Genomic DNA, 55,649 nt, shown 5'->3' with positions numbered 1-55,649 from the left:
GAACTCCAATCCCTCCCCGGCGCCCAGCTCAACCTCGTCACCGGCCAGGACTACGCCACCACCCCCACTGCATCCACCGCCCCGGCCGCACCCGCGCCCCTGCCCACAGCAGTCAGCGGCCAGGCACGCTCCGCCGACCACGACCTCTGCTCCGACCTCTCCTACGGCTGACTTCCAGAACCACGGCGGCGGTTCAAGCGCCGCCGTGGCCACCTGCCGGCGGCCCGGGCCGCCCGCTTTCGGATCTGGGTCCGTCGGCCTGGGCTGCACGGGGCGCCGGAGGTGATGCCCGGGTGGTCGACGGTGGAGGTGTAGCGCAGGGCTGCGCTGACGGAGAGGCGAACAGGTCGCAGATCCGGTGGGGGTCACCTCCGGTGGCAGTCCAAGGGCCGGTGGGCGAGGTGTATGTCGATCCGCAGGACCAAGTGCCGGGTCGCCGCGGCTGCCGTCGGCGGCCTGGACCGCCCGGTCGCCTGCGACACCGAGCTACAGGGTGTAGTCCGTCAGGTACTGCTCCAGGGGCACCGCGCCCCTTGGAGCAGTGGTCAGGCGCAGCGGTGCGACTAACGCTGGCTGCTGCCCCAAGGTGCACGCCCTCTGTGTGCACCTCCAGGTGGCAGCGATCACCGCCCCGAAAGCGGATCACCAGTCGACCACCGCCGACACCTCCGGACGGTCACGCCGTGCACCTGTCGGCCGGCTGGCTGCTGAGGTGATGGCGTGGTGGGGTTTCTAGGAGCAGGACGCTCGCAGCCCATTGTCGGAGGTGTTGCCATGGCCGTCAGTGATGTTTTCGTCGCTTGGAGCAGCGGCGACTTCGACGCTTTCGCACGGGCTCTCGCGCCGGACGTCGAGCTTGTTGGATGCGATCCCGGCTCCGGAGACTGCCGCAACCGGCAGGAGGACCTCACCCTGCTGAGACAGCGACATGAGCAGGGTCGAACCACCGGGGTGATTCGTATAGACGATATCGGCGGTGCCTTGGTTGTCTCTGGTGTTCACTGCCGTGAGAGCGCCCGGCCGGTGGAGGCCGCGAGCGCCACACTCGTGATCTTCCGTGATGGCAAGATCATCCGTCTGAGGCAGTACCGCACCCGCGTAGAAGCCCTCGCCGCGGCGGGGGCCCGCGCCTGACCGACGATCCCGCGCTGAAAAGTCCTGGCCCCAACCTCGCGGTGTGCTGACCACGACGCGGGCAGTAACGAATCATCCCTGGTGAGAGCGCCGCCACGTTCGAGAGCTCACCGTAACGGCCGCGAGCGCCTCAAGTGTCATCCGTCCCGCCGTTAATGATCAGTGATGGATGCTGCGGGTGCCGGCATCCTGGTTTGTCATGGTGGGATCCTGGATTATGGCTGGTCGGGGCACTGCTGGCTGCTGGATAATCGGGGGAAGCTCATGCGGGATCGTTACCACGAGGAACTTGACGCCGTACACGTCCAGTTGGTGCAGCTGGCGGTGTTGGTGACCGACGCGATGGGCCGCGCGACGACTGCGGTGGTCGGCGGTGACCTCGGTGCTGCCGAAGAAGTGATCAGCCAGGATGCTGTGATCGATGCGACCCGTGATGACCTCGAAGCCCGTGTGATGTCCGTTCTGGCCCGTCAGCAGCCGGTCGCCACCGACCTGCGCACGCTCGTGGCCGCCCTGCGCATCTCGGCCGACCTGGAGCGGATGGGGGACCTGGCCTGCCACGTGGCCGAGATTTCCCGGACGCGGTATCCCGGCGCTTCTGTCCCCGCTGTGCTGCGGCCGGCCATCGAGGAGATGGGCCGGGGTCGCAAGCAGATGGCGACCAAGATGCGACAGGTCCTGGAGACCAGGGACCCCCAGGCCGCGACGGAACTGCGTTTCGACGACGATGCCATGGACGAGATCCACCGCAACACGTTCCACCACATGGCTGACGGCGCCTGGCCTCACGGCGTGGAAGCCGCCGTGGACCTGACCTTGCTCAACCGGTACTACGAGCGCTTCGCCGACCACGCCGTGAATGTCGCCAACCGAGTGATTTTCCTTGCCACCGGGGCCGCCGCCGACGTGTGATCCCCAGAACGGGCCTCGCGGATCCAGCCTCGCATGTTCGAGCAAGCGTGATCACCGAACGCCGGGGGCGTATGCAAACCGACATCTGCGGCGTTCCGCGTGACGTGCAGCGCTACGCCCAGTGCGATACCGGCAGAGGTGCGATGTGGGAGTCAAGGCATCGGCTGGCTGGTGGGGGTTGCCTGGTCGGCCGGTTGGTGGCGGCGTCGCTGCTCGTTGCGGTGTTCTTCGCGGGATGGGTGAACAGCACGAACCTGGCCCGGTACATCCACCACCTCGTTGACTCCGACGGCAAGGACACCGCCGCCGCCGGTGTCCGTCGGCACGACGCGCGCCCAGATCCGCAGATCCTGGCGTGGGTGTCGAGCAAGGCAGCCGCCCACAATCACGCTGGACGACTTGAAGAGGATCCAGCGCGGCTGACCAAGCATTGCCGAAGGGGGTGGCCTCACGCAGAGGCCACCCCTTCGGCAATGCTCAGCGCAGGCGGCCGAGGTGGAGCACGCTGATGCGGACCTGCTGGTCGCTGATCCGTGGATCCGCAGCACGTCGGTGCTGCCGAACGCGCCCTCGGGCCGGGGTTCGTCGGCGATGCGATCGACGGCGGTGAACACCTGCCGGACTCCCTGCGGGTCGTCCTTGGCGAACCGCTCCGCCTGGGCGAGGGCCTCGGGCTCCCAGATGACCTCGTAGCTCACGCCTCATCTCCGCCGAAGACGCGGCGGTACGCCTCTTCGTGCGGGACGCCAGCGTGCTCTCCCCGGGCCTGGCGCGCGCGGTAGGCGGCCAGGGCCCGCATCTCCTGCAGTTCGAGGGCATCGGCAGGGCTGACCAGTATCGCGATGGTCTGCCCGTGGTCGGTGATGGCGACCGGCTCACGGGTGGCGCTGACCTCGCGGGCGATGGCGCCGAGCCGGGCTCGGGCTTCCACGATCGATTGTGGAGCTCTACCCCGCCCCGGCGGCCGCGGTGTCCGAGCAGGACGCGGTGGTGCCCGAGACGTTCACCGGTCCCGCCGCGCCCGCGCCGCGCGAGACCGAGTCCGCAAAACCGCAGACTCTGTCCACAGGCCCGGCCTCAGATGCTGCGGCCGTGACTACTGAACAGCACAACCAGCAGCGCCCCACCACCGTCCCGTCCCGTCCGGCGGCCACGACCAGGCCGTCGTCGACGTCGCGGCGTCCGGGCGCGAAGAAGGCCGCGGCGAAGCCCGCAACGGCCACGGCCGCCTTCGACCTGCGCTTCGAGAACGGCCCGTTGGCGGTCGTGGACGTCGAGGACGGGAAGGTGTTCGCGTACTGTGTCGGCGGCCTGGTCCTGGACGTGCCCGCGAAGTCCATCCCGGCCCTGGTCGACTGGACCCTGTCCGAGGCGAAGCTCGGGCAGTCGAAGCTGTCCGGGCCGGGCAAGGACGCCGACCCGCTGATCGTGCTCACTGAGGCCGCGTGCGAGCGCTACGGCCTGCCGCTCCACTTCACCGAGGAAGAGCGCCTGTCCGGGCGGCTGCCGGAGGGCCACAAGGTCATCAAGCAGCTCGCGCGGGCCAACTGGCAGCTCACCAAGCGCGGGTTCGGGCCGTGGGCGAGGATCTACCGTCCGGCCAAGGGCTCGGAGCGGATGTGCGTGCAGCTGTGCATCCCGGGCTGGGACGCGCTCGACAACCGGCACTGGGGCGAGGCGGGTCAGCTTCCGCCGGCGGAACTCGCCCGTCTCCTGGGCACCTTCGCGACCCGGGTCATGACGCCGCGCGGCTCCACCGCCGTGACCGGCCTGGAGCTCATGACCGCCCTGCACCCGCCGACCCGCGCGTCCGAGCCGGACGAGAACGGCAAGCGCCGCAGCGAGCACAACCCGGGCTCCCTGGGCGCGCACCCGGTGGAGTGCGCGCCGTGCGAGGCCCCGGACGGGCACCCGCTGCTCGCGGATCTGCCGCGGTTCCACAAGCGGGGCCCGGACGAGGTTTTGGTGGAGGAGGCGTACGACTGGGCGCGCCCGCTCACCGACGCGGAGTGCCTCAAGTCGCACCTGGTGGGCATCGACGTGAACATGGCGTTCGCGGCCGGAGCGAACGGCACGATCGTCGGCCTGGGTGCGCCGACGCACGTCAAGAACCCTGCGTTCGACCCGAAGCTGCCCGGCTCCTGGCTGGTCGACCTCTCCCACGTCCACCTGTCCCGCGTGCTGGTCGGCAAGGAGTGGAAGCAGCTCGAAGGGGAGCTGCTGCCCAGTCCGTTCACGCCGAAGGGCGAGAGGCCCGAGGGCCTGGCCTGGTACGCGACGCCGACCGTCGCCTATGCGGTGGAGCTCGGCTACGACGTCGCGCCGACCGAGGCGTACGTCCGGTACGAGAACGGCCGGTTCCTGGACGGCTGGTACAACCGGCTGCGCGACGCGTACGTGGCGACGATGGCCGACCTGGGCGTCACCGGCGACCTGTCGCCGGAGGACTTCCTCGCGGCGATGGACGGCCACAAGCAGGTGGACCCGCAGCTGGCGATCGTGCTCTCCGCGGTCAAGGCCACCGTGAAGGGCGGCATCGGCAAGCTCCGCGAGCGCCCCCGCGGCGAAGGCTGGCGCTCCGGCGAACCGTGGCGGGCCCTGTCCCGGCCGACGTGGCGGCCCGACATCCGCGCCGCCGTCATCTCCCGCACGCGGATCAACATGCACCGCAAGCTGCTCAAGCACGCGCTGGCGACGGGCCAGTACCCGGTCGCGATCCTCTCGGACTGCGCCGTGTACGCCGTCGACGGGACCACGCCGCTGGACTTCGTGCCGTACCGGGACGGCAAGCCGCTGCCGGGCGGCTGGAGGCTCGGTGTGAGCCCCGGGATGGTCAAGCACGAGGGCACCCAGAGCGTGCTGTGGGGCGAGGGCGTGCGGGAGCAGTACGGCCCCGAGCTCAACCTCGCCCGCTACATCAAGGACGGCAACGTCACCAACAAGGACGACGGGGAGTAGACCGCGATGAGCATGTTCGGGGACGGCCTCGACAAGGCGGTGCAGCGAGCGTTCACCCGCCCCATCCCGAAGTCAGCCGGCGCCCAGATGCGGTACCTGGTCAAGCAGTACAAGGGCACGAAAGCCGTCGCCCAGATGCTGCGGATCTCCCAGCGCACCGTCGAGCGGTCCGTGAAGGACCAGATCAAAAAGCCCCGCCCGGACCTCGCCGCCCGCCTGGAGACCGAGGTGAAGGCCCGGTGGCAGCCGCAGATCCGGACGAAGGCCAAGAAGACGGCGGCCACCACAGGGGGCATCGTCATCGACACCCGCGCCCGGCTCGGCTACACCGCTCCGATCGGTACCACCGACCAGGACCGGATCCGCCACCTCACCGTGGCCCTGCCGCCGCAGTACGCCGCCCGCCTCTTCGACGCCCAGGAGCAGGGAGCCAGCGACCAGCGGCTCCAGGAAATCGCCGCCGAAGCCCTCAAGGACGTGTACTTCCAGGACGGCGGCCGCCGCGCGGGCAGCCTGGAGGAGGTGCGCTTCACCGACGTGGAGCACATCGACTTCGACCTGTAGGTCCCGAACAGCAGTGAGGCCCGAACCGCGTGTGGTCGGGTAGCCGGATCACGTTGCCGTGACCCGGCCCCCAGCGCGTCTCGGGCAGGGCGTGGCCCGACGCGCACCCCCCTGAGCCGTTGAGGTACACCGCTTTCGACGGGGACGCGGCCGGTGGGTGCCTGCAGGGTGGCCGCGACACCCTCATGCGAACTGGCAGTGCTGGTCCATGATCACGCGGGAGTGGCGCGATGACGGGTCGTGCGGAGGGCCGACCACGGCATGGCTTCACCGTGGCTCCACCGCCTGCGAAGCACGGGGTGCAGGACTTCTACCGCGCCCGTCTGGCGGGATGCGGCGTCGTCGTGCCTCACCGCGCCGGCTGCTTCACGCGTCGATGTCGACGATGATCTTGCCGGACGAGGTGCCCCGCTCGATTTCGGCGTGCGCCTGGGCGACGGTGTCGAGCGTGTAGCGGCGCGGGTCGACCAGAGGGCGCAGCTTGCCCCCCTCGGCGAGCCGCGTCGCGCTCCGCAGGATCTCGCCGTGGTGCTCGCGTCCACGTCCGCTCAGCATCGGCAGCAGCGTGAAGACACCCGAGTAGGTGGCGCCGCGGAAGGAGAGCGGCGCGATGCTGTGGGTGCCAAAGCCGAGCGCGCTGACGACGTGTCCGGTATAGGTCCGGGCGGCAGCGAACGAGGCGTCGAGGACAGGGCCCCCCACGGTGTCGTAGACGACGTCGAACCCTTCGCCGCTGGTGTGCTTGGCCACGTACTCCTCCACGGTGCAGCTGGTGCGGTCGATCGCCGTGGCGCCGAGCTGTTCCACAACAGATGCTCGGGCAGGGGACACGGTCGCGTAGACGTACGCGCCACGGGCCGTGGCGATCTGGATCGCGACGCTGCCCACCCCGCCGGCCCCGCCGTGGACCAGGACGTGCTGGCCGGCGCGGACCTGGGCGCGGTCGACCAGTCCCTCCCACGCGGTGATCACGGCCAGGGGAAGCGCGGCGGCCTCGCGCATGCCGAGTGAGACCGGCTTGAGGGCCAGGAGTCGCGCGTCCACAGCGGCGAACTGGGCGAGCGACCCCTGCAGGGCCCCGACGCCGCCGGTCAGCCCGTACACCTCGTCGCCTGCCCGGAAGTTATGGACGCCTGGGCCGACCTCCTCGACGACGCCCGCCAGGTCCATGCCGAGCACAGCGGGCAGCTGGCTGCGGGCGTGGCCGGCCAGGCCGGCCGTGATCTTCGTGTCGAGCGGGTTGACGCCGCTGGCATAGATCCGGACCAGGACCTGTCCGGCTTCAGGGACGGGCTTGGGCAGCTCCCGCGGGATGAGGGGACCGCCGAACTTCTCCAACACCATGGCACGCATGCTTTACCTCTTTCTCTCCATGAGCGCTTAATCAGACAGACTAGTCCGTACGATTAAGGTTGGCAAAGCTGGGCACGCAAATCGAACGGACTAGTCTGTCCGTTATGGCGACACGGGTACGCAAGACGAAGAGTGAGCAGAGGATCCTGGATGCAGCAGCCGACCTCTTCCATCGGCACGGCCTGCGCGGCGTGGGCGTCGACCAGGTCATCGCAAAGTCCGGTACGGCCAAGTCCACGCTTTATGCGCATTTTCACACCAAGGATGACCTGATCGCGGCCTACCTGCGGCGGACGGACGACTCGTGGATGCGGCACCTGCGGGACGCCGCCGAGGCCGCCGGGACGACTCCAGCCGAACGGATGGTGGGGCTGTTCGACGCGCTCCTTGCTTCCTTCGACCGCGACGGCTTCTTCGGGTGCCCGTTCATCAGCGCGGCTGTCGAGGCGGAACCCGGCTCCCAGGCGGATGCCGCCACGCGCGCGCACCATCGACACCGCCAGGATTGGCTCACCCAACTCGCCCGTGAGGCCGAGGCCGACGCCCCGGAGGCACTGGCCGACCACATCGGCCTGCTGATCGACGGGGCACTGGCGTCGGGCCGTCTGCTGCAGGACCGCAGTGTCGTTGACGCCGCGAAAGCTGCCGCTCGGGCTCTCGTAGCCGCGCACGTCGCCACACCAGCCTGACCACGCGCCCCGGTAAAGAGGAAACGGCGTGGTGTGGCCGCGCCAGACCCTCAACAGCGTGAATCGCAGCCGTGACGCGGCCTATCCCCTGCCTGGCCGCGCCCCTGGCGGCTCCGGCGAGAGCCGCGTCGACCGGCGAGCCGTCGAGCACGGCATTGTCACGGCTGTGAAGTAGGTCCGGTCGCGTGTCCGGCCGTCCCGGTCACTGTCCCGACGGCGTAGTACGACTGGCTGATCAAGTGTCGCAGGGCATCTTCGGTCGGCAACGCCACGGGCTGGTCGTCCGTGAGTGGCCGAAGAACACCGGGTCGTTGCCCGCCGGGGCTTGTTCACGCCGACGGATCTCCAGCGATCAAGTCTCTGAACTCAGTGACCCGACTTCCCGCACTGAGCACCTACTTGGCCGCACGGGCCAACTACGGCACCCGATCACACCGCGACGGTTCGGGCCTCACTCGCGTATCCGCGGGGGACGGAATGCGCATTGACCTGCACTATGTGCGCAGGGTGAACGAAGCCCGCGCGGGCCGACCACCGCAGTGGCGACAGCCGTTGCGACAGCTCTTGCAACAGCCGTTGCGCCAACTATTGCGTTACCAGGTGTGATGAGCCGCGTCATCGCAGGTCAGGCCCCACGGTGAGGGCCGGTGAGGTCAGACATCCCTCCCTGGCCAGTGAGGGCTCGAGTTGGCCAGTCCTGTGCTCAGCTCGATGTGGTCTGATGCGACTTTTCGAGATAGACGACATCTGGTCGCGACGGTTGACACCGAGGTCATACGAGGCTCCGACGGTGCCACCAGGGCAGGTGTGGTGACGCGAAGGGCTCATTGACGGTATGCGCGAGGAAACATGCGTCCAGGGGCTCAATGGCTTCGCGGAGCTCGCGCCGGGCCTTCGCGCTCAGGCTCTGGAGGGCCGCTTCGAGCAGGGTCCGAGCGTGCATGTCGCGCCAGCCCGTTGTGCCGTAACCGTAGGAGAGCTCTTGATGTGGCCCGACTCGTCGCAGGGCTTGGTTCCAGGAACGGTAGGCGTGGGCCACGTCGCCTGCCTGGAGTCCGTTCTTCCTCTCGAACTGGGCGATCCGGCGGTTCGAAAAAGCGGAGAGACCTCGGATGACGACTCGGTTGCCGCGATTGATGCGGAGGGGCAGTTGTGCCCGGATCTCGCCCGGTGATCGGCGAGGCATGGAGACTTCCCAGAGATTCAGAAGAGGTGGGACCACCTTACTCAGGTCGCTGGTTGCCGAGGGAGGTGTCAACAACACCGATCTTCTGATGTCAACCAGGCCGACCAGACCGGCCGATCAGTGCAGATCAGCCGGGAGCCCTGGAACCGTCTATCTGGAAAAGTCGCATTTGACTGAGCGGGCTACTGCGGACGTGGCGGCGGGGTCATAGGCGCACGATGACCAGGGCGGTGTCGTCGGTGGCGCCGCCGGGCGGGAGCAGGTCGGCCAGCAGGGCGTCGGCGAGGGTTTCGGGGGCGGCTGCCTGGTGGCGGGTCAGGGAGTCGGCGAGCCGCGCGAGGCCGGTGTCGATGTCTTCGCGGCGGCGTTCGATCAGGCCGTCGGTGTACAGCACGAGGACGGCGCCCTCGGTGAATGGCTCGGTGGCCTGGAGCCTGGTGGCGTGTTCGGGGCGGGCGCCCAGTGGGGGGTCGGTGGCCTGGTCCAGGAACTTGACGGTGCCGTCGATCCGCAGGAGGACGGGTGGGGGGTGGCCGGCGCTGCTGTACGTGATGGTGTGGGTGTCCCAGTCGATGAACGTGTTGGCCGCTGTGGTGTTCTCGGCGCCGTCGATGGAGCGGGCGTACAGCCCGAGGACTTCCAGGGCCTGGGCGGGGCCTTGGACGAACGCGGGAGGCGGCGCTGAGCGCGCTGCGCAGTTGTCCCATGATGCAGGCCGCGGGCAGGCCGTGGCCGACAACGTCGCCCCCGACGGCGATCGCGATGCGGTCGCCTGGCCGGTCGACGAGGTCGTACCAGTCGCCGCACACGTCCAGCGCGCTGATGGCGGGCCGGTAGCGTACAGCCGCCTTGTGACGCCCGACCTTGCGGGGAGCGGGCAGCATCGCCTCTTGCAGTCTCAGTGCGACTTCACGGGTGCGGATGAGTTCGGTGACCTCCTCCACCCGGTGCAGCAGCAGCGCCACGCGCCCGTCCGGACCGAAGACGGGGGCGTTGATCATGCTCCCGTACCGCTCGTGCCACACCCCAGGCCGGTCGGGGTCCTCCACGTTGGTCTGCAGATCCATGGCGTCGCACTCACCGGTTTCCGCCACGCGGCGCAGTGACGCCTGAAGGTTGCGGCCGAGTCGGGGAAGCCGTCGGACAGGCAGCGGCCGACCACGTACTCGCGGGTGCGGCCCAGCAAGCGCAAGAACCCGTCACTGACATCCACGTAGACCAGCTGCGGGGTCAGCAGCGCCGCCGCCCCGGGAAGGGCCCGGAACACCGCCGTGTAGTCGATCTCCGGTTCCGTCACGTCTATACCGCCCTCGACGCCGCCGCCATGTCCTTTCACCATACGAGCGGGGAGCCCGCGCCTGTCTCCGTGCTACAGAGCCGGGCAGCTCACACCGACGGCCCCCGGCGGCCGGCAGCGGGGGTTGAAGAGCCCGTTCGTCGGGGCCCACAGAGCCGCCCAGGAGCTGTGGCCAACTGGGATGCTCAGAGTGGCCAACTATCCCGCTCAGTCACACGTGTTGAGCCAAAGCACAATAGGTGTCACGAAGGCAGGCTTGTTGTCACCAAGACTGGAAGCGTCCGCCCGTCGTTCGCGATAGACATAGCCGTTGAGGGCCTCGCCTGGGATACTTCCGTGCTTGACGAGGGGATCAGATGGTCTACACAGAACCCATGGCGCGGGCCGTTGTGGAACCGGCCGTACGCGAGCTGATGCAACAGTGCTCTGACGGCCAGGAGCCCTCCCCGACGGTTACCTTCCGCGGAGACGACTTCAACATGTGTGCGCACGTTCGGGCACGTCTGACGGCGCCTGGACAGGTCAAGGTCTCGTTGGCCTGTTGGGTCGTCAACATGGACATGGCCCGCTACTTCGGCAGCACCCCACCGAGTGCGGACGAAACCCGCCTGCCTCCAGAAGGCACAGCCACGCCGGACGGATCACTCACCAGCCGCGTGATCCTCCACCTGGCCACCCGTATGAACGCTCTCGATACCCCTCAACCAGACCATGACGGCCACCTCACCATCACCGTCCCCATCACCTCTCCATAGCAAAGCCGACTCAGCGGATACGGAGCGGCCGACCGTACATGGGCAAGTCTTCAAGCGAAGCCGATCAGAGGCGGCTGCGCTCGGTGACACAACCCTGCTGTCCGGGCTGCTGGTGCCAAGTAGCCTGCCGATACGGTGACAACTACGGTGCTTTGCCGCCCCAGAAGCGCAGTTCAGTCACCCCTGCCGGTGACAAGTAGCGTGCTTCGGCACAGACGGTTCGGGCCTCACTCGCGTATCCGCGGGGGACGGAGTTCATGCACGCGATGCCATGTCCAACGACCAGGCCCGGAGCGGGTCACCGATAGGTGATGACGACGCCGTGAGTCTGGACTTGAGCAACTACGAACTCCTCTGGCCCACGCCGCTGTTCGTGGCCGAGGGCGAGCGCATCCTCCGCACCACCGGCTCCTCCTGGGAGGAGCGCGCGAAGTGGCTCCTGACCGAAGCTATCGCCGGCACCACAGCCGTCGCGGACTTCGAAGAGATACCCAGCCACAAGGATCCGGCAGCCGATCCCTGGACAACCACTGCCAGCCGCTGGGGCACCGCCCATCAGGCCGGGATCAGTGCGACTGGTTCGAGGAGCTCATCAGGCGAGCATCCGAGCTCCGGCACGCGGCTGCGCCGCGGCCGTACTGGCCGCAGCGGTACGGCAGCGGACTTTCCCCGGACGGCCGCACCGCACGAGACGCCCGACAGGACTTCGCGCGGCTCATCGGCGAGTTCGCCGGCAACGGCTACCTGGCCGAGGTGTTCGGCGAGTACTGCGTCGACGACCACGACGCCCTGCCCGACGCCTCCGAGGTAATCGAACGCCGCCTGGGCATCCCGGCCTGTGGCCCCTGGCCCCGGAGACGTGGGACGAGGACACTTTTTACGGCCTCATCGAGGTACTCCACGACCTGGTCAGCCGCCCCCGAACGCGATGGCCCCACAACTTCGGCGGCTGCGGCTGGCACCACTCGGAGTTCCACAACGGCCCGGCCCGCATCCTGTACCGGTGGAAGGTCAACGAGCTGCTCGCGAGGCCGGCATCGAGTACGAGCTCGCCGCGGAGGGCGAGGACCTCGGGCGCCTGGTCGCCGTCACCGACGACGCCCGAAGCCAGCTGGTGCATCGCGCCCTCAACGACAGCACCCCCGACACCACCGCCAGCATTCGCCACGCCATCGCGCTCTTCCGAGGACGTGACACGTCGACCGAAAGCAAGAGATCGGCGATCTTCAACCTTGCGCGCATCCTCGAGGAACGGCGCGCTCTGATCAGGGAAGAAGCCGGGAAGCCCGACGAGGGCGCCCTCTTCGAGATCGCCAACCGCTTCGACCTGCGCCACCGCCGGGCCGACCAGCGCGGCGAGTACGACGAAGCGTTCCTCGACTGGATCTTCTGGTGGTACCTCGCCACGGTCGAACTGACCAACCGGCTGATCGCGTCACGCAACCCTGCGTGAGGCCGCAGGCCGAAGAGCCCGAAGCCGGTCCGCTCCAGTGCGCCCCGCCTACGGGCCTTCGGCGGGCGAATCCTGGAAGAACCAGCCGTGCTCAGCCATGCCTTCCTCGTCAACTCCAGCAGCGGCCGTGCGCCTTCCCCAGCGCGCGCGACGTCCCGCCCGCCGCCTTCGGCGAACCACCGCAGCAGCGCGCCGACGGCGGGCTTGTCCGCGTCGCAGGCCGCGCACAACTCCATGTGAATCGGCCGTCCCTCAACGTCGTCCTGCGGCATCACGATGCTGGTGATCAGATCGCCACGGCAGCGCGAGCACTGCGGCAGCTTGTCGGAGAGCTCCACTCGGTGCATCCCGGCACCCCCTCGTTCGCGGTCTGCGGATCTTACGTCCGAGGGAGCCACCGAGTCAGCTGACCGCACGCAGTCCATCCCGCAGGGAAACCCCGTGCAAGCGAGATCGGCCGGGACCTGGCTCCATGTCCCTCTGCCCACCGGAAGTTGAGGACGAACGTGGACCAGAACGAGATGCACTGCCCGCGGTGCGGAAGCGCCGACACTGTGGTCAAGCCGGGCGACGACAGCGTGAAGCACGGCCGGTGTCTGCGCTGCGAGAAGGACGTCCAGGCCACGCCCTGCCCGGTCTGCGGGAGCTACCGCATCGACGGCTCCTACGGCGTCTCCGGCATCCGCTTCACGACGCTCCCCGACACCGTCACGTGCATGGACTGCAGGAGCGAAATCCCGGCACGCGACCCCGGCCCCGAGGGACCCTCCGAGCCTTAATCCTCACCGAAGCCGCTGTCGAAGCCCCTCAGTACCGGATCGAGCTCGGCCGCCGCGCCGCACAGCGCGCACAGCCGGGTCCCGGGGTGCTGCGCCGCGTCCAGGGCCTTCTCCAGGCTCAGCACCGGCGCCCCGGCCGGGGCCTCTTCACAGTCGACGGCGTGGACGACGCCCGGGCCGGGCCCGCGGCCGCCGGTCTTCGCCAGCACCCAGCCGGACGGCCGACGCGGCCCCAGGGCCTGCTCCACTAGGGTGTGAAACTGGCGACCTCGCGTAATCGGCTGTCGCGTATTCCTCTGCGTGAGCGGAGCCTGTCGTCACTGTGTGTGACTGCTAGGAGCTCAGTGGCCAGGGCCCTCCGCGGGTGATCCGGTGGGGGGCGAGGGCATCGGCGGGGTGAGCGCGGGACCACGGGCTGAGGATGGGTAGGGTCCGTGCCATGGCTTCGCTTCCCTACCTCCAACTGCTGCGCCAGGAGTCCGCTGCATTCAGCGCCTGCCTTGGGCACAACCTGAGTTTGCCCGTCCTCCATTGTGGGGACTGGACGCTGCGCGACCTCGCCGAGCACATGGGCCGGGGCAACCGCTGGGCCGCCGCGGCGGTCACCGACAAGCGCGGCGACTACGAGGCGCCGCCCGCACCGCGGGTGGACGCCGAGGTGCGGGGTTGGTTCAACGCTTCGGTAGACGAGTTGCTGGCCGTGCTGGACACTGATCCGGCCATCGAGGCGTGGACCTTCTACCCGCCACACACCGTGGGCTTCTGGCAGCGGCGGCGCGCTCAGGAGATGCTGATCCACCGCTGGGACGCGCAGAACGCCCTGGGAGATGCTCTCCCCTTCAGCCCGGAGTTCGCGGCAGACGGCGTGGCGGAGGTCTTCGACACGATGGCACCGCGTCAGACTGCGCGTGGACGAGCCGAACCGCCGCGCCATGCACTCCGGCTGCGGGCCACGGACACCGGCCAGTCCTGGACTTACGGTCCGGGCGAGCCTGTGGCCGAGATCTCTGGAACGGCGGAGCGGCTACTGCTCATGCTCTGGGGCCGGCTGCCCGCTGACGATGCGTTGATCTCGTGGTCCGGAGACAGCGCGGCGGGAGCAGCGGCTCTCGCTGGCCCGCTGACGCCTTGACCGCCACAGGACCCGCTGGGGCGGATCAGATCGGACTCGCGGATGGCGAGTATGGGTCGCGTGGATTCGTCAGCCAGGCCCCAGGTCGTCACCGTGTGTGGTCGCCGGGGGCATAGTGGCGCCAGGTTCCTCCGGCTTCGGCTGCGAGTTGGGCGGTGGTGTCGTCGTGGTAGCCGAGCATGCGGGTGATCACGGGAGCGGGGCCTGGAGGACGAGGTGACGGATGGCTGCGGTGCGTCCCCGCTGGGCGGGGAAGCCCAGGCGACGGAATCGGAGTTCGAGGGTGTCCGAAGTCATGGGCTGTCCGGCCCGGCGGCCGGGGAACAGCCAGCGGGTCTCGGGGTTGGTGGCAGTCATGGTGTTTGGGCGCTGGTCGAGGTAGGCCAGCAGCAGCGAGGCGAAGGGCTCGGGGACGGGCGCCGGGGGATCACCGAGGCGGACGTGGATCTCGCCGTCTTTCTGGAGGACGTCGTCGGTGGTGAGTCGGGTGATCCGAGTGAGCGGCTGCGCGTAGAGGAGGACAAGCGCGGCGGCGATGCGGTCCTGGAGCGGGACGTCCTCGCGGTTCACGGCTTGCCGCAGCAGCGCGAGGCGCTGGTGCTGGGCGATCGGAGCGGGGTTGCTGGTTGAGCGGTGCGGGACGGTGAGGGCGAGCATGTGCTTGGAGCGCATTGCCCACCGTAGGAAGGCATGGGTGAGGTGCCGGGCGGTGTAGCCGCCTGCGTACCAGGTGTCGACGTCGGCCTGGGTGCAGTCGGCGAGGGAGTGCCCGCGCTGAGCGAGGTGGGCAAGAAAGGCGGCCGCGAGGCGCATCTCGTCTCGTGCCTGCTGGATTTGGTCACTGGTCAGCGGGCTGCGGCTGGCCAGGGTGTTCAGGCGGTGCTGGACGTGCCAGGAGGCGAACAGTTCCAGCAGCCGCCGGTGCTGGGCATCGCCGATGGTGGGCAGCTTCTCCGCGAGCCAGCGCTGGAAGAGCAGCAGCTGCCGGTCGGCCGGGGGCAGGACGCCGGATTGCATGAGCAGGTCGCGTAGGTAGGCGACCGAACGCCAGGGGGTGAGCTGGCTCAGTCCGTCGTGGTGAGCGGGACTTCGTCGCAAGCCAGGGCCCGCAGGTTGCGCTGGACGTGGTGGTGGCCGGTCCAGGTCATGCCGCCCCAGGGGCGTTTCATCTGCCGCAGCGCGTCGAACAGCGGGAGGAGTTCGGTGCGGACGGAGCCGGTGCCGTCATCGAGGAGATCGTGGAGCCGTTCGGTCAGGACGCATCGGCCACAGATCCCGCGCCGGTAGCGCCGGGCCTCCTGCCCGCAGCGTTCGCAGAAGAAGTCACCGAGCCCGCCGGCGCAGTCGGTGCAGAGTTTGCCGCCGTCCGGCGTGAGGCCGGGGGTGAGCCGCTCGACGCCGCAGCCCATACACGTTCCGTAGGTCTCCAGGGCCCGGGTCATGCACCTTTGGCAGATGGAGCCCTCGGGCCAGTGGTTCGCCCCCGGCCGGAGGGTCCGGCCACAGCGGGTGCAGAACAGGTCCTCGGCGCGGATACGGGTGCGGCTCATCCTTCGGGCCGGATCCGGGCGCGCTTGGGACGGACCGCCGACAGGTCGACGACCGCATCGCCAGTGGCAACCCGGCGGACGGCGGCGTTCTCGGCCGTGGTGGCGATCAGGTCGGCCGGGGTGCACTCGAAGATGTCGCAGAGCGCGGCCAGCACCGGCAAGGAGAGCCGCTCTGGGGTTCCAGTGACGAGCCGGTGGACCTGGGAGAGCGAGAGGTTGATGCCCCGCTCGGCGAGCGGCGGGGCGAGCTCGCTGGTGGTGAACATCCCAGCGGCGGCCATCCGCTCGCGCAGCCGCCACTGGTAGCTGACCTGGCGTTTCATCAGGCTCCTTTCTTCGCGGGCTTGAGGGCGGCTTCGACCGTGGCATCCAGGGCCCGCCTCAAGGTGCGGGTGCGGAAGTCGGAGGACACACAGGTGTAAATAGAGGTCGTGCTCGCATGGTCGTGGCCGGCTTGCTGCTGGACAAATAGGGCGTCCCAGTCGTCTTCGATCAGGTGGGTGATGTAGGACCTTCGCAGTGAGTGAAAGTCCAGGGCCGGATCCAGCCCGAGGTCGTCGCGGTAGGCGGCGAAGCGGGAGTCCAGCCGTTGCAGGCCGACCCGCCGTCCGCGCTCGGACGGCCACAGCGCGGGCCCGTCCGCATGGCGCATGGCGGGCCGGACTTCCCTCGACCACTGGTCGAGGATCTCGGCTGACCACTCCCACACGGTCAGCACGCTGCGGCGTTTGGGAGGTGACCCCTTCTTCGCCTTGCCGTGGCGGACGTAACAGACGCCGTACTCACCGAACTCCGGGCCTTCGGGGTTGCGACCGAAGTCTGCGGTGTCCAGCATCCGCGTCTCGTTGCGCCGCAGCCCGTAGGCGTACGCAGTCTTGAACAGCATCGCGTCGCGGAAAGCAGGCAGCCAGCCCTTGCGGCCGCGTCCACGCACGCGGCCGACCTGGTCGTCGGCATGATCGAAGAACGCCTGCAACTCATCCCGGGTGAAGGCCCGTTTCGGGGACTCTGCCTCGCACTCCTGCACGTGCACGGCGGTGTTCCACAGATGACAGACCTGCACCGGATGGGTGCCGAACCGCCGCTCGCACTCCGCCGCCCAGCCGTAGGCGGGGTCGGTGGAGTAATCGCAGAACAGCCGCACTGCCTCCTGGTAGCCGCGCAGCGTCGAGCGTACGCAGCCACGGACCGCCCGCAGGTCGCCGAACCACTCGTCCGCCAGGTGCGAAGACCAGGTCCAGGGAAAGGCGTCCGCGTGCGCGGCGAACGCCCGCACCTTCCGCTCGCGGCCGTTGATGGTCGACAGCGCGAGGTTCCGGGCCAGCTGCTGGTTGCGCCAGCCGTCCAGCATTGCTTCGAAGACCTGCTCGTCCGGCCGCAGCAGCGGCACCCCGTCGGCCAGGTGCAGCCGCGCGGCCCCTGGCGCTGTCCCGTTCTTCCTTGCCAAAACGTCACGCTCCGTAGATCGCATTCGTCGCGAGAATCTCGCATCTGATGCGAAGCCCGGAGTGAAACGGCAGGTCAGTCATGCGATCGAGTGACGCGGCGCGACTTGCGCCCGGCCCGTCAGCTACCGTTCCCACAGGCGCGCGGCGAGCCGCGCGTCCGCTGATCAGCGGCTTCCTGAGTAGCACTCGCCCAACACAGCGCAAAATGACACCAGTTCGCATCGGATGCGATATGCGCCGGTTCCGAGATACGCGTCAAAGGGGCAATGAGATGATCTTGATCCCCTGATGAGGTAGCCGGAGTACGCCGGAGACGTGCCGTACGCGATGCGGGGAGGGTTGTCGGCTTCGCCGGACGTGGGGTGAGCGGCGTCGATAGCCTGCGGGGATGAGTGAGCAGATGGGACGGGGCGAGGCTCCGGCCACGGTTGAGCAGGTCGCTGCGGCGATGGCCGCGCTGGGGTTGTACGGCGGGGAGAACTCCGCGAAGGAGCACGCCGAGGAGGCGGCCCGGCTCGGCGGTCCGGATGCGTACCGGGTGCGGATGGTCAACGCGTTGCTCGGCGTGGTCCAGGCCGAGGCGGCGATGGCCGACGGGGTGAAAGCTGGACGAGGAGGCTCACCACGCGGCGTGGGAGGAACAGCTCAAGGCCGCCGGGGCCGGGCTGGACGATCCGGTGCGGCGGCTGGAGTTCATCCGCTGGCAGGTCCTGCGGGCCGGCACCCCGCTGAGGTTGATGGCGCAGAACCGCGAGGTCGGGCCGATCCCGTTGGCCGCCGCGCACGCCGCGACTGGGCTGCACCTGCTGCTCGGTGTGATCGCTGCCAGCCAGGACGCCGTGGCTACCGGTGACGTGGACACCCTGGCCTCGCAGGCCGGGCAGCTGGATGCGGCCCGCGAGGCGTTGCAGAACGCAGCGCCAGCGCGTCGATCGTCGCGTCCGCGTGCGCCCACGCCCGGCGGTAAAGCTCCGCGATGTGCTCGCGTGACTCGTCCGCGGTGGCCCACATATCCGCGTTGGGCTCAGCACCGTCTTCGAGCCAGGGCAACGGCTCGCCGGACGGCCGTCCGAAGGTGTCGCCGAGGTAGCCCAGCTCCACGCTGGCCACGTGTTTCACCAGGCCCAGGAGGTTAGTGCCGGTCGGCGTCAGCGGGCGGCGGATGTCGTACTCCGAGAGCCCTTCGAGCTTCCACAGCAGGGCGTCGCGGGCGGACTGCAGGTAAAAGTGAAGGTCAGCCTTGCGATCCGATGCGGTCATGGGGCCAGTCTGCCGCTCGCGCGATCTTTGTCCACCGCCTTTGTCCACCGCTCGCGGCGAACCAGATCATCTGAGACGACGAGCGAATCGGACCAGATCACTTGAGACAGGGGCCAGATCGACAGAGACGGGACAAGGACGCCAGGTTATCGAGCGCTCTCAGAACTGTCCTGTGACAACGAACTTGGATCGATTGCCAGCGAGATGGACCGGTGCCGTCCTCGGCTCAGGTCCCCGTCCGGTTCCGCGCGAACAACGCGGCGTACTGCCTCATCCGGAGTCGGTCTTCGGGGAAGTACCCCTGCCACTGCTCGCCCAGCGGCAGCCAAGCCGCAGGCTGACCGTGTTCTGGGGTGAGCGGTGTGGCCTGGTCAACGATTACTGCGAAGGACACACCCATCGTGGCCGACCAGCCGGGACGGTAGGAACGAACGGTCACGGCCGCCGGCGCCGCGAGGAGTTCCACTCTGATGCCTGTCTCCTCGAACAGCTCACGGGACGCCCCCTCGCGGGGTGTCTCGCCTGCTTCAACCCGTCCGCCGGGCGAGACCCATCCTCGCCAGCGGTGGTTGACCAGCAGGACGTGCGTCAGCTCCGTATCGAAGACCCAGACTTCAGCCGCCAACGGTCCGATCGCTGCCCCGTCGGCTCTGCCCAGCCACTCACGGGCGTTGTCGTACTCCCTTACGGCCTGGCGAGCATCTGAGGCGGCAGCTTCCAAGGTCCGTCCCGCGATCATGTGATGCGTCATCCGGGCAACATATGCCGGGCCACGGACTCAGCGGCGCTCCTCCGAAGGTCGGGGCAAAGTTCGGCGGCAAACGGTCCGGGTTCGTTGTCACAGGACAAGCGCAGCCGGAGACGGCTGGTTGCCTACTGTCCGTCGCCCAACATGTCTCCATATGCTCCTGACTTGGCCTGCCCGCCCGTTTCAGGAGGTGTCGTGCCACGCAACACGATGTTTTGCTACACCTGCGACTCCGACGAACCGCATCGTCCTCTCACTGCCCTGGAGAAGGCCTGGCTCAAGGAGCGCACGAGCCGGAAGAACGTCGAGGGATTCTTCATGTGCAAGGCGCCGGACTGCCGGAATGTGCGCGCCGGCTTCAACAAGCGCCCCTTCGACCCCGTCATCCGTGTTCCCCTGCCCGACTGACCCATCGCGGGGCAGCAGCGCCGTGCAGCAGACACCTTCTGTTGCACGGCGCTGTGCACCGGCGGCGGGGTCTGCGCAGGCTCGGCCGGCTCCCGGCCGCCGGCCTTTGCCGCGACCAGCTGCTCCCGGGCGTGCGCGTACTCGTCACGCAGCTCGTCCTCCCAGCGCAGGGTCTGCAGAGCGAGCACTCCGTGCCGGGGGTGCAGCAGCGCCAGGGGCTCGCGGTGAGCGGCACCATGCGGCCGTCCGGCAGCGCGAAGCCGCGCCCGACCTCTTCATACGGGATCTCCCGTCCCTCGGCTCTGCAGAAGCTCCGGTGCTCGACCCTGCTGCCGTCTGCGGTATGGATCTCGTGGAGCCGTACAGGGTGCTCTTCGGTAGCCGCATAGAGCCGGACGGGCACCACCTTCGCCTCGCTCGCCGGTGCACCGGTCCCGGACCGTCAACGGCTCGACGGAAAGGACCTCAGCGGTCTGTACGCCGACTCCACCGCAGAGCTCGACCGCGAGGCCCTCTACTGGCACCTGCCCGGCTACCTCATCGAGGGCGGCCGGGACCAGCACCCGCAGTCGGTGATCCGCTCCGGGCGGTGGAAGCTGCTGTACGACTACGAGAGCCGCAGCTGGCGCCTGTACGACCTGACAGACGACATCGGCGAGACCGACGACCGCGCGGCCAAGGAAAAGGCCGTCGTGCAACGCCTCGGCCACAAGCTCATCCGCTGGCTCGACGCCGCCGACGCACCGCTGGCCACACTGCGCAGCGGCCGCGAACCGATCAAGTTCTCCATCTCCGGCACAACGTACGCCGACCGGCATATGACGCAGCACCGCGGCGACACGGTCGTGGTCCGGCCCGGCGAGGAGATGCCGGTCGTGCTCGCAAGCGCCAGTCTCGGGTGTCGCCGGGACTCCGTCCGACGCCGGCCTTGAGTCCCCGACCTCACGCAGGTCCGCACCTGCATCGGTACCTGAAGGGAGCCCGCCTTGCCCACCCGCCGCGATGTGCTCGCCGGATCGGCCGCGGACGGCACGCCGGGGGTGGGTGTAGAGCTCACGCCGCGCGCTGAGAAGCTGGCAAATGCATAAACCACCGACGGCCCTGCCCGCAGCCCCCTGATCCTCTGATCACACGGCGTGCAGCTTTGCACCAAGCACTGCTTGGGCGGCGCCACCGGGCTGCGTCTCTGGCTTGGGTCGCGATTGCGGGACCAAGACCCAACGGTATCTTCGCCGGGTACTCGGGCTGCGATGGCGCCGGTTCGCTCGTTCCGCCGGACAAGTACTGCGTTGACGTACCAGGGCGGGGCGGGTTGGACGAGATTGCCGCGCTGCGGACAACCAGCGGAGAGTGGCTGTCCAACCTTCGGCGGCCTGGTGCGTTGGCCGGCCACCCCAAACGGGCCGAGGCCCTGGCGGCGTTGCCTACTGCCCGCCGCTGGCGCCAGGCCGGTGGCGGGCAGCAGCGCGGCCGTCGCCCTGTGGTTCGTGGAGAGCTGGCGGGGCGGATCGGGTGGGTCTGGGTTGCCTACTACACTCACGTAGTGGCCTGGGCCACCACCATCTGCGTCGCCTTCGTCGTCGACACCTTCTCCCGCCGCATCGTCGGCTGGTCCGCTGCAACCGCCAAACACACGGAACTCGTCCTGGCCGCACTGGAGATGAGGCTGTGGCAGCGGGACCGGGACGGACACCCCGCCCGGCTCGTTGCCGAGACGGGTCTCAGCAACCGCGCCATCACGAAGATCGTCGACCGGCTGGTCCCTCTCGGGTACGTCGACCGGGCCCGCGACCCGGTTCGGACGGGCGGCGGTTCACCCTGACCGCCACCACCGCACATCGGCGCGTCCTGGCCGAGGCGATAGCGCCGATGCTGGCCGGCATGGATCAGGTAGTGCAGGGTCTCGACGAGGCCGAGCTGGCGGCCGTCGGGCGCTGGCTCACCGGGACCGACGTGCCGGCCCAGCGATTACCGCCGGGCCGGCGCGTCTTTGCGCCCGCGGTCCGGACGGGACACGGTTGCAGAGCGTGCCGATGCCGACCTCCCGAGATGTCCGGGTCGCCCGCCGGCGTCCGCCCGGGTCGGCTCCGGTCGTGCCGGGGCAGGGTCGGGCCCACGTGACATGTGGTCCAGCTGAACCACCTCTCAGCCACCCGATGAATTGCGTGTCAGATTCATTGACAGGCCATCATATCACCGTCACGCTCCCATTCATCCGATGTCTGTGTGAGGAAGGGTGGATCCGCATGGCGGTCCATGTCCGTATCCGTACGACGGTGTTGATGCTGTGTCTCGCGCTCACCGCGGTGCTCGTCGCCGCGCTCCCGGCCCGCGCCGAGCCTGCCGTCTGGAAGGTCTCCGCCCCGTCTGCGCATGCCGGGCACGGTCCCGGCGCCGTACTGAGACTCGATCCCTCCAGCGGCAGCCCGTCGCTGGAGGTGACCCACGACGGGCAGACCGTCATCGAGCCCTCTCCCGTCGGGATCGTCACCGAAAGAGCTGACCTCTCCACCGGGCTGCGCCTTCTCGGGCACAGCGACCGTACGGTCTCCGAGTCGTACCGCACCACCGTCGGCAAGGACCGCAACCGCCATGCCCGGATGGCTGAGGCGCGCTTCCGCTTCGGCACCGCGGAGGGCGCCAGGCTCGATCTGCTCGTGCGGGTCTCCGGCGACGGGGTCGCGTACCGCTATGTCCTGCCCGTCGACACCGGCAATGTGCTCGGTGAGACCTCCGCCTTCACCCTGCCCGCAGGCTCGGCGGCCTGGCTCGGCAAGTACCGGAGGGACAACGAGAATCTGTTCACCCAGTACGACGCGGCCGGCGCCCCCGCCGGCGAGTACATGATGCAGGCGCTCTTCAAGGTCGGTGACGCCTACGCGCTGGTCGCGGAGTCCGACCTCACCGGGACCTACTCGGGCGCGCACCTCGTGCACGACGCGGGATCGGCCACCTACCGTGTCAAGCTCTGGGACGAGCAGGTGCAGGTCGACGGGGCGCTCACCACCCCCTGGCGTGCTGTGATCACCGGCGATCTGGCGACCGTCACCGAATCCACGTTCGTCGACGACATCGCCCCCGCCTCGAAGGTTCGCGACACCTCCTGGATCAAGCCGGCGCCCGCGCTGTGGACCTGGCTCGCGGGGGGCAGGCCGGCTGGGCAGAGCCTGGAGAAGCAGAAGGCGTACGTGGACTACGCGGCTCAGCGCGGCTGGCCGTACACCGTGGTCGACGCGGGCTGGTACTTCGACCCGGACCAGTGGGATGTCACCGATCCCAACTGGCAGACGAACAGCTGGATGCCGGAGCTCGTGCGGTACGGCCGCGAGCATGGCGTCGGCATCCAGGTCTGGATCCACCACCGCGACCTCGACACTCCCGAGGAGCGGGAGCAGTGGCTGCCGACGCTGGAGAAGTGGGGCGTCAAGGGTGTGAAGATCGACTTCATGGACTCCGAGGCGCAGGCGACCTTCCGCTGGTACGACGCGATCCTGGCCCGGACCGCGGAGCACCACCTCCTCGTCAACTTCCACGGCTCGACGATCCCCAAGGGCATCCACCGCACGTGGCCGCAGGTCATGACGATGGAGGGCGTCAACGGCGAGGAGAAGAGGACCAATACCCCGGAGCACCTGGCGACACTCCCCTTCACCCGCAATGTCATCGGTGGGATGGACTACACGCCGGGCGCCTTCCAGCGCGCGGAGCGTCCCAACGCGGCTTCGGACGCTGGTGAGTTGGGGCTCTCCGTGCTCTACGAGTCCGGCATCCAGAATCTCGCGGGCACGCCGGAGTCGTACGACGCACGCCCCGATGCCCGGCGCTTCCTGGAGCAGATCCCGGCGGCCTGGGATGAGACAAAGCTGCTGGCGGGTGACCCAGGCAAGAGCGCGGTCCTGGCCCGGCGCGACGGCGAACGCTGGTTCATCGGCGGCACCTTCGCGGGCGAGGCCCACACCGCCGAGGTCCCGCTGCGCTTCAGCCACGGCAAGTGGCTGGTGGAGACGGTCACGGACGGCCCCGGCGGCCTGGTGCGCGATGGCAGGATGCTGCGCGGTGATGCGACGCTTTCCGTGCCGGTGGTCGCGAACGGCGGCTTCGCGGCGGTGGCGTGCCACTGGTATCAGGGCCGTACCAGCTGCGACCGCTAGGGCCCCTCCCGGTACTGGGCCCTGACCCAGGCGTATCCCTGAAGGTTGTTGACGCGGGTGATCAAGGTTGCCCGGCGGTTGCGGTGTGGCGTTGTGGGACACCGCGGCGGGTGGTCGCCTGCGTGTTCACCGCAATACTCGCTCAGAGCCAGGCCGGCTCACCGGCCGGGGCCCGCGAAATCGGGTCCCGGCCGGTGAGCCGGCGAAGCGACCTCGTCCTTCTCGACCTGCGGTGCGTCACCGTCGCCCGCCAGCCGCAGCCGTTCCTGGGAGAGCCGTACCGCCATGCGCCGCTCGGTGCGTCCGCGGTCAGGCCCGCACCCCGGCGTTCCAGCAGCTCAACCAGTGCGCGCTTGGTGTCCGGGAACCGGTGCGTCTACCCCGCGAGCCTGCGGGCGTAGACCATCGCCTCCCGGCTGACCGGGCCGTTGAGCGCGGGAGGTGCTCCCAGGTGAGGATGTGCCACGCCCGCGTCCTCGGGTCCTGGAAGTAGACCTTGGTGATGTCACCGGAATCGACGGCGATCGGCCCCTTCCCGGCGTCCACTCCCCAATAGGAGCTGGGCTGGTTTCGGTGATCACGGGCGTCCCCGCCCTGGTATGGACGCCCTCAGCTACCAGTTCAGCGCTGAAGAGTCCCAGCCCTCGTTGCGAGTCCGGTCCACCATCCACGGAAGCATTTGTAGCCCCGCAGCCGTTTGTACTTCTTCCGACCGCCCGCACACCACCTTGCCCCAGCAACCTCGCCTCGGCCGCCGGCATCAAACGACGCTGCCGCTCTTTCAGATGCGGCATCAATACCCCGAATCGGACCGCGAGTTGATCGCCAACACCCTCCGGAATCGCAATACCAGACCAAAGAGCGACCTCGCGCGAAGCGACACCTTGTTTCTCTACGGCTCCCCTTGAACCTGGGCAGTACACCTCGTTCAACTCACTCCCCAACTCACTTCAGACCTCGGCGGCGGCGGCGTTTCGGCTTCCGTCGGCTCGCTCGCGGAATGCCCTGAGGAGCGCGATGCGCTGAAGAAGTGTCATCCCTAGGCATACTGATCGCTCTCGGGGCGTTCAGTTCCGGCCGAACCGAGGGCGGTTCAAGGAGGCGAGGTCCGGGGAGATGCGGCGGGTTGGGGCGGGCTTCCTGAGGTGCGGTCAGCTGGAGTCGTGGTTGTGCACTTCTCCGGCCGGATACGAGGGCGTCGTTGCGTGCCGTGACGTTTTCGTACTGGCGGATGATGTCAACCGCGTGTGCTGCGTCTTCTGCGGATCCTTCGATGAGCCGTTGTTGCGCTTGCAGCAGTTCGCCGTGGATTGCTGCGTATGAGCCGCACAGTTTGATGGTCTCTTCGGTCCGGTCGCCCAGCCCGGTGACCTGCGGGGCAGCGATCGTGAGTGCGGCAATGGCTGCGAGTACGGAGAGGACCACGCACGCGGTCAGCGGCGACGTATGGGAGATGAGGGGCCAGGCGAGGATTCCAGTGATGAAGGCGATCGCCGCTGCCGCGATGTTGTACAGCTGGGATTTTCGCATCAGGTGGACCGCTTCCCTGGGCATTCTCGTCACCCAGTATCCGGCACCTCCGATGCTTTGCTCGAGTCGCCGTGACAGCACTGCGTCAGACGAATTCGTCGACGTTCGAAAAACCTTCGACAGCAGCCTCATGGCACCCTCGCGGTCTGCGGACAGTTCCTCAGAGAGTGAGTGCTGTGGGGCGTGTTTCCCGATATTTACGCGCCCGTTGTCGGGTAAATCACAGGTGTGGAGTAATTTTGTTGGAGTAATCGGGTCGTGTGAGCCGACGCGCTCGGTGGTTGAGCCGTGTGCCGTCCGGCTGCGGTGCCCACGGTGCCCATCATCAATCGCGCCGTTTCCGGGCGCGTTCCGCTGGCGCGGATGCTTGGCTGCGGGCGTGTGACCCCATGCTCGGGCGTACCGGCAGAGTGGACCGCCCCCGGTGGCGGTCATTTCTGGCTGGGTGCATAGTGAAGTGACGAGGTGTATGGGTCACCGGCCGCACAGTCACGGAGTCACCCGGAGCTGGGCCTGTGTCCTACGCCGGAAACCCCGGCCCGATTCGAGCGGGCCGGGGTTTCTGATGCCACGTAGGCCGCCGGGTCGCGTACCTGTGTCAGTGTTTCTGCGCGGTTTGCCTGTCCGGCTAGTTCTCGTCCTTGTCGTCCTTGTAGTCGTTGTCGATCACCCGGAAGCTGCCGTACACCACGGTGGTGGGGCCGAGGAGCCCGAAGTCGCCGATATTGACGGTGGTGGAGCTCTTCTTTCCGATGGTGGCGAAGGCAGAGCCGTTGTCGCAGGTGAGGCCCTGGTAGAACTCAACGGTCTTCTTGCTCTCGTTGCGGACGTTGAAGCTTTGTGAGTTCGACCCGCTGACTACAGTGACGCATCCGTCCGGGGTAGCCGAGTACGTCCGATCGTTGATGCTGATCTTGCCCTTGTCCTCCTTGTCCTCCTTGTCGTACCCCTTGTCGTGCCCCTTGTCGTGCCCCTTGTCGTGCCCCTTGTCCTCCTTGTCGTAGTCCTTGTCCTCCTTCTCGCCGCCCTTGTCCTTGCCCTTGTCCTCTTCCTCCTTCTTCCCGTCGGAGTCTCCCCCGAGCGGAGCGGCGGCCGGAGCGGCTGCCGGGGCGGCCGCCGGGGCGGACTCAGAAGAACTAGCGGCGGAGGCGTAGGTAATCCCGCTGAAAATCAGGGCCGTGATGCCGGCGGAGGCAGTAGCCACGTAGGCGGTACGCGTCGTCAATTTCACTTTCACTTCTCCTTGCTCTCAGAGGCGTCGACTGAGCAGCCGACCCGTGAATGAACGTACTGATTAGACTTTCATATGTCATTTCTGACATGTCGGAGATTTGTCACCAGGGGGCCGATTGGGTGCATCTGAGACCGTTTCAGGCAGCTCTCGAAGAGCTGATGAGTCGTCAAAAGGCCAGAACAATGGGCATGTCCGGCGGGTAGTTTGGGCTGGCCGGGCGAGTTCCCGAGGCCTTCACTCTGTTGGCGCGCCAGCGGGTGTCCCAGCGCAACGCAAAGACCTGCAGCGCCGCTCTGAATGCGCGTCAGTCACGGCCGTCCTGCTGCTGTGGTGGTTGCTGCGACCGTCGGCCGCTGCCCTCCTACGTGCCATCCCCTCGCGAGGTCGGCTGAGCACCGCCGGCGCCACCGGGCCGGGGTCCCTCCCCTCGTAGCATGGAGCCGTGACTGCAGGGGAAGTTGAGTGTCATGGCAGAAGCGCAGGTTCGACCCTGAGTTCCGTGAGGGTGCGGTACGGATTGTGACCGAGACGGGTAAGCCGATTGCGCAGGTCGCGCGGGATCTGGGGAGGCGAGGGGACATTGGGGAGTTGGGTGGCCAGTCCAGGAAGACGTCCCGAGGCGTCGGGGACGGGAGGGCTGAGCGAGTCGGAGCGAGAGGAACTGCAGCGGCTTCGGCGGAAGAATGCCGAGCTCAGCAAGGAGAATGCCCAGCTTGCGATGGAGCGTGATGTCCTCAAGCGATGCATGGTCCTCTGGGTGAAGTAGGCAGAAACGCGGCGGGTGTGCCCGCGTTCATCGCTGACCAGAGGACCCTTCACGGCATCCCGCACGCGACGTCCTGCCGGGCGCTGGGAGTTTCGGGCGCTGGGAGTTTCGCAGTCCTGGTTCTACAAGTGGGAAAGACAGGCCGGTGACGGAACGGCAGACGCGCAGGATCGGGCTCGCCGACCAGGTCAGGGCGCTGCTCGAGCGCTCCGGTGGTACCGACGGGTCTCCGAGGATCTTCATCGAACTGACGAGAGCCGGCTGGCGGGTGTCGGTGAACACCGTCGCGAAGATCACGGCAGAACTCGGCCTGGCCGCCCGCGAAGTACGGAGCCGCACAGGCCTGACCAGGCCAGGAAAACACCCCGCGGCTCCGGATCTCGTCCACCGGGACTTCAGCGCCGAGGAGCCTGGCCTTCCCCTCTTTGGCGACCAGCAGCCTACCGGCCGGTAGCACACGCCTCGCCCCGGCCTCGACGATCGGCTCAGCAGCTCGGCACTGAACCAGAGAGCCGCGCCACGACTGCAAAAGCACCGGACCGATGGAATCGACCGGGGTGAACAGGAGTGCGCGGTAGCCGACTCCATGGCAGCGCGCCGCGGCTCTGCCGCGTGCTGGGCGGTGCCGCGGGAGGCCCCGTCGCCGGTCGTGCCGGCGGTCTCCTCCAGGAGCAGCGCGCCAGCCTGGAGCACGCCAGAGGTCCAGTTCGGCGTCGCGGTCCGGGGTACCCGATCGGTGAGGCGAACGCGGCGGTGCTCTCTCAGATTTCGCGTGAACCAGCAGGCCACGGCCATCCGTTACGAATCGCTCTCACCAGCCCGGGCGCGCCCAGGCCCCGGGCGGGGCGCGGCTTGCCGAGTGGGGACGGGGAACACGAGGTTGGGGCCGCCTGTGCGTGCGGTGGGGCCGGTGACAAGTGGGCGTCGGTACGAGCCGCTGGTCGACCCGGACCAGCCGGTCGAACGACTCGAGCCCGGACGCGTCCTGCACGTCGACCTCGAGCTCCGCCTCGTCGGGCTCTTCGGGCGCCAGTCCGAGGTGGCTGCGCACGACCTCGGCGAGCACCTGCGTGACCAGCGTCGACTTTCCGGAGCCGGTCACCCCGGTCACCGCTGTCAGCACGCAGAGCGGTACGTCGACGGACACGTCGTGCAGGTTGTGGCGGGAGACGCCGCGCAGGTGCAGCCAGCCCTGCGGCGTCCGGGGGCGGTGGTCGAGCGGCTGGGCGCGGCCGAACAGGTACCGGCTGGTGGCTGACTACTCGACCTGCTCGAGGCCGGGGACCGGACCGCTGTACAGCACACGTCCGCCGCCCTCGCCCGCGCCGGGGCCGATGTCGACCACCCAGTCCGCGCGCCGTACGACGTCCATGTCGTGCTCCACGACGAACAGCGAGTTGCCCGACGCCTTCAGGCGGTCCAGCACGTCCAGCAGTGGCTCCGCATCAGCCCAGTGCGGGCCTGTGGAGGGCTCGTCGAGCACGTCGACGACCCCGAACAGCCCCGAGCGCAGCTGGGTGGCGATCCGCAGGCGCTGTGCCTCGCCGGGCGACAGTCTCGTCGAGCGGCGCCCGAGGCTGAGATACCCAGGCCGAGGTCGAGCAGCACTTCGACGCGCGCGACCAGGTCGGTGCAGATCCGGACCGCGGCCTCGGTCGTCTCCCCGGACCGGGCGGTCGAGGTGGCGGCTCCGGCGTCGGACAGCTCCGCGATGGGCCGCAGCAGCGCTACGACCTCGGTGAGCGGCAGCGCGTTGACCTCGGCGGTGGAGCGGCCGGCGAAGGTCACCGCGAGCGCCTCCGGCCGCAGGCCGCTGCCGTGGCACACGGGGCAGGGCACGCTCCGGACGAACCGCATCGCCCGGTCGCGCATCCGCTCGCTCTTGGAGTCGGCGAGGACGTGCATGACGTGCTTGCGGGCGCTCCAGAACTTCCCGTAGTAGCCGTAGTCGATGCGGTCGGGCTCCGGCTCGATGAGCGCCGACGGCTGCTCGTCGGTGTAGAGCAGCCAATCCCGGTCCTTCTTCTTGAGCTTGCGCCACGGTTTGTCGATGTCGATCCCCAGACCGCTCACGATGCTGCGCAGGTTGGCGCCCGGCCAGGCACCCGGCCAGGCCGCGATCGCGCCGTCGCGGATGCTCAGCGACGTGTCCGGGACGAACAGGTCCTCGGTGACGTCGTGCACGACACCCAGTCCGTGGCACCGCGGGCAGGCGCCGGCCGCGGTGTTGGGCGAGAACGCCTCGGCATCCAGCCCTGGGACCCCCCGCGGGTAGGTCCCGGCGCGCGAGTAAAGCATCCGCAGCAAGTTGGACAGCGTAGTGATGGTGCCGACCGTCGACCGCGAGCTGGGCGCCCCGCGACGCTGCTGCAGGGCCACGGCTGGTGGCAGCCCGGTGATCTCCTGCACATGCGGTGCACCGACCTGCTGCAGCAGCCGGCGGGCGTACGGCGCGACGGACTCGAAGTACCGGCGCTGGGCCTCGGCGTAGAGCGTGCCGAAGGCGAGCGAGGACTTGCCCGAACCGGAAACCCCGGTGAAGGCGACCATCGCTTCCCGGGGAATGTCGACGTCGACGTGCCTCAGGTTGTGCTCGCTGGCGCCGCGGACGTGCACGAAGTGGTCAGTCGCGTCGTTCTCCACGGGCTCCTCCTTACTCTGTCCGACGATGCCGGACCACCGCGTGCGCGGCGATCAGCCGGGCGGTGACCTGTTCGGCCTTCTTCCGGCCGGTGAAAGCGGTGTAGTCGGGTATCTCGGCGACCTCTGTGTCGGAGATCAGTTCGCCGGTGTCGGGATCGACGACTGCCCCGGGGTGGCGGATCGGCTGCCACGCGGTGTCGGGAACGGGGGCGATGGCCCGCTTGGTCGAAGGGTTCATCCCCGTACTGATCAAGAGGTGGGTTCCGGCCCGGTGGCAGGCGGTCACCACGGCGGTGCTGTAGAACTGCGAGTCCGCCCGCAGGACACGGACTCCCGTGCAGCCGGCCCGGCCAGCGGTGGTCTCGCGACAGCATCGGGGCGCGGCGGCAAACAGCAGGAGACCAAAGCCGTCAGCCCAGAGCGTCGAGCAACTCGCGCTCGCGCTGGGCGCTGAGGCCGCCACGTCTTGCCCGGTCCAGACCCTGCTCGCGTTCCCAGAGCAGCGTGTCGGCCAGCAGTTCCGCCCGGGGCCGATGACGGAGCCCCGCAGCGCGCGCCGCAGACCCGTTCCGGGCCGTGGGACGCCTGTGTCCTCGAGTTGCACTCGGGCGGTATCGGGGAGACGAGCACCGAGACGTCGTGCAGCAGTACCCGGGCACGGCCCTCGCGTCGACCGCGGTACCGGCAGCGGGAGTTGCCGCACTCGGCGACGCACCTGGGGCAATGCACCGTCTTCGGTGATGCGACCGCCACGGCGGTCCTTCACGCGGGACGCGGTCCGACCGGCGGCGCCCGGGTGACTCTGCCATGGGCCCGCCCTCGTCCGGTCCGCCCCCCCGGAGGGACCGCTTTAACCCGCTCTTAGCACTCGCGCAGCGCGGCCATATCCCGGCTCGGGCGAACCTCGGAACACCACACCGCATTTGCAGGAGGTTCGCCATGAAACGCACGTCCGTGATCCTGCTCACCGCGGGAGCGCTGGCTGCCGCGATCACCGGAACCGCTCTCGCGGGCGGCAGCCAGGACGCGACCCCCACGCGGAACACGTCGTCGGCCGCGACCGCGACACCAACCCCGGTTCCGACGTCCGATGCGACGGCGGGTCCGTCCGCGACTGCGGGCACGTCGGTGAGTCGCGGGCGCGCCGGCGAGATCGCCCTTGCCCACGTAGGCGGTGGGAGCCTCATCGAGGTCGAGCCGGAGGTGGAGCACGGCCGTCCGGCGTGGAGCGTGAAGATCCTCAAGAACAGCAGCCAGCACAAGGTATACGTCGACCGGGACAGCGGCCAGATCATGAGGGTGGAACAGAAGTAGGCCGGCAACGATCGCGGCCGTGATGACCAGGGCGGCGTCACCGACAACCGCTCCGGGACTGACGACCACCGTGGCCACCACGGCGGTCACCACAGTGGCCCTGAACACGCGGGGCCGCTTGAAGCGCCGCTGGCGCCGGGCAGGCGAGGGGGTGCACCACCTGATCGACCCGCGCTCCGGGGCCCCAGCCGCCCGCGAGATCGCCGCGGGTCACGGTGGTGGCCGCCCAGGCGCACTGGGCCAAAGTGCTGGCCAAGGCCGTCCTCGTCGCCGGCGTGCCCGCCGGAACGGATCTGCTGAACGAGCAGAAGACAGCGGGACTGATCGTCCCCTGCGAGAGCGCGCCGGTGCGCTCCGGCTACCTGGAAAGGTACGAAACATGGCCCAAGCTCTGGTGGTATCTCGCCCGCGCCGGCGGACTGACCGCGTGGTGGCTGGTCTCTCTGCCGTGCTGTGGGGGCTGCTGCTGTCCACGCGCGTGTTGGGCGGGCGGCCTGCCCCGGCGTGGCTGCTGGACCTGCACCGGCTGCTCGGCGGGTTGTCCGTGGTCTTCACCGGTGTTCACATGACGGCCCTGTTCATGGACGAGTGGGTGTCCTTCGGCTGGGCCGAACTGCTGGTGCCGATGGCATCCGAGTACCGGCCCGGCGCTGTGGCCTGGGGCATCGTCGCGCTCTACCTCCTCCTGGCGATTCAGGTCACCTCCCTGCTCAAGTCGCGCCTGCCCGACGCGCTGTGGCGGTGGGTCCATCGCAGTGCGTTCGCCATCTTCGTACTGGCCGGCGTACATACCTTCACCGCGGGCAAGGACGCGGGCGGACCGCTGGTGCGCTGGAGTGCGGGCATCATCGCCGCAGCGTTCGTCTTCCTGACGACCTACCGACTCGCGGCCGGGCGCAGGCTCAGCCGGGCAGCAGCCCGGACAGCGGCGCCCCTCGGGCCGTCCGAGGCCTCCGTGGCGGGGCCGGCTGTTGCCGACCGCGCCCCGGGCCGGGGTTTCCACCGGCTTACGGTCGCCGATGTCAGCCGGGAGACCGCCGACGCAGTCTCCGTCGCCTTCACCGTTCCCGCAGACCTCACGCGCGTTTTCCGCTTCACCCCGGGACAGCACCTCACCCTCAAGACCGTCATCGAGGGGCAGGAGGAGCGCCACACGTACTCAATAAGCAGCGGTGTCGGCGACGGCGAGCTGCGGGTGGCCGTCAAGCGTGTCCCCGGCGGCCGGGTCTCCACCTGGATCACCGGCGAGCTGCGCACCGGTGACACCGTCGAGGTCTCCCCGCCCGGCGGTCACTTCACCACTGAGCCCAACCCGCTGGACGAACGCCAGGCGACCGCTCGTAGCCTTGCGCCATCGCCGGATCGAGCGAACCGACCGCTGCAGCTACCGGTTCAAGCTCGGCCGGCTGAGGATGCGGCAGATGTCGGTGTCGGAGCGGGAGGCCGGGTCGGTTTCGGCGGCGCGGTGAGCGAGGTCGCGTGGGACATATGGGGAGGATCTCCGCCGTGGGCGGCAAGTTGCGAACCAAGGTAAGGCGAGATTCATGTGCTTCTCAGAGTCCGCTGATTTCCTGTGCTCGTCGAGTCCCATCCCCATTCCTCCCGGAGGCCCCAACCCATGCCTCGGAACCACCCCACACCGTCCCGGCGCGCCGTCCTCGGTGGTGCCGCCCTCGCCACGCTCGCCCTGGCGACCGGCGCCGGCTCGGCGAACGCCGTGTCCGCCACTGAGACCTCCGCGTGGCCGACCGAGTTCCCGCTCCCGAACGGCTTCCTCCCCGAGGGGATCGCCATCGACAGCAAGCCGTACGCCTACATGGGCTCCCGCGCCAACGGCGCCGTCTACCGCACCAACCTGCGCACCGGCGAGGGCAAGGTGATCTATGAGGGCGAGACCGGCACGGTGGCCAACGGGCTGAAGCTGGACCACGACGGCCTGCTCTACATCGCCGGAGCCGCCGGAGGGACCGCGCGGATCGTCGACTCCCGCACCGGCAAGCTCGTCACCACTTACCGACTGACCGCGACGACCCAGTTCATCAACGACGTCGTCCTGCTCGGCAACCGCGCCTGGTTCACCGACTCCCGCGACAGCGTGCTCTACGGCGTACCGCGCGGCGGCACGGGAGAGGTGCGCACCCTGTCGCTCAGCGGCGACTGGGTGCAGACGCCCAATGCGTTGAACGCCAACGGCATCGTCGCCACGCCCGACGGCCGGGATCTGATCGTCGTCAGCTCCACCCCCGGCAAGCTCTACCGCGTGGCCCTGGAGACCGGTGAGGCCACCGAGATCGCGCTGAGCGGCGCGGCAGACGTCGTCAACGGTGACGGCCTCGTCCGCATCGGCCACACGCTGTACGTCGTACAGAACCGACGGAACATCATCACCGTCTTCGACCTCGACGCCAAGGTCACCACCGCCACCCTGAGCGGCACGATCACCGACCCGCGCTTCGACGTCCCCACCACCGCCGCCCGCTTCGGCGACCGCCTCTACCTCGTCAACGCCCGCTTCACCAGCCCCCAGACGCCCGACACGACGTTCAACGCCGTCGCCGTCTCCCTCTGACGTACGCGGAAGCCGACGTACACCGAAGGGGCGGCACCCCGCACAGGGTGCCGCCCGTTCTTCTTGCGTGCCGGAGCCGCCGCGTCGGTCAGGGCTTGCCTCGCGCGCGGCGACCATCCACCGTGACTCTGTCGCGCATTCGAGAGCGAATACGCGACACATGAACGCGGCGACGCCACCCGCTCCACCGCCTCGCGTAGCCGGTCCGGGTCTGGAATCACCGGCTTCGGCTAGGGCATGACGTGCTGGCGCCGCCTGGCCGAGTGGACCGAGGCCGGAGTGATGCCTCGCGCTCCCCGAGGTGCTCCTCGCCGGCATCGAGCCTGTTCACCGAGGCGGCCCAGCCGTCCAACTTCGAAGCGTCCAGCTGGGCGTGTATCAAGAGCCCAACATATGGATGCGGCACAGCTGACCGGGCTAAGGATCTGCTGGAACTGCTTCTTCTCGTACTCAATCCAGTCCGCCAACGCGCCGGAGCATCCAGGCGCGCGGCATGTTCCTCGATGACACCCGCAGCAGCACCGCCCAACTCACCCCCCAAGCGCCGCGAGGCGCTCACCGGCAAGGGTGGCGCGGAAAGGCCACATCACCGGGACCAGGGGCGGCGTTGCACGACATAGCGGCGCGGGGGCAGGTGCAGAGGGCCGGGGAGCGATGGGCCTTCGTGTTCGTCCCATCGTCAGGCGGCTGTCTGCGGTGAGCACGTTGCGCCTTTGAGGGGAAACCGCGCCGAGATGCGGCGCGCCTCAACCCGGAAAAGACTATGGGCATATTTTCCGTTTTGGTTGCCGCCCGCTTGTGCGATTGAGGTTCCCGGTGAATCCGATTGGTACTGCCTGTTCGCCCCGGGGGATGGGGCAGGAGCCTGTCTCGCCCGACCCGGGCAGACACGGCGAGGTCTGCGCCCGTCGGGGGCGGATGCAGAGGGCGCTGGCATGCTCAGCTGCGGGCGTGCTGCTCACGGGCTGCTTCGCTGCCGGTCAGAACGGAGTCGGTGACCGGCGTGGACGCCCCCCGGCGCAGAGCCCGGCGCCGGTGACGTCGGGGAACAGCAAGTCGGCCAAAGCGCCGCCAGGCAGCCCCGGCACGCGGGCGCCGGCCCCGACGGATGTGAACAGTGTGCTCGCCCGTTCTCTCGAACCGATCCGAACGCGGAGCGGCACTCGGGTGTCGGTTGCTGTTCTGGAGCCCAGGGACGGTCGGCGGGCGGTGTACGGCTCGCAAGTGCACGTCACCGCCAGCCTGGCGAAGGTGAACATTCTGGCGGCCCTGCTACTGCGCGCCCAGCGCGAGAGACGGCCGCTCACCCGGTGGGAGGCATCGACCGCCGCTTCGATGATCCGGAGCAGCGACAACGACTCCGCCAGTGCCCTGTGGCGGCGTATCGGCGGCGGCCGAGGACTCACTGACGCCAACAGGACCCTGGGGTTGGCCTCCACCCAAGCGGGGCCAGGCCCCCACTGGGGCCTCACCCGGACCACCGCGACAGACCAGCTGGCCCTGCTGTCCGCCGTGTTCGAGGACCATTCACCGCTGAATCGAGCCTCACGCGCCCTGATCCAGACCCTCATGGGCCAGATCGACGCCGACCAGGACTGGGGGGTGTCCGCGGCAGGCAGACGTTGGCAACTCAAGAACGGCTGGCTGCTGCGCACCCACTCCCAACGCTGGGCAATCAACAGCATGGGGCGGGTCAAAGCACACGGGAGCACGTTCTACCTCGTGATCCTCTCTCACGGCAGCCGGAGCATGTCCCACGGCATCTCCGCCGTGGAGCAGGCAGCACTGTCAGCCGTACATGTCCTTTGCAGCACTCCCCCTCCTGTGTCCCCGATCATCCGCTGACCTCTGCCCTGCCGGCCCGAGGGCGCAGCTCCTACTCATGGAGAAGGAGGGCCTGGTGGGCGACCTTCAGCGGCCGTAGGGGCTGGCGGCGCAGCCGGCGGCAGATGCGCGCGGCCGCACTGGAGGGTGCTGGGCAAACCCCGAATGAACGACAGGATGCCGCCCTCTACCGGACAGCGGGCGCGCCCAGCCTGGACCGCGGTCCGTGGACGCACGCTCTGGTCGTGTTCTGGCGGATGGCGGACGGCTGGCACTGCACTCCCCCGGACGCGAACGACGATCCAGCCCTGAACGCCGCCCGGACCCCGCCTTTCGACTCGGTGACCAGGAACAGACCGCCGGTTACCTCGACCCTCTGACTGGTATCCAGCGGGCGTAGCGAAGGCGATGGTCACCCCGCCGACCACCGACAGCGCATGAGTGGGAGTGAGCCTCGAAAACGGGCCCGCTGAGGATCGAGAGGAATCGGTTGACCTCAAGTTTGGTTTAGGTCATAGCGTTCTGGGTGCGCCCCGGGCCACGCCGGCCGACGGGAACCGCGTCGGCCCACCAGATTCCGGAGGCACCCCATGGACATGGAAGTCACCGCGTGGACATCGCTGCACAGTGCGATGAACGCCCAGCAGGACCGGAGACCCTTCTCCCGAGCCACCCTGCGCCGCATCGCCTCCTTCGCCCGGCCGCACCGCCCGCAGCTATACCGCTTCCTGCTGCTCAGTGTGGCCACCGCCCTGCTCGCCGTGGCGACACCTGTGCTCGCCGGCCGTGTCGTCGACGTGATCGTCAAAGGCCAACAGACCGGCACGGTCACCCGGCTCGCGCTGCTGATCGCTGTCATCGCCGTCGCCGAGGCGGGGCTCGGTCTGCTCACCCGATGGCTGTCGGCCACTCTCGGCGAGGGGCTGATCCTCGATCTCCGTACGGCGGTCTTCGACCACGTCCAGCGGATGCCAGTCGCCTTCTTCACCCGCACCCGCACCGGCGCACTCGTCAGCCGGCTCAACAACGACGTCATCGGGGCCCAACGAGCCTTCAGCAACACCCTCTCCGGCGTCGTCTCCAACCTCGTCACCCTGCTGATGACGCTTGCCGTGATGCTCAGCATCTCCTGGCAGATCACCCTGCTTGCCCTCGTCCTGCTGCCGGTGTTCGTTGTCCCTGCCCGCCGGATGGGCTCCCGCATGGCCAAGATGCAGCGCGAGGCCGCCAACCACAACGCCACCATGGGCACCCAGATGACCGAGCGGTTCTCCGCTCCAGGCGCGACCCTCGTCAAACTCTTCGGACGCCCCGCCGACGAGTCCGCCGAATTCGCCGCCCGGGCCCGCCGGGTGCGCGACATCGGCATCCGTACAGCCATGGCCCAGTCCGCCTTCATCACCGCCCTCACCCTGGTGTCCGCCCTGGCCCTCGCCCTGGTATACGGACTCGGCGGCTACTACGCACTGCGCGGCAGCCTGGACCCGGGAGCCGTCGTCGCCCTCGCCCTGCTCCTCACCCGCCTCTACGCCCCGCTGACCGCCCTGGCCGGCGCCCGTGTCGAGGTGATGAGCGCCCTGGTCAGCTTCGAGCGGGTCTTCGAGATCCTCGACCTGAAACCACTGATCTCCGAGAAGCCAGGCGCCCGCCGCGTGCCGGACGGGCCGGTGTCCGTGGAGTTCGACGGAGTCCGCTTCGGCTACCCCTCCGCCGACAAGGTCTCCCTCGCCTCCCTCGAAGAGGTCGCCACTCTCGACTCCCGCGGCGGCACAGAGGTTCTGCACGACGTCTCCTTCCGCGCCGAACCCGGCGGAGTGGTCGCGCTGGTCGGCTCCTCCGGCGCGGGCAAGTCCACGATCGCCCAGCTCATGCCGCGGCTGTACGACGTTGACGCCGGTTCCGTTCGGCTGAACGGCATCGACGTTCGCGACCTGACCTCCGACTCGATCCGCGAGACGATTGGCATGGTCACCCAGGACGGCCACCTCTTCCACGAATCCGTCCGTGACAACCTGCTCCTTGCCCGGCCCGACGCCGCCGAGGACGACATCTGGGACGCCCTGCGCCGCTCCCGCCTGGCTGGGCTGGTGGCCTCGCTGCCCGATGGCCTGGACACCGTCGTCGGCGAGCGCGGCTACCGGCTCTCCGGCGGCGAGCGGCAACGGCTGACCATCGCCCGGCTGCTGTTGGCCCGCCAGCGGGTCGTCATCCTCGACGAGGCGACTGCCCACCTCGACTCCACCTCCGAGGCGGCCGTCCAGGAGGCGCTCGGGGAGGCACTCGCGGGCCGTACCGCCGTGGTGATCGCCCACCGGCTCTCGACCGTACGAGCCGCAGACCTGATCCTGGTCGTCGAGGAGGGCCAGGTCGTCCAACGCGGAACCCACACCGAACTCCTGGCCGCCGGTGGCCGCTACGAGGAGCTGTACCGCACCCAGTTCGAACACCCGGGACCGGACGAGGCACACGCCGTCCATTGACCCCGCCGCACCGAATGCGACCAAGTCCGCATCGGCGACGGGCAGATCGATGCCCTTCCCCTGTCGCCACGACTGGCACGGCGATTGGAACTACACCCTTCGCCCCTAGGCGTATGCCCAGGTCAGCGTCGGGACCGTGACCAGACGGCCGGCCCAGGAGTGCGGCCGCGCCTCCTAGGCGGAGCAAACCCCTGAATGAGTGGTGACGGCGTGTGGTGGGGCACTGAGCTGTGGTTCGGCGGACCGGAGCCACTGCGCCGGCTCGGCCGCCGCCGGATTCGGTGGCCTACCACGAACGTAGGACATCATCACCGAGTGATGCTCGGCTACCACGCGGTCGCTGGGTGGCATGCGGGTCGTGCACAGCCCACTCGTCGTACACCCGCCACCCCTTGCCCGTACGCCGCGCCTCCGGCAGACCCTGCTGCTCGTAGTAGCGAATCGACCGTCGGCTCGCTCCCGTGCGCCAGGGGGTGCGGGTGAGCGACTGGGACACCGAGGGCAGCGACCGAAGGCCGGTCATCTCGGCGGCCGGCCGGGCGTGTTCGGGGTCCAGGTCACCCTAGAAGGTCTCACTCGGTTTGAGCGCCCTGATGAAACCTCGCGGCTCGTCCACCTCCCACCGGCAACTCGTCCGCCAAGGGCCCATGGGCCCTGCCAGGCCCCGTGGACGAGGAGAAGAGCAGGCGACGTACTCCTACGGCCTCCGAACCGGCCAGCCCTGACACGGCATCCCGATGAGGAACGCAATTGACGGGCTCGGGCCCTCCCGGCACTAGTTGCGCCGGAACCCGGCCAGCAGCCGCCAGATCCCCGAGGGCTTCGCCTTCTCAAGGGCGGCCGGGGTGGAGGGCCTGTATTCGGGCTCGGCCGGCTGCCAGTTCTCCGAGCGGACGTATTGCACCGGGAGCGAGCGCAGGCCGCTCATCAACGGGGAGGAACGCCAGGGCAGCTGGTCGGCCGGCAGCGCCAGCCGCAGATCCGAGAAATGCTTGAACAGCCGCTCCACACCGACCGCCACGATGGTGGTCGCGAGGTCCCGGCCGGGGCACTGGTGCGGTCCGGCGCCCCAGGACAGATGGGCGCGGCTGCTGAGCCCCGAGTTCCTGGCGACCCCTTCCGCGAAGACCGGGTCGTGATGCGCGGCCGCCGGGGACACCATCACCGGGTCGCCGGCCTCGATCATGAAGCCGCCGAGCCGGGTGGGCGCTACCGGAAAGCGGAAAGTGAGGTTCTGCATGGGCGGGTTGGCCATCGCCGCTCGGTTGACGGTCTCACCGAGCATGCCCGCCGTCAGGCTGGCCCGGGCGCCCGAATTACCAGTGATCACCTCGACCACGGTGTTGCACAGCAGCGCTCCGACCATGTCCGCGGTGGTGTTCAGGACCAGCATCAGCTGCCAGGCCAGCTCCTCGTCGTCCACCGAAGGATCCGCGGCGATCAGGTACGAGGGGATGTCCTCACCGGGCCGGGCCCGTTTCTCCGTGACCAGTTTGCGGAGCGTGGCCATCAGGCGCCCGACCGCGGCGGGTGCGTCCGGACCCGCGTCCAGCACCTGCCAGGCGTCCATGGTCGCCTCGTCGTCGGCCTCGCCGAATCCGAGCAGCTGATTGGTCACCATCAGCGGCAGCGGCCGTGCGTACTGGCCGCACAGATCGGCGCTTCCGGTGATTCCCGCGCCCTCGGAGAAGAACGAGATGAGTTCGTCCGCGTACTGTGTGGTCAGCGCCTTCAGCTCCCTGGCGGCGGGCCAATTGAGATCCTGGAACGGCTTGATGGCGTACGTCATCGCCGCCCGGGCGGACCTGTGCCGCTCGTCGTCGAAGTAGACCATCATGTCGCACTCCAGCGTGGGCAGCATCGGCCAGTCCGCCGATATCCTGCCCTCGCGGTGGGCCCGCCAGTGAACCAGGCTCTTCTTCCACAGGCTTTCGTCACGAAGCACCGACAGTGCTTCGTCATAGCTGAGAACCAGCCAGACCGGAACGCCCATCAGATGGACTGGCGCCACCGAGCCGTACCTGGCGCGCAGCCGGCGATACACCTCGGAGCGCCGGATATCGTAGTCGTGGGTCATCAACGACTCCACAGCCACCATCTCGAGCGGCATCATCGGGCGAGTTCCTCTCTGAGCGGTCCGCGCAGCTCCACCGGCCGGGACAGGACCGGAGGGCTTACGAACCAGCCCAGACCTGAAAAGTCACGCCGACACAACGGACTTGAAGGGTCCGGGCAGTGGCTGATTCTGTTCGTTGACCCTATCGAAGGCGGTTGGCCGCTCACAACACTCTGCTGAGAACTGATGGGCACAGAGTTGCGACGACTGATCAACCTGGCACAGCGTACCAACGGCCTCCCGCCGCGTGGCCGGACGCACGAGTGCGGGGACCGGCGCCGTCCGGCACCGGTCGCCGCGTCTCCCGCCGATCGGGGTGACGGCCCGTTACTTCAGATAGACCAGGCCGTCATTCGTGATGTTCGGGCGGCCGCTGGTGCCGACAACGTACTGCCCCACCTTCCCGCGGGAACTGCGGTCGGCGGCGGTGATCCGGACCGAGGACGGCGGTCAGTCTTCGGCGAGCAACGTAGCCACCCGACCGGCTCCGGCTGACGGCACGTTGCCCGTGATTTACGAGACACTCCGTGCCGGGACCGTAGCAGCGCCAGGCCGGCTTCGTCGTACGGGATCTCGCGGCCCAGCTGAAAGCGGGCAACACCTCCGTTGGCCACACTGCGTGCCCCTGCGACCGAGCCATCCCCGAAAGTCTTCCCCGATTGAAGACTCGGTTCGCGAACCGGCGTCGCGGCTGAAGTCTCGGCGCGCGTCAGCCGCCGCCTCGGCTCAGGACCGCTCTGGCCGCGGCGTCGTGCAGGCTGTCCACGGTTGCCATCTGGTTCGTGGCCCGGTCCATGAGCCCTTGGAGCCGTGATGTATCGACGCGGTCCGACTCCGACGCTACGTGCATCAGTGCCCGCCACAGTAGGTGTTTGCCCTGGATGCGCTGCGTGGTCTGCCCAAGGCGGGCGAAGGCGTCAGGAGCCGGGGGGGGCAACGAACCGAACCAGCAGTTCCGAGAGTTGAGCCAGGACAGAGCATTTTCTGACAGGATTTACGAGTGCCCAGTGGCGCAAGAAGCTCGACCGGCAGATCGTCCCCCACCGAACCCGATCTTCAACGCCCAGGAGTCCCCATGAGTGTCGTTGCCGCTTCCAACGTGTCCGCGCGTTCGCCTTGGCCGGCCGGAGGCGCCCTTCTGCTGGCACTTCTCCTGGTGGGGTGCGGCTCCCCGTCCGACAGCGGCACATCAGACGACAGCAAACCCTCGAGCACGCCCACGAGCAAGGTCACCGCGCACGCGAGCCCCAGCAGGTCCACCAGCGCGCCCACCACATTGGCTCCGCTCCCGCCCCCGCCGATCGCCTCCGACGGCATGCGTTACTCGGCTTGCGCGGATGGCACCTGCGAGGTCGCTGTGTCCAGACCGGTCGACATCGTCCTGGACCGCGGCACCCTCTCCGTGACCAAGGTGAAGCCCGATGACAGCCTCAACTTCGAGCTGACACTCGCGAACGGTGGCCAGGCTTCCGGCACCATGAAGGGCACCTGCGGCACCACTGCCACATTCCATCAAAGCGGCGGTGGTATGAGCACCACTACCTGTGGGGCCAGCAGCACCCCGACGCCGCCTGCCCCGGAGTCGGGAGCGCTCAAGATGCAGCTGGCTGGGTGGAACTCCGACCACGCTGCGGTATTGCGGCTGGTGTCGGGTTGACAACGACTGCTCAAGGAAGGGCGAGGTGACGTTGCTCCGGTTGGGTCGAAATCATCGGCTTGGGGACGCTGGTCCCCGCAACGGGGAGTCACCCCGGCTTGCTTTGGCCTCCGCAGGCGAGGGCTCCGACGCCACACGTGCACGCTGGCCGTCGTCGGCGAGGGCCAGCTGGACGTCCTCAAACCCGCCCGCACCAACCCGCTGCACGCCCTCCTCCTCCGCCCGACCGATCCGCCGGGTGAACGCTGCCCGGAGCCCACGGATGCGCGACACCCGGCTACGACCGGCGGCGGGGTTTGCCACGCTTGCCGCCTTTGGGGCCGCCGGATCCGCTCCGTGGGCTCTTGCCGGTCGACTTGCCGTCTGCGGGCTTCCGCCGTGCGCCGCCTGTGTCGGGGTGCTTGCGCTTCGGCTGAGCCAGGGCCGGGGCCGGAGAGCGACCCCGTGAGCTGTTGACGGTCCGCCCACGGACGATCCCGATAAAGTCCTCCACCAGATCGGTGGTCTCGTCCTGCGGCCACGACAGCGCGATACGCGACTCGGGGGCGTCCGACACCGGCCGATAAGTGAGGTCCTTGCGGTGGTGCAGGCGGGCGAGTGACTGCGGGACGACGAGTAGTCCCACTCCCGCCGCCACCAGTTCGACGGCGTCCGCCGTCGTAGCGGGACGCTCATTCGCGGGCCGTCCCGGCCGACGCTCCCAGTCGAGGGTGTCGTCGAGGGGATGCAGCACTACGTCGTCGGCCAGATCCTCGGCGGACACTTCGTCGACCGCCGCCACGACGTGGTCTTTCGGGACCACGACCACGGTCGTCTCGGTATAGAGGGGGATCGCGCTGAGGTCCGTCCGGTCGATCGGCAACCGCAGGAGACCCGCGTCGGCGCCACCGCTCCTCAACGCGTCGGGTGCTTCGGCGGCGGACACCGCGATCAGGGTCAGCGGGACGTCGGGCAACCGCTCGTTCCAGATCCGCACCCACTTGGTGGGCGTCACCCCCGGGACATACGCCAGCCTGAACGAAGGGGTTGCTTCCGAGCCTGTCACTCCGCCAGGTTACCGGTCGTGGTTACCGGTCATGGTCGGCGGTAGCGCACACGCTCGATACCCTTGACACCATGACGTCGCACCAGACCACCCAGACGATGAAACCCGCAACCGCGGCGAAGAAGCTGGGCGTGTACCTCAAAGCCACCCCCGCCGAGTTCCAGGAGGGTGTCGTCTCGCGCACCGAGTTGAGTGCGCTGCAGGCCGACCCGCCCGAGTGGCTGCTGGAACTGCGACGCAACGGCCCGCATCCCCGGCCGGTGGTCGCGGCGAAGCTGGGCATCTCCATCGCAGGTCTCGCGCGTGGCGGAGTCACTGACGCCCTCACCACGGAGCAGATCGACGCGCTGAAGGCGGACCGTCCCGAGTGGCTGCAGCGGGAACGTGCTACCCAGGCCGAGGTTCGGAAAGAAACGGTGCGCATCAAGGAGAAGAGCGCGGCGCGCGGCGATCAACCCCGTCAACCGCGTGCCTGACCTCCATCCCTCGACAATGCCGAGTTCGTCGACAGCGGCGGCACGAACGGCCTCGGCGTGCCGAGAGCGCGCCTGGCGGGCGGTTCCCGGTTCGCCGGCGTCATCTGCGGTAGTAAGGCCGGCCGGGCGCCGCGGTCGGTTCTTCACCGGATCCAGGGCGTCGGCGACCGCGGAGTCGTTGAGCACCGAGGTGCACCAGGCGAAGTGCTCGTCACCGCCGCCCGGGGCGAAGGCGTCACTCGTCGCCAGCGCGTAGGCGGCGCGGTACAACAGCAGGTCCTCGACGCGGTAGCCGAACTCGTCGGCGAAACGCGTGGTGAGCAGCTGGGTGATCTCCGGTGCGTGCTCGGTTCCCGTGGTGAAGATCGCCGCACTGACAGCGGCGTCGAACCGGGGGTCTCCGGCCGTGGACAGGAAGCCGTAGTCCACCAGGGCGCAAGGCCGGAGATCGTCGTCCACCAGGATGTTCTCCGGGAAGAGGTCACCGTGGACGACCGCCTGGGGGGCTTCGTCCAGGGACCGCAGTCGCTCGGCGAGGCGGGCGTGCTTACCGCCGAAGTCGGTGATGTGCGCGGTGAGCAGGTCACCGCAGCGGGCGACCCGCCGATCAAGGAGGTCCGCGATGGCGGAGGCAAAGGAGGGGTGGCCCTGCCAAAGCGGACTCCGCGCCGGGGTTCTGAACCGGCGGGCCGCCGATGCGCGTCCGCCGGCACCCCGGCTCGTTCTTGCGACCGCGGGCCCGGAACCGTGCTCCGCGATGGTTCTCCCGGGTGGTCATGGCAGCGGGATCGCCCGGGGTGGGTAGTCAGCAGATCTGTGCCACTCGTTCTTTCCCGTACTCGACCCTCGACGGAGCCGTCGTGAAATTCGGAGTCTCGACCTTCATCACCGACCAGGGCATCAGCCCGACCTCGCTCGGAACCGCGCTTGAGGAACGTGCCTTCGACTCATTGTTCATCGCCGAGCACACCCATATCCCGGCGGACCGCCAGACGCCCTACCCGGGCGGTGGTGAGCTGCCGGAGATGTACTACCGCACCCTTGACCCCTTCGTCGCCCTGACCGCGATCGGTGTGGTGACCGAGCGGCTGCTGCTGGGGACCGGCATCGCGCTGATCCCGCAGCGCGACCCGATCATCACGGCGAAGGAGGTGGCCTCGCTCGACCTGATTTCCGGCGGCCGCGTGATCTTCGGCGTCGGTGTCGGCTGGAACCGTGAGGAGATGAGGAACCACGGCGCCGACCCCTCCACCCGCGGCCGGCTCGCCGACGAGCGGCTGCGCGCCATGCGAGAGCTGTGGACCGCGGAGAAGGCGGAGTTCCACGGCGAGTTCGTGAACTTCGATCCGGTCTTCGCCTGGCCCAAGCCCGTGCAGCGCCCCCACCCGCCGATCTACGTCGGCGGCGGCGAGGGCGCGTTCCGGCGGGTCGCGCAGCTCGGAGACGCGTGGCTGGCCAACAGTGTGCCGCCGCAGCAGCTCGGTGCGCAGATCGAGCGGCTGCGCGCCCTTGCCGAACGAGAGGTGCCGGTGACGGTGTACGCGGTTCCCGACGATCCCGAGCAGATCGAGGGCTACAGCCGTGTGGGGGTCGAGCGGCTGCTGCTCTACGTGCCGACGATGCCCGAGCGGGAGACGCTTGAGTACCTGGACCGGCTGGCCGAAGTCGCTGCCCCGTACCGCTGAGACGCTGGAAACCGCTGCGCCTCGGGAACGTGGGACCGATCCGAGAATCCGTAGCCGCCATAACCGCCGTGACCGCCGTGACTGCCGGAAAGGGGTGGGTGCGATGCCCGCTCTGACGAGCGCTGAGGCACGGGAGCGGTTCGCCGCTGCACGCATCGCCCACCTCGCGACGACCGACACGGTGGCCCGCCCGCACCTGGTGCCGGTGGTGTTCGCCCTGGACGGCGACACGGTGATGCTGGCCGTGGACCGCAAACCAAAGCGGACGACGCGGCTGAAACGCCTGGCCAACATCGCCGCCAACCCGTCGGTCTGCCTGCTGACCGACCACTACGAGGAGGACTGGGACCGCCTGTGGTGGGCCCGGGCCGATGGCGAAGCCCGAGTGCTCCCGTCACCGGACCGGTCCCCCGAGGCCGCCCACTGCATCAGCCTCCTCACAGCGAAATACCAGCAGTACGCCGACCTGCCACCCGGCGGACCGGTGATCGAAGTCTCGGTCCAGCGCTGGAGCGGCTGGCGCGCGTCGTGAGCCCCGTGCCGGCCGCGCGCACGGTCCGTGAACGCCGCCGGCACGGTTGAAGCCAGGGCATGGGCAACGGGGGCGCGGCGGCTGCCGGGCCGCGCCCCGGTCCTTCCCGTCTCATCCGGCGGTACCAAGCCCCGGCGTTCGCGCCGGCGGCGGTGCTCGGGCCGGCGTGCGCGGGCCCTCCCGACGTGCTGGTGGCTATGGGGCCGGCGGCCGCGGCCGCCGAGCCGGCCCGTCGGCGCTGGAACTGCGCTGGAACTGCGCTGGGCGACGCGGTGCCCGGCACGATGCGGTGCAGGGGCGACGGGTGCAATCAGCCCGCCCCCGGCTGCTGCGCCGACCACGAGGTGACCATGCAGATGGTTCAGGAGCCCCCAGCACCCCGCGCCCGGGCCACGGACGAACCGCCGTCGTCACCGACCACACCAACGCCGCCGGTCGCCGGACTGCGTGACGCGACGGTTCCGCCCGACCAATGTGGCTCTGAGTCAGCGCGAGTGAAGTATCGACAGCGCCTGCTGCAGTTGGTGCGGGGCGAGCGGGGTGCCGGGGAGTGACGCGGCGGGGGCACACAGACCGTTGAGGAAGAGGGTCAGTGGACGCAGCCATGCGCCGGGGGATGCGGCCTCAGCGGCAGGCACTGCCCGGCCGAGGGCCGCGAGGACGAAGAGCAGGTCCTCCACTGTGACGTCGTCACAGACGATGTCCCTCTCGCGGCAGCGTGCGAGTAGTTGACCGAACGTTTCGGTGTTGTGGGCGTGCAGGTCTTCCAGCGAGGGAATGCCGGGAATGGTCGTGGTCATCAGGTCGGTGACGCCCCGGTCTGCGGCAAGTCCGGTGAAGATGTGCATCACGTAGGCGACCAGACCCGTCCAGGGATCCTCGGTTTCGCGGGCACGCTCGCCCACTTCACGTGTCGCTGCCAGCAGGTCGTGGAACACAGCCTCGATCAGGGCAGCGCGGTCGGGGAACCGCCGGTAGAGCGTGGCGTTGCCGACACCTGCCCGGCGTGCGATCACGTCGAGGGGCGCCTCCACGCCCTGCTCCGCGTACACCTCCCGGGCAGCGTCCAGGATCCGTCGGCGGTTGCGCTGCGCGTCTTGTCTCACGGCTCCACGCTACCCCAAACCGTGGAGCACTCCCCACTTTCTGCTACGGTCAGGACCGGCAAACGGGGAGCACCCCCCAGTTGTCAGTGGTCGTCATTACCGCAGTCATCCGTCGCACGTCCATGACCCCGGAGGGCAGGCACCGTGACACTCGTCGAACTGGTCCCCGACCAAGCCCACTTCACCACTGATCCCCACAGCCGCTACGCACAACTGCGCGCGCAGGGTGCCGTCCACCACGTCCTGCTGCCTTCGAAGGAGTCTGCATGGCTGGTGACCGACGCCGCCGCCGTACGAGCCGCACTCGCCGACGAGCGACTGCGCAACGACATCCGGCACTCCGCCTCCTGGACCCACGACGGCGGGTACGCGATCGGGCGGAACCTGTTGCAGGTCGACCCGCCGGATCACACCCGGCTACGACGGCTGGTGGCAGGTGAGTTCACGCGGCACCGCATCCTGGCACTGCGAAAACGCGTCCAGGACATAGCCGACGGCCTCATCGACGCGATGATCCCGGTCGGGCGGGCCGACCTTGTCGACGCCTACGCCTTCCCCCTGCCGGTGACCGTGATCTGTGAACGGCTCGGAGTACCGAGCGCGGACCGGGACACCTTTCGCGCCTGGTCCGCCGAGATCGTCTCTGCCACCAGCCACGAGGCAGCTTCAGCCGCCGCCTCGGCGATGACCGGCTATCTCACCGAGCTCATCGACACCAAGCGAAGCCTGCCGCCCGCCCCGCACAACGAAGCGGACGGCTCAGCCAAAGGTGATCTGCTGCACGCCCTTGCCCACACCAACAGCACACAGGAAGAGCCATTGACACCGCCGGAGCTGCTCGGCATGGCCTTCCTGCTCCTGGTGGCCGGCCACGAGACCACGGCCAACCTGATCGCCAGCGCCGTTCACCTGCTACTCCGCCACCCTGCCCTGCTCGCCGCCCTACGAGCGGACTGGACACTCCTGGAAGGCACCGTGGAGGAAGCCATGCGCTACGAGCCCCCCGCACTGGCCGCGGCCTACCGCTACCCCGTCGAAACAATGACGATCGCCGGCACCACCATCCCCCAGGGCGACCCCGTCATTCTCAGCCTGGCCGCCGCCAACCGAGACCCGGCACTGTTCCCCGACCCGGACCGCTTCGACATCCACCGCGATCCCGCCAACACCCGCACCCACCTGTCATTCGGCCACGGCATACACCACTGCCTCGGCGCACCGCTGGCACGTATGGAAGCCGCAATCGCACTCCGAACCCTCCTCGAACACCTCCCCCACCTCGCCCTGGCGCACCCATCCACCCCTGCTGAATGGCGCCCGAGCCTCCTGCGAGGACTACACGGACTGCCCGTCACCTGGTGAAGTACCAGACACCGCACGGCGCGTAAATCACGGTGCCCGCAAGCGTGCCGTGTCGTTGGCATCGAGGATGACGCCCGGGTAGGGAGGTTGGCGGCATGGAAGTCGCCGTGGGGGCTGACCCGTTCCGTTCGCGTCGAAAGTTCGTACGCGCCCGCATATCGTCACCACGGAGGGCACATTTCGTCACCACCCCTATTGGGGGCATGACCCGGATACGCCAGAAACCTGCCCGCTCAGGGGACCCATTTGTACTTGTCTCCGCCGACCCATCTCACGACCGCGGGATCGTCGAGGTCGATATCGGTCAGCCCCGCCCGGTGCGCCAGCCTGATCACATCCAGCATGTCGTAGGCACGCCCGGCCACCTCCCCGTTGATCTCCACCACGCGGAACGGCGGGTCGCCCGGCACGACGCCGAGGACGACGATGGGGGCGGGGTGGAACGCCTCTGGAGCATCGTTGGTCATGCTTACAGCGTGTGGCAGGGGCGCGACGCGCACATGTCGAGCGGACCGGTGGGGTGAGGCCACCGCTACTTCGGGGAACCAACGAAATCCGCTGACCTGCTGATGCGCGGCCGCGTGTTGAGCGAGGATCCCGCGGGGAGGCTTGAAGATTCCCCGAGGACCCAGCGTGACGGCGCGGTGCGGAAGCGATGGCCCACGGCGGCGGCCGAAGGGCCCGCCGGCCTCGGCGCCCATTCCGTCCCCCCGGAAGACGTATCTCGTCGCTTCCCCGCGTGAGCGGTTGATCGCAGCCGCCGGTACGGCTCACTCGCTCGCGGGCCCCGTGTCGAACACTTCCGGGTGCCGGGAGAGTTCGACCCGCGTGCGGCGGATGTGCAGCTCGAGGATCCGCTCGGCGGACCGGTGGTCGCGGTCACGCAGCGCCTCGATCAGCAGGCGGTGCTCAGCGCTGATGATCCACCTGCGCTGGTCGGCGGTCAGCCGTGTGAAGGCTCGGCGGTAGTGCTGCGTGGTGTCCCACAACCGCGCGACGATGTTCGCGAGCCCGTCCGCCTGGTGATGCCGGTAGGTCGCCCAGTGCAACTGCCGGTCGAGCACCAGGAACTGTTCGACGTCGTGCGTCTGCTCGATGTGCTCCTGGAGTTCGGCCAGTTCGGCGACGTCCGCGTCCGTCAGGTGCGGCGCCGATTCGGCGAGCAGTAGTGGTTCCAGCCGCTCACGAATCTTGTAGCTCAGCTCGCACTCCCGCATGTCCATCTGCGTGACCCAGGCGCCCTGGTTGGCGCGCAGGGTGACCAGACCCCTCGACTGCAGGATGCGCAGTGCTTCACGGACCGGCAGCCTGCTGGTTCGCAGTTCTTCCGCGAGTTCGTCCTGGATGATCCGCGTGCCCGGGGCCAGTTGGCCCGACAGGATGCGCTCACGCAGCTGGTCGGCGATCCGCTGACTGGCGACAGCGGATCGCAGGGTGCCGTTCCCGTCGGACATTTGCCTCACTCCTGTCAACACTCCTGATCAGTCGAAGGCCTGCGGGTTATGGTCGAAGGCCTTGCCGTTGGGGTAGGACACCAGCTCGAACTGCATCCCCCATGGTGACAGGAAGTAGACCCACCGCTGGCCTTCGCTGGCGCCCTTGCTCGTCGTCGGCTCGCCCAGTACCCGCAGGCCGCGCCGGTGCAGGTCGTCGATCGCAGCGTCGAGGTCCTCGACGTACAGCGCCACGTGGTGGCCGCCCACATCGCTGTTACGGGGCGTCTGCGTGCGCTGGTCGGACGCCTCGTACTCGAAGACCTCGAACAGCGCTTGACCGCCGAACCGGAAGAAGTGCAGCCGGCGCATCACCGCTCGGTCGTCGACCCCCAGGTGCTCGCTCATCCAGTGACCGTCGTCCTGGTAGGGGCCCAGAGCGTACATGTACTCGCACCCGAGCACGTCCACGAAGAACTCGCGTGCCTGAGCGAGGTCGGGCACGGTGAGGCCGATGTGGTCGAGGCCCGTCAGTCCTGGGATTGGCATGATTCTCCAAATGGATCCATTGAGCTTGCCTTCGTGTGTGCTGCGGCGCATAGTCTATGGGAAACAGCCAGGCTCGGACGAGCTACGTTACTAAAATGGATCCATTCAAGGTGTTCAGTTACTTTTCAGGGAGCGCCCATGCCCAGCCGTAACCCACTGACCCCCAGCTCGCCCTGGGTCGAGCTGAGCGCCTCAGCCGATGACTGGGACGTCGCGGATCCCGCCCTGCTGCTGGGGATGCTCGGCCAGGGCCTGTGGATCCGGGCATTCGAGGAGTACGCGCTCGAACTCGCCGGTGAAGGTCTCATCCACGGTCCCGTGCACTCGAGCATCGGGCAGGAGGGCGGCGCGGTCGGATCCCTGCTGCCGCTGCGCAGCGACGACTTTGTCAACGGCACGCACCGCGGACATCACCAGTTCCTCGCCAAGGCATTCGGCCACGTCCTGCCCGAGAAGTCCGAGGGGCTGCCCGAGCTGGACGACAACGTACGCACGGTGCTTCGACGCACCCTTGCCGAGATCTGCGGTCTGTCCGACGGCTTCTGCCGCGGCCGGGGCGGTTCGATGCACCTGCAGTGGCGGGAGGCCGGGGCGCTGGGTACCAATGCCATCGTCGGCGGCGGTGTCCCGCAAGCCGCCGGCTTCGCCTGGAACCAGCTTCACGCGGGGACGGACGCTGTCACCGTGACCTACTTCGGTGACGGTGCCGTGAACATCGGCTCGGTCCTGGAGACCTTCAACCTCGCGGCGGCCTGGCGGTTGCCCATCTGTTTCTTCATCGAGAACAACCTGTACGCCGTGTCGACCCCGGTCAGCGAGGTAACGGCGGAGCCCAGGCTGTCGGGCAGGGGGGCCGGGTTCAACATACCCAGCTGGCGAGTGGACGGCATGGACGCCCTCGCCGTCAACCTGGCCATGAACGAAGCCCTCGAGCACATGCGCGCCGGCCGCGGCCCGACCATCATCGAGGCCGAGGTGTACCGGTACTTCCACCAGAACGGGGCCTACCCCGGCAGCGCCTTCGGTTACCGGGACAAGGCCGAGGAGAAGGCATGGCGTGACCGCGACCCCCTGGAGCAGCTGCGAGCCAACGTCATCCGCCGCAAGCTCGCGACCGCGCGGCAAATAACGGCCGCGCAGAAGCAGGTGGCGGCGGTGATGCAGGAGATCGGCGACTCGCTCCTGGAACAGGCGCCGGGCGGCAAGCCCGGCCAGCGCCGCATCAAGCCCGCGGCTTGGCCGGACAGCACGTTCGTCGACGCGGGTGTCCGCGGAGACCTGAGCGAACTTGACGGCAGCCGCTACGAAGAGGCCGCCACCTTCTCCGGAAAGCTGGAGGAGCGACGGTTCATCGACGTCGTGAGCGACGTGATCGGACGCCGGATGGAGACCGACGAGCGAATCGTCGTGATGGGCGAGGACGTCAACCGGCTCAGGGGCGGGACCAACGGCGCGACAAAGCGGGCGCTGGAGTCGTCCCCCGATCGGGTGCTGGGTACGCCCATCAGCGAGAACGCGTTCGCGGGCCTGGGCGGCGGCATGGCTCTCGACGGCCGGTTCCGCCCGGTGGTCGAGTTCATGTACGCCGACTTCATGTGGGTGGCGGCCGACCAGCTGTTCAACCAGGTCGCCAAGGCCCGGCACATGTTCGGCGGCGACAGCGCCGTGCCGTTCGTGTTGCGGTCCAAGCTCGCGGCCGGAACCGGGTACGGATCGCAGCACACGATGGATCCGGCCGGCGTCCTGACCACGGCGGCGGGGCTACGGGTGATCGCCCCGTCGAACCCCTTCGACTACGTGGGTCTCATGAACACCGCGCTCGCCTGCGACGACCCGGTGGTCGTCCTGGAGCACGTCGATCTCTACACGACGACAGGGATGGGACCGGTCGACGATCTCGACTACCGCATTCCCGTGGGCAAGGCGGCACTGCGACGGGAGGGAGGGGACCTCACGGTGATCTCCTACCTGTCGATGGTCAACCACTGCATGGAAGCGCTCGACCAGGTGCCGCAGATCGAGGCCGACCTCATCGATCTGCGCTGGCTCGACCGGGCCAGCCTCGACTGGGACACCATCGAAACGAGCATCAAGAAGACCAACCGGGTGCTCATCGTCGAACAGGGGGCGAAGGGCACGTCCTACGGCGGGTGGCTCGCGGATGAGATCCAGCGTCGCCTCTTCGACTGGCTCGACGCCCCGATCGAGCGCGTCACCGGTGGTGAGGCGTCGCCCAGCATCAGCAAGGTCCTGGAGCGGGCGGCGATCGCTCGTACCGAAGAAGTCGTCAGCGCCCTGCGCGACATCGCCTCGAACTGACCTCACGGCCCGAGAGCTAGGAGTAGACCATGGCAACGCTGCTTCGCGTGCCCGAAGTCGCCGCCGGAGCGACGGAAGCCGTCCTGTCCGAGTGGTTGGTGAAGGAGAACACCCCGTACAAGACCGGGGACCCCATCGTGGTCCTGGAGACCGACAAGGCCCTGGTCGAGGTGGCGGCCGAGTCGGACGCGGTGATCCTTCGCGCGCTTGTCCCCAATGGTTCCACGGTCGAGGTCGGTGCGCCGATGGCGCTCGTCGGCGACGAGTCGGAGATTGGAGCCGACGTCGAACAGCTCCTGGCGGAGCTCGGCGTCTTGGCCGGCCCGACCGGCGAGGAGCAGACGCCGGCGACACCGTCCGAGGCATCGCCAAGCACCCAGACGGCTCCGCCGGTCACCACGGAGTCGGAGAACGCCCGGGTGTTCATCAGCCCTCTGGCGCGCAGGATTCTGAAAGAGGCGGGCCTGACGACCGACCAGGTCCGCGGTACCGGTCCGCACGGCCGTATCGTGCGCCGGGACGTGGAGCGGGCGGTCGAGGAAGCCCGTGCGGTGGCGGTGCCGGCCGAGCCCGTGCCGGCCGAGCCGGTGGCCGCCCAGCCGGTGCCCGCCCAGCCCGTGCGGACGGCAGGCCCGCAGCCGCAGATCGCCGGTTTCCGCGACGTTCCCCACACCCGGCTGCGGCGCGCCGTGGCGAGCCGGCTGACCGCCAGCAAGCAGACGGTCCCGCACTTCTACGTCAAGCGGACGGCCCGTATCGATGGCCTGCTCGCCCTGCGCAAGCAGCTCAACGAGGTGTCGCCACAGAAGATCTCGGTCAACGACCTGGTGATCGGGGCGGTCGCGGTCGCGCACCAGGCGGTCCCCGACGCCAACGTGATCTGGACCGACGAGGGCATGCGGCAGTTCGAGTCGGTGGACCTCGCGGTGGCCATTGCCTCTGAGCGCGGACTGGTCACGCCGGTCCTGCGCTCAGTCGAGCGGATGTCTCCCAGCGCGATCGCGCGTGAGGTCAAGACGTACGTAGGGAAGGCCAACGAAGGCACCTTGCAGCAGGGACACTTGGAGGGCGGTTCCCTCACGGTCACCAACCTGGGGATGTACGGCGTCGATGAGTTCTCGGCGATCATCAACCCGCCGCACTCCGCCATCCTCGCGGTAGGCGCCGGACGGCCGGTACCGGTCGTCGTCGACGGCGCCGTTGAGGTCGCGACGCAGATGACGCTTGTGCTCTCCGTCGACCACCGTGCCATCGACGGTGCTCTGGCCGCGCAGTGGATTGGCCGGCGGCCGCCAGGGCAACCCGACGTCCCGGACCGATCCCCTGGGCCGGTATGTCGCCTACCGCTGCACTGCGTGTCAGTTGATGACCGCGTACGAGCACGTCGGGAACGACCTCCAGACCATCTCACACCACAAGTCGCGCGCCCCGAAGGACTGCTACCGATGAGCCCCACCCTCACCGCCGTGCCTGACACGGCATCAGCCACGGTCGACCTCGAGCAGCTCGTCGCGCTGATCGCATGCGGCACCCGCGAGGGCAAGACCCGGGCGTGCGACAACCACCGGAGGAAGGGTGCGGCCCTCGTCGGCATCGCCTCGACAGGCGCCGTCGACGCCCTCGCTGCGGCGATATGCGGCCACAAGGGGATGTGCCAGCCGTGCACCACCAAGGCCGAAGAGATCATCCGCGTCTACAACGAGGGCCCAGCGACCACGGCTGTCGCCCCGCGCGCCGCTGTCGCCTTCGACCTCGAAGGCGGTCTCATCGACGTCTCCGGAATCCGGCACCTGGCGCAAGACGCCTCGGCGTTCCACCGCGCGAGCCTCGGCTGCCCGCCCAACCACGACGTCGTGAACGCCGCCCGGCGGGCGCACGAGAGGGGTGCGACCGTCCTCGTCATGACCGGTGGGGACCGGCGCCTGGAGCAGGACGTAGCCGCTTGGCTGGCCCTGCACGACGTGCCGCCCACCCTGGTCCTGATGCGGTGCCGCGGTGACTACCGGCCCGGAGCCGTGGTGAAGCGGGAACGTCTGCGCGCCGCCCACCGCCAGTTCGCCAATCTCAGCGTCTGGAGCGCCGACCCGAACGTGACCCGCATGTCGGAGCAGGAGGGCGTCCACGTCACGGCGCTCCCTGGCTACTGGGGAGACGTGCAGTGACCGTTGGGCATTTCCGCCGGAAACCAAGAACTCGGCCCCGAGGAGCTAGCCAAGCTGCTCGGGGCCGGCCGCACGGATGACGGGCCTTCTCCGCGCTCCCAAAGTAGATTTGGCTAACGGTGGCCGGATGGCCCCTTTCCTGCCCTGGGGGTCGTCCTGTCGCTCTGCCCTGGAGGCCTCTCGTGCCCCTCATTGGATCGCGACGGTCAGTAGTCCTACGGGGTCTGACGGTCAGTGCATGCCTCATCGTGTTCTCTGGGCTGACCGGTGTGCCCCCGGCTGGCCGTATGGCAGTGCCCGCCGATCCAATGGAACTGGAAGCGAAGGTGATTCAGGTACTGCCGCATGACGCCAGCGCCTTCACCGAGGGCCTGGAAGTTCTGGCCGGCTCGCTGTACGAGAGCTCCGGAATGTACCGGCAGTCCTGGGTACAGAAGACACATCTGTCCTCGGGCCGGGTGAGCCGACGCGTGGCACTGCCCGCCTCATGGTTCGGCGAAGGCCTGACCCTAGCCGACGGCGGGCTGTGGCATCTGACGTGGCGTGAGCATACGGCCGTGTTCCGGGACGGCCGGACCCTGGCCGAGCTGCGCCGGGTGACTTACGACGGTGAGGGCTGGGGCCTGTGCCACGATCGAGCACGGGGCCGGCTCATGATGAGTGACGGCAGCGCAACCCTGTCGCTGCGCAACCCGCAGTCCTTTGAGCTGCTGGGCCGGATCGCGGTCCACGACGGTGACGGGCCCGTAAGCGGGCTGAACGAGCTTGAGTGCACCGGCACGGACGTGTGGGCCAATGTCTGGCCCACCGATGACATCGCCCGCATCGATCCCGACACAGGGCGCGTGAAGGCGACCCTGCACATCGGCGCCCTCCCAGATCTTCCGCCCGCTGCTCGGAGTCCCGGCAACGTGAACGGCATCGCCGTGGACCCTTCCACCCACGACTTGCTCATCACCGGGAAGCATTGGCCGCACGTTTACCCTCGTCGCCCGCGGTGGCCGCACGGGCCGCCAGCCTGCGGTACACGTCGTCGTCGAGCAGTGCCATCGCGTCGCCGCGGAAAGTGA

Annotated in this window: 45 protein-coding genes and 12 pseudogenes; 30 read left to right on the top strand and 27 right to left on the bottom strand. The window is 68.7% G+C overall.

Annotation, left to right across the window (positions count from 1 at the left end; all coding sequences use genetic code 11):
• Positions 1 to 405 precede the first annotated feature (405 nt).
• From ACWDO5_RS15300 to phoU, 3 genes are all read left to right on the top strand, one after another.
• Entirely contained in the window at positions 406 to 567 is a 162-nt protein-coding gene (locus ACWDO5_RS15300; protein ID WP_450530751.1) for a hypothetical protein, read from the top strand.
• Positions 568 to 774: 207 nt separating this feature from the next.
• Complete coding sequence (locus ACWDO5_RS15295; RefSeq protein ID WP_450530750.1) at positions 775 to 1,134, top strand: nuclear transport factor 2 family protein; 360 nt, start codon at positions 775 to 777, stop codon at positions 1,132 to 1,134.
• 264 nt (positions 1,135 to 1,398) lie between these two features.
• Positions 1,399 to 2,046 carry a phosphate signaling complex protein PhoU gene (gene phoU / locus ACWDO5_RS15290; RefSeq protein WP_450530753.1) on the top strand — a complete coding sequence of 216 codons (648 nt, stop codon included), beginning with the start codon at positions 1,399 to 1,401 and terminating at the stop codon, positions 2,044 to 2,046.
• A 152-nt stretch (positions 2,047 to 2,198) separates the two neighbouring features.
• Here phoU and ACWDO5_RS15285 read toward each other — a convergent pair whose 3' ends face one another.
• Together ACWDO5_RS15285 and ACWDO5_RS15280 are read right to left on the bottom strand one after the other, a co-directional pair.
• Complete coding sequence (locus tag ACWDO5_RS15285) at positions 2,199 to 2,744, bottom strand: hypothetical protein (protein WP_450530749.1); 546 nt, start codon at positions 2,742 to 2,744, stop codon at positions 2,199 to 2,201.
• Positions 2,741 to 2,977 carry a type II toxin-antitoxin system prevent-host-death family antitoxin gene (locus ACWDO5_RS15280; RefSeq protein ID WP_450530748.1) on the bottom strand — a complete coding sequence of 79 codons (237 nt, stop codon included), beginning with the start codon at positions 2,975 to 2,977 and terminating at the stop codon, positions 2,741 to 2,743. Before ACWDO5_RS15280 ends, ACWDO5_RS15285 begins: the two co-directional genes overlap by 4 nt.
• On the opposite strand from ACWDO5_RS15280, the pseudogene tap reads away from it, so the two are divergent.
• A pseudogene (tap, locus tag ACWDO5_RS15275) lies at positions 2,938 to 5,004 on the top strand (telomere-associated protein Tap); the annotation flags it as partial. The gene ACWDO5_RS15280 and the pseudogene tap sit on opposite strands and share 40 nt — an antisense overlap.
• 6 nt (positions 5,005 to 5,010) lie before the next feature.
• A complete protein-coding gene (gene tpg, locus ACWDO5_RS15270; RefSeq protein ID WP_450530747.1) occupies positions 5,011 to 5,568 on the top strand; it encodes a telomere-protecting terminal protein Tpg in 558 nt (185 codons plus the stop codon).
• Between the two features lie 366 nt (positions 5,569 to 5,934).
• On the opposite strand, the gene ACWDO5_RS15265 is transcribed toward tpg, so the two are convergent.
• A complete protein-coding gene (locus ACWDO5_RS15265; protein WP_450530746.1) occupies positions 5,935 to 6,921 on the bottom strand; it encodes a zinc-dependent alcohol dehydrogenase family protein in 987 nt (328 codons plus the stop codon).
• A gap of 104 nt (positions 6,922 to 7,025) precedes the next feature.
• Here ACWDO5_RS15265 and ACWDO5_RS15260 point away from each other — a divergent pair, with 104 nt between their 5' ends.
• On the top strand, positions 7,026 to 7,610 hold the full coding sequence (locus tag ACWDO5_RS15260) for a TetR/AcrR family transcriptional regulator (protein ID WP_450530745.1): 585 nt from the start codon (positions 7,026 to 7,028) through the stop codon (positions 7,608 to 7,610).
• Positions 7,611 to 9,001: 1,391 nt separating this feature from the next.
• Here ACWDO5_RS15260 and ACWDO5_RS15255 read toward each other — a convergent pair.
• Positions 9,002 to 10,093 (bottom strand): annotated as a pseudogene (locus ACWDO5_RS15255) (PP2C family protein-serine/threonine phosphatase).
• A gap of 1,077 nt (positions 10,094 to 11,170) precedes the next feature.
• Between ACWDO5_RS15255 and ACWDO5_RS15250 the strand changes: the two are divergent.
• Positions 11,171 to 12,301 (top strand): annotated as a pseudogene (locus ACWDO5_RS15250) (hypothetical protein).
• A gap of 161 nt (positions 12,302 to 12,462) precedes the next feature.
• Here the strand turns inward: ACWDO5_RS15250 and ACWDO5_RS15245 are convergent.
• Positions 12,463 to 12,648, bottom strand: a pseudogene (locus ACWDO5_RS15245) (DUF6300 family protein); the annotation flags it as partial.
• A 159-nt stretch (positions 12,649 to 12,807) separates the two neighbouring features.
• Here ACWDO5_RS15245 and ACWDO5_RS15240 point away from each other — a divergent pair.
• Complete coding sequence (locus ACWDO5_RS15240; protein WP_450530744.1) at positions 12,808 to 13,080, top strand: hypothetical protein; 273 nt, start codon at positions 12,808 to 12,810, stop codon at positions 13,078 to 13,080.
• Here the strand turns inward: ACWDO5_RS15240 and ACWDO5_RS15235 are convergent.
• Positions 13,077 to 13,334 (bottom strand): annotated as a pseudogene (locus ACWDO5_RS15235) (DUF6233 domain-containing protein); the annotation flags it as partial. The gene ACWDO5_RS15240 and the pseudogene ACWDO5_RS15235 overlap by 4 nt on opposite strands.
• A gap of 185 nt (positions 13,335 to 13,519) precedes the next feature.
• Here ACWDO5_RS15235 and ACWDO5_RS15230 point away from each other — a divergent pair.
• Positions 13,520 to 14,212: a maleylpyruvate isomerase family mycothiol-dependent enzyme gene (locus ACWDO5_RS15230; protein ID WP_450530743.1), complete on the top strand. Its 693-nt coding sequence runs from the start codon at positions 13,520 to 13,522 to the stop codon at positions 14,210 to 14,212.
• 189 nt (positions 14,213 to 14,401) lie between these two features.
• On the opposite strand, the gene ACWDO5_RS15225 is transcribed toward ACWDO5_RS15230, so the two are convergent.
• From ACWDO5_RS15225 to ACWDO5_RS15210, 4 genes are read right to left on the bottom strand one after another with little or no spacing between them, the layout of a single operon-like run.
• A complete protein-coding gene (locus tag ACWDO5_RS15225) occupies positions 14,402 to 15,310 on the bottom strand; it encodes a hypothetical protein (protein WP_450530742.1) in 909 nt (302 codons plus the stop codon).
• Positions 15,277 to 15,762 (bottom strand): hypothetical protein, encoded by a 486-nt coding sequence (locus tag ACWDO5_RS15220; RefSeq protein ID WP_450530741.1) that lies wholly within the window; start codon positions 15,760 to 15,762, stop codon positions 15,277 to 15,279. The genes ACWDO5_RS15225 and ACWDO5_RS15220 overlap by 34 nt, the downstream gene beginning before the upstream one ends.
• On the bottom strand, positions 15,759 to 16,085 hold the full coding sequence (locus ACWDO5_RS15215; protein WP_450530740.1) for a helix-turn-helix domain-containing protein: 327 nt from the start codon (positions 16,083 to 16,085) through the stop codon (positions 15,759 to 15,761). Before ACWDO5_RS15215 ends, ACWDO5_RS15220 begins: the two co-directional genes overlap by 4 nt.
• Positions 16,085 to 17,209, bottom strand: coding sequence for a tyrosine-type recombinase/integrase (locus ACWDO5_RS15210; protein ID WP_450530739.1), 1,125 nt, complete (start codon positions 17,207 to 17,209; stop codon positions 16,085 to 16,087). Before ACWDO5_RS15210 ends, ACWDO5_RS15215 begins: the two co-directional genes overlap by 1 nt.
• A gap of 389 nt (positions 17,210 to 17,598) precedes the next feature.
• Here ACWDO5_RS15210 and ACWDO5_RS15205 point away from each other — a divergent pair.
• Together ACWDO5_RS15205 and ACWDO5_RS15200 are read left to right on the top strand one after the other, a co-directional pair.
• Positions 17,599 to 17,802: pseudogene (locus tag ACWDO5_RS15205) on the top strand (DUF6245 family protein); the annotation flags it as partial.
• Positions 17,803 to 17,815: 13 nt separating this feature from the next.
• A pseudogene (locus ACWDO5_RS15200) lies at positions 17,816 to 18,070 on the top strand (DUF6245 family protein); the annotation flags it as partial.
• A gap of 55 nt (positions 18,071 to 18,125) precedes the next feature.
• Here the strand turns inward: ACWDO5_RS15200 and ACWDO5_RS15195 are convergent.
• Together ACWDO5_RS15195 and ACWDO5_RS15190 are read right to left on the bottom strand one after the other, a co-directional pair.
• A pseudogene (locus ACWDO5_RS15195) lies at positions 18,126 to 18,470 on the bottom strand (DinB family protein); the annotation flags it as partial.
• A gap of 226 nt (positions 18,471 to 18,696) precedes the next feature.
• A complete protein-coding gene (locus ACWDO5_RS15190; RefSeq protein WP_450530738.1) occupies positions 18,697 to 19,221 on the bottom strand; it encodes an NUDIX hydrolase in 525 nt (174 codons plus the stop codon).
• Positions 19,222 to 19,428: 207 nt separating this feature from the next.
• Here ACWDO5_RS15190 and ACWDO5_RS15185 point away from each other — a divergent pair, with 207 nt between their 5' ends.
• Positions 19,429 to 19,626 (top strand): hypothetical protein, encoded by a 198-nt coding sequence (locus ACWDO5_RS15185; RefSeq protein WP_450530752.1) that lies wholly within the window; start codon positions 19,429 to 19,431, stop codon positions 19,624 to 19,626.
• Here ACWDO5_RS15185 and ACWDO5_RS15180 read toward each other — a convergent pair.
• Positions 19,601 to 20,029, bottom strand: coding sequence for a Ku protein (locus ACWDO5_RS15180; RefSeq protein WP_450530736.1), 429 nt, complete (start codon positions 20,027 to 20,029; stop codon positions 19,601 to 19,603). The two genes, ACWDO5_RS15185 and ACWDO5_RS15180, sit on opposite strands and share 26 nt — an antisense overlap.
• Positions 20,030 to 20,039: 10 nt before the next feature.
• Here ACWDO5_RS15180 and ACWDO5_RS15175 point away from each other — a divergent pair.
• From ACWDO5_RS15175 to ACWDO5_RS15165, 3 genes and pseudogenes are all read left to right on the top strand, one after another.
• Positions 20,040 to 20,558, top strand: a pseudogene (locus tag ACWDO5_RS15175) (hypothetical protein); the annotation flags it as partial.
• A 611-nt stretch (positions 20,559 to 21,169) separates the two neighbouring features.
• Positions 21,170 to 21,448, top strand: coding sequence for a hypothetical protein (locus ACWDO5_RS15170; RefSeq protein WP_450530735.1), 279 nt, complete (start codon positions 21,170 to 21,172; stop codon positions 21,446 to 21,448).
• A 424-nt stretch (positions 21,449 to 21,872) separates the two neighbouring features.
• Positions 21,873 to 23,777, top strand: coding sequence for a glycoside hydrolase family 97 catalytic domain-containing protein (locus tag ACWDO5_RS15165; RefSeq protein WP_450530734.1), 1,905 nt, complete (start codon positions 21,873 to 21,875; stop codon positions 23,775 to 23,777).
• Positions 23,778 to 23,935: 158 nt separating this feature from the next.
• Here the strand turns inward: ACWDO5_RS15165 and ACWDO5_RS15160 are convergent, their stop codons facing one another.
• The 3 genes from ACWDO5_RS15160 to ACWDO5_RS15150 all read right to left on the bottom strand — a co-directional run bounded on the left by ACWDO5_RS15160 (position 23,936) and on the right by ACWDO5_RS15150 (position 26,538).
• The gene (locus tag ACWDO5_RS15160; RefSeq protein WP_450530733.1) at positions 23,936 to 24,064 is read right to left on the bottom strand and encodes a hypothetical protein; all 129 of its coding nucleotides are present in this window, start codon (positions 24,062 to 24,064) and stop codon (positions 23,936 to 23,938) included.
• Positions 24,065 to 24,722: 658 nt separating this feature from the next.
• Complete coding sequence (locus ACWDO5_RS15155; protein WP_450530732.1) at positions 24,723 to 25,439, bottom strand: hypothetical protein; 717 nt, start codon at positions 25,437 to 25,439, stop codon at positions 24,723 to 24,725.
• A 496-nt stretch (positions 25,440 to 25,935) separates the two neighbouring features.
• Entirely contained in the window at positions 25,936 to 26,538 is a 603-nt protein-coding gene (locus ACWDO5_RS15150; protein ID WP_450530731.1) for a hypothetical protein, read from the bottom strand.
• 465 nt (positions 26,539 to 27,003) lie between these two features.
• Between ACWDO5_RS15150 and ACWDO5_RS15145 the strand changes: the two genes are divergently transcribed.
• Together ACWDO5_RS15145 and ACWDO5_RS15140 are read left to right on the top strand one after the other, a co-directional pair.
• Positions 27,004 to 27,270 (top strand): transposase, encoded by a 267-nt coding sequence (locus ACWDO5_RS15145; protein ID WP_450530730.1) that lies wholly within the window; start codon positions 27,004 to 27,006, stop codon positions 27,268 to 27,270.
• Between the two features lie 182 nt (positions 27,271 to 27,452).
• Positions 27,453 to 27,761, top strand: a complete 309-nt coding sequence (locus ACWDO5_RS15140; protein WP_450530729.1) for an IS3 family transposase — start codon at positions 27,453 to 27,455, stop codon at positions 27,759 to 27,761.
• A gap of 480 nt (positions 27,762 to 28,241) precedes the next feature.
• Here the strand turns inward: ACWDO5_RS15140 and ACWDO5_RS15135 are convergent.
• The 3 genes and pseudogenes from ACWDO5_RS15135 to ACWDO5_RS15125 form a co-directional block, all read right to left on the bottom strand.
• Positions 28,242 to 29,950 (bottom strand): annotated as a pseudogene (locus tag ACWDO5_RS15135) (ABC transporter); the annotation flags it as partial.
• A 10-nt stretch (positions 29,951 to 29,960) separates the two neighbouring features.
• Complete coding sequence (locus tag ACWDO5_RS15130) at positions 29,961 to 30,188, bottom strand: hypothetical protein (RefSeq protein ID WP_450530728.1); 228 nt, start codon at positions 30,186 to 30,188, stop codon at positions 29,961 to 29,963.
• 172 nt (positions 30,189 to 30,360) lie between these two features.
• A pseudogene (locus ACWDO5_RS15125) lies at positions 30,361 to 30,528 on the bottom strand (oxidoreductase); the annotation flags it as partial.
• Between the two features lie 361 nt (positions 30,529 to 30,889).
• On the opposite strand from ACWDO5_RS15125, the gene ACWDO5_RS15120 reads away from it, so the two are divergent.
• From ACWDO5_RS15120 to ACWDO5_RS15100, 5 genes are all read left to right on the top strand, one after another.
• On the top strand, positions 30,890 to 31,264 hold the full coding sequence (locus ACWDO5_RS15120; RefSeq protein ID WP_450530727.1) for a PepSY domain-containing protein: 375 nt from the start codon (positions 30,890 to 30,892) through the stop codon (positions 31,262 to 31,264).
• A 430-nt stretch (positions 31,265 to 31,694) separates the two neighbouring features.
• Complete coding sequence (locus ACWDO5_RS15115; RefSeq protein WP_450530726.1) at positions 31,695 to 32,798, top strand: FAD-binding oxidoreductase; 1,104 nt, start codon at positions 31,695 to 31,697, stop codon at positions 32,796 to 32,798.
• A gap of 84 nt (positions 32,799 to 32,882) precedes the next feature.
• Positions 32,883 to 33,833 (top strand): SMP-30/gluconolactonase/LRE family protein, encoded by a 951-nt coding sequence (locus tag ACWDO5_RS15110; RefSeq protein WP_450530725.1) that lies wholly within the window; start codon positions 32,883 to 32,885, stop codon positions 33,831 to 33,833.
• A gap of 1,167 nt (positions 33,834 to 35,000) precedes the next feature.
• Complete coding sequence (locus tag ACWDO5_RS15105; protein ID WP_450530724.1) at positions 35,001 to 35,678, top strand: serine hydrolase; 678 nt, start codon at positions 35,001 to 35,003, stop codon at positions 35,676 to 35,678.
• A 569-nt stretch (positions 35,679 to 36,247) separates the two neighbouring features.
• Positions 36,248 to 38,137 (top strand): ABC transporter ATP-binding protein, encoded by a 1,890-nt coding sequence (locus tag ACWDO5_RS15100; protein ID WP_450530723.1) that lies wholly within the window; start codon positions 36,248 to 36,250, stop codon positions 38,135 to 38,137.
• Positions 38,138 to 38,423: 286 nt separating this feature from the next.
• On the opposite strand, the gene ACWDO5_RS15095 is transcribed toward ACWDO5_RS15100, so the two are convergent.
• Both ACWDO5_RS15095 and ACWDO5_RS15090 read right to left on the bottom strand, forming a co-directional pair.
• Positions 38,424 to 38,660, bottom strand: a complete 237-nt coding sequence (locus tag ACWDO5_RS15095; protein WP_450530722.1) for a MerR family DNA-binding transcriptional regulator — start codon at positions 38,658 to 38,660, stop codon at positions 38,424 to 38,426.
• A gap of 252 nt (positions 38,661 to 38,912) precedes the next feature.
• Positions 38,913 to 40,214, bottom strand: coding sequence for a cytochrome P450 (locus tag ACWDO5_RS15090; RefSeq protein WP_450530721.1), 1,302 nt, complete (start codon positions 40,212 to 40,214; stop codon positions 38,913 to 38,915).
• A 1,441-nt stretch (positions 40,215 to 41,655) separates the two neighbouring features.
• Between ACWDO5_RS15090 and ACWDO5_RS15085 the strand changes: the two genes are divergently transcribed.
• On the top strand, positions 41,656 to 41,910 hold the full coding sequence (locus tag ACWDO5_RS15085) for a hypothetical protein (protein ID WP_450530720.1): 255 nt from the start codon (positions 41,656 to 41,658) through the stop codon (positions 41,908 to 41,910).
• A 277-nt stretch (positions 41,911 to 42,187) separates the two neighbouring features.
• Here the strand turns inward: ACWDO5_RS15085 and ACWDO5_RS15080 are convergent, their stop codons facing one another.
• Entirely contained in the window at positions 42,188 to 42,955 is a 768-nt protein-coding gene (locus ACWDO5_RS15080) for a LysR substrate-binding domain-containing protein (protein WP_450530719.1), read from the bottom strand.
• A gap of 71 nt (positions 42,956 to 43,026) precedes the next feature.
• On the opposite strand from ACWDO5_RS15080, the gene ACWDO5_RS15075 reads away from it, so the two are divergent.
• On the top strand, positions 43,027 to 43,431 hold the full coding sequence (locus ACWDO5_RS15075; RefSeq protein WP_450530718.1) for a DUF5997 family protein: 405 nt from the start codon (positions 43,027 to 43,029) through the stop codon (positions 43,429 to 43,431).
• A 360-nt stretch (positions 43,432 to 43,791) separates the two neighbouring features.
• Here the strand turns inward: ACWDO5_RS15075 and ACWDO5_RS15070 are convergent.
• Positions 43,792 to 44,190: pseudogene (locus ACWDO5_RS15070) on the bottom strand (phosphotransferase); the annotation flags it as partial.
• A gap of 101 nt (positions 44,191 to 44,291) precedes the next feature.
• On the opposite strand from ACWDO5_RS15070, the gene ACWDO5_RS15065 reads away from it, so the two are divergent.
• A complete protein-coding gene (locus tag ACWDO5_RS15065) occupies positions 44,292 to 45,116 on the top strand; it encodes an LLM class F420-dependent oxidoreductase (RefSeq protein ID WP_450530717.1) in 825 nt (274 codons plus the stop codon).
• Between the two features lie 103 nt (positions 45,117 to 45,219).
• A complete protein-coding gene (locus ACWDO5_RS15060; protein WP_450530715.1) occupies positions 45,220 to 45,648 on the top strand; it encodes a TIGR03668 family PPOX class F420-dependent oxidoreductase in 429 nt (142 codons plus the stop codon).
• Positions 45,649 to 46,133: 485 nt separating this feature from the next.
• Here ACWDO5_RS15060 and ACWDO5_RS15055 read toward each other — a convergent pair whose 3' ends face one another.
• On the bottom strand, positions 46,134 to 46,754 hold the full coding sequence (locus ACWDO5_RS15055) for a TetR/AcrR family transcriptional regulator (protein WP_450530714.1): 621 nt from the start codon (positions 46,752 to 46,754) through the stop codon (positions 46,134 to 46,136).
• Positions 46,755 to 46,898: 144 nt separating this feature from the next.
• Between ACWDO5_RS15055 and ACWDO5_RS15050 the strand changes: the two genes are divergently transcribed.
• Positions 46,899 to 48,116: a cytochrome P450 family protein gene (locus ACWDO5_RS15050; RefSeq protein ID WP_450530713.1), complete on the top strand. Its 1,218-nt coding sequence runs from the start codon at positions 46,899 to 46,901 to the stop codon at positions 48,114 to 48,116.
• A 233-nt stretch (positions 48,117 to 48,349) separates the two neighbouring features.
• Here the strand turns inward: ACWDO5_RS15050 and ACWDO5_RS15045 are convergent, their stop codons facing one another.
• From ACWDO5_RS15045 to ACWDO5_RS15035, 3 genes are all read right to left on the bottom strand, one after another.
• Complete coding sequence (locus ACWDO5_RS15045; RefSeq protein WP_450530712.1) at positions 48,350 to 48,583, bottom strand: hypothetical protein; 234 nt, start codon at positions 48,581 to 48,583, stop codon at positions 48,350 to 48,352.
• 303 nt (positions 48,584 to 48,886) lie between these two features.
• On the bottom strand, positions 48,887 to 49,570 hold the full coding sequence (locus tag ACWDO5_RS15040; protein WP_450530711.1) for a GntR family transcriptional regulator: 684 nt from the start codon (positions 49,568 to 49,570) through the stop codon (positions 48,887 to 48,889).
• A gap of 27 nt (positions 49,571 to 49,597) precedes the next feature.
• A complete protein-coding gene (locus tag ACWDO5_RS15035; protein WP_450530710.1) occupies positions 49,598 to 50,098 on the bottom strand; it encodes a VOC family protein in 501 nt (166 codons plus the stop codon).
• Positions 50,099 to 50,236: 138 nt separating this feature from the next.
• Here ACWDO5_RS15035 and ACWDO5_RS15030 point away from each other — a divergent pair, with 138 nt between their 5' ends.
• The 3 genes from ACWDO5_RS15030 to ACWDO5_RS15020 all read left to right on the top strand — a co-directional run bounded on the left by ACWDO5_RS15030 (position 50,237) and on the right by ACWDO5_RS15020 (position 55,649).
• On the top strand, positions 50,237 to 52,417 hold the full coding sequence (locus ACWDO5_RS15030) for an alpha-ketoacid dehydrogenase subunit alpha/beta (RefSeq protein WP_450530709.1): 2,181 nt from the start codon (positions 50,237 to 50,239) through the stop codon (positions 52,415 to 52,417).
• Between the two features lie 29 nt (positions 52,418 to 52,446).
• Positions 52,447 to 54,579 carry a 2-oxo acid dehydrogenase subunit E2 gene (locus ACWDO5_RS15025; RefSeq protein WP_450530708.1) on the top strand — a complete coding sequence of 711 codons (2,133 nt, stop codon included), beginning with the start codon at positions 52,447 to 52,449 and terminating at the stop codon, positions 54,577 to 54,579.
• A 287-nt stretch (positions 54,580 to 54,866) separates the two neighbouring features.
• On the top strand, positions 54,867 to 55,649 hold the full coding sequence (locus tag ACWDO5_RS15020; RefSeq protein ID WP_450530707.1) for a glutaminyl-peptide cyclotransferase: 783 nt from the start codon (positions 54,867 to 54,869) through the stop codon (positions 55,647 to 55,649).

The sequence above is a fragment of the Streptomyces sp. NPDC000880 genome (assembly GCF_053599675.1).
Note: the sequence above shows the minus strand (reverse complement) of the source record. Positions and strands in the feature narration are given on the sequence as shown.

Coding starts and splice junctions, on each gene's coding strand:
- ACWDO5_RS15030 (WP_450530709.1), top strand. CDS start 50,237: ATGCCCAGCCGTAACCCACTGACCCCCAGCTCGCCCTGGGTCGAGCTG.
- ACWDO5_RS15090 (WP_450530721.1), bottom strand. CDS start 40,214: ATGACCCACGACTACGATATCCGGCGCTCCGAGGTGTATCGCCGGCTG.
- ACWDO5_RS15095 (WP_450530722.1), bottom strand. CDS start 38,660: ATGACCGGCCTTCGGTCGCTGCCCTCGGTGTCCCAGTCGCTCACCCGC.
- ACWDO5_RS15120 (WP_450530727.1), top strand. CDS start 30,890: ATGAAACGCACGTCCGTGATCCTGCTCACCGCGGGAGCGCTGGCTGCC.
- ACWDO5_RS15075 (WP_450530718.1), top strand. CDS start 43,027: ATGACGTCGCACCAGACCACCCAGACGATGAAACCCGCAACCGCGGCG.
- ACWDO5_RS15025 (WP_450530708.1), top strand. CDS start 52,447: ATGGCAACGCTGCTTCGCGTGCCCGAAGTCGCCGCCGGAGCGACGGAA.
- ACWDO5_RS15155 (WP_450530732.1), bottom strand. CDS start 25,439: ATGAGGCTGCTGTCGAAGGTTTTTCGAACGTCGACGAATTCGTCTGAC.
- ACWDO5_RS15265 (WP_450530746.1), bottom strand. CDS start 6,921: ATGCGTGCCATGGTGTTGGAGAAGTTCGGCGGTCCCCTCATCCCGCGG.
- ACWDO5_RS15020 (WP_450530707.1), top strand. CDS start 54,867: ATGGCAGTGCCCGCCGATCCAATGGAACTGGAAGCGAAGGTGATTCAG.
- ACWDO5_RS15260 (WP_450530745.1), top strand. CDS start 7,026: ATGGCGACACGGGTACGCAAGACGAAGAGTGAGCAGAGGATCCTGGAT.
- ACWDO5_RS15230 (WP_450530743.1), top strand. CDS start 13,520: ATGGCTTCGCTTCCCTACCTCCAACTGCTGCGCCAGGAGTCCGCTGCA.
- ACWDO5_RS15110 (WP_450530725.1), top strand. CDS start 32,883: ATGCCTCGGAACCACCCCACACCGTCCCGGCGCGCCGTCCTCGGTGGT.
- ACWDO5_RS15295 (WP_450530750.1), top strand. CDS start 775: ATGGCCGTCAGTGATGTTTTCGTCGCTTGGAGCAGCGGCGACTTCGAC.
- phoU (WP_450530753.1), top strand. CDS start 1,399: ATGCGGGATCGTTACCACGAGGAACTTGACGCCGTACACGTCCAGTTG.
- ACWDO5_RS15060 (WP_450530715.1), top strand. CDS start 45,220: ATGCCCGCTCTGACGAGCGCTGAGGCACGGGAGCGGTTCGCCGCTGCA.
- ACWDO5_RS15190 (WP_450530738.1), bottom strand. CDS start 19,221: ATGACGCATCACATGATCGCGGGACGGACCTTGGAAGCTGCCGCCTCA.
- ACWDO5_RS15300 (WP_450530751.1), top strand. CDS start 406: ATGTCGATCCGCAGGACCAAGTGCCGGGTCGCCGCGGCTGCCGTCGGC.
- ACWDO5_RS15130 (WP_450530728.1), bottom strand. CDS start 30,188: ATGAACCCTTCGACCAAGCGGGCCATCGCCCCCGTTCCCGACACCGCG.
- ACWDO5_RS15165 (WP_450530734.1), top strand. CDS start 21,873: ATGGCGGTCCATGTCCGTATCCGTACGACGGTGTTGATGCTGTGTCTC.
- ACWDO5_RS15160 (WP_450530733.1), bottom strand. CDS start 24,064: ATGGCGGTACGGCTCTCCCAGGAACGGCTGCGGCTGGCGGGCGACGGT.
- ACWDO5_RS15045 (WP_450530712.1), bottom strand. CDS start 48,583: ATGACCAACGATGCTCCAGAGGCGTTCCACCCCGCCCCCATCGTCGTC.
- ACWDO5_RS15215 (WP_450530740.1), bottom strand. CDS start 16,085: ATGAAACGCCAGGTCAGCTACCAGTGGCGGCTGCGCGAGCGGATGGCC.
- ACWDO5_RS15035 (WP_450530710.1), bottom strand. CDS start 50,098: ATGCCAATCCCAGGACTGACGGGCCTCGACCACATCGGCCTCACCGTG.
- ACWDO5_RS15040 (WP_450530711.1), bottom strand. CDS start 49,570: ATGTCCGACGGGAACGGCACCCTGCGATCCGCTGTCGCCAGTCAGCGG.
- ACWDO5_RS15100 (WP_450530723.1), top strand. CDS start 36,248: ATGGACATGGAAGTCACCGCGTGGACATCGCTGCACAGTGCGATGAAC.
- tpg (WP_450530747.1), top strand. CDS start 5,011: ATGAGCATGTTCGGGGACGGCCTCGACAAGGCGGTGCAGCGAGCGTTC.
- ACWDO5_RS15185 (WP_450530752.1), top strand. CDS start 19,429: ATGTTTTGCTACACCTGCGACTCCGACGAACCGCATCGTCCTCTCACT.
- ACWDO5_RS15220 (WP_450530741.1), bottom strand. CDS start 15,762: ATGAGCCGCACCCGTATCCGCGCCGAGGACCTGTTCTGCACCCGCTGT.